Raw genomic sequence first — 53,885 nt, 5'->3', positions numbered from 1 at the left:
CGCCATGATCGCGGGTTCGCCGCTGGTGTTCACGCAGTTCGCCATCGTGGAGCCGCGAAGCACGGCCATCATCGCCAAGGACGGCTCGGGCATCGACAAGGTGCAGGACCTGGTGGGCAAGTCGGTGGCGGTCAACCGTTCGGGCCTGGGCGAATTCCTGCTCGTGGCCGCCCTGGAAAAGCACGGCATCGACCGCAGCCAGGTCAAGTTCGTGTACCTGAACCCGCCCGACGCCGGCCCCGCCTTCGCGCAGGGCAAGATCGACGCCTGGTCGATGTGGAGCCCGGGCGTGGACATCGCCCGCACCGAGTACAAGGCGCACGACGTGTTCTTCGAGGGGCGCGACCTCGACTTCCTGATCGACTTCAACTCCTACGTCACCCACCGGAAATTCGCCGAAGAGAACAGCGCCATCGTGCATGCCGTTAACGCGGCCTACGCCGCCGAAGCCCAGTGGGCCACGCAGAACGCGGCCGAGGCCGAGGCGCTCTACCAGCAGGACGCCAACTACAGCGACGCCGTGCGCGCCTCGCTGCTGCAGCTCAAGCGCCGCTGGGAGGTGCACGGCGTGAACGACGCGGCCTTCATCCAGAAATTCCAGAACGCCGCCGACTGGCTGTCGCAGCGCAAGATCCTGCCGCAGAAGGTGCAGGTCAAGGACTATCTGGCTCGGCTGTGACCGCTGCCGCACCCGCTCCCCTGGCCCACGCCGCCCCCGGCACGGCCTTCACCGCCACGCATTGGGGCGTGTACCGGCCCATCGTCGAAGGCGGCCGGCTCACCGGCATGGCGCCTGCGCCATGGGACGCCGCGCCCTCGCCCATCGGCCAGTCCCTGCCCGGCGCCATCGACTCGCCCACCCGCGTGCGCCGGCCCGCCGTGCGCCGCAGCTTCCTGGACCCGGCCACGCGCCACACGAGCGGCCACCTGCGCGGGCGCGAGCCCTTCATTGAGCTGCCGTGGGACGTGGCGCTGGACCTGGTGGCCGGCGAACTGCGCCGTGTGCGCGCGGCCCACGGCAACAAGGCCCTCTTCGGCGGCAGCTACGGCTGGTCGAGCGCGGGGCGCTTTCACCACGCGCAGAGCCAGCTGCACCGCTTCCTGAACGGCTTCGGCGGCTACATCGCCAGCAAGGACAGCTACAGCCTGGGCGCCGGCCGCGTGCTGCTGCCGCACATCGTCGATGGCATGGACGCGCTGCTGCAGCACCACACCGCGTGGGACGTGCTGGCCGAGCACTGCGAGCTGTTCGTGGCCTTCGGCGGCCTGCCCGTGCGCAACACGCAGGTGAGCCCCGGCGGCGCAAGCGACCACGGCGCGGCGCCGGCCCTGGCCCGCATGGCCACGAGCGGGCGCACGGCCTTCGTCAACATCAGCCCGGCGCGCGACGACCTGGCGGCCGTGCCCGGGGCCGAGTGGCTGCCGATCCGCCCCGGCACCGATACCGCGCTGATGATGGGCCTGGCCCACGTGCTGGTCACCGAAGGCCTGCACGACGGCGCCTTCTGCGCGCGCTACACCGTGGGCTTCGACCGCGTGCGCGACGCCCTGCTGGGCCACGGTGCCGACGGCACCGCCAAGACACCCGAGTGGGCCGCCGCGCAGACCGGCATTCCCGCCGAGCGCATCGTGGCGCTGGCGCGGCGCATGGCCCGCCAGCGCACCCTCGTCAACTGCACCTACTCGCTGCAGCGCGCGCGGCACGGCGAGCAGCCGTTCTGGATGGCCGTCACGCTGGCCGCGCTGCTGGGCCAGATCGGGGCCGGGCGGCGGCTTCGGCCTGGGGTATGGCTGCATGAACTACATCGGCAGTGGGCACGGCAGCTTCTCGGGCGCGCGCCTGCCGCAGGGGCACAACCCCGTGGGCGCCTTCATTCCCGTGGCGCGCATCGCCGACATGCTGCTGCAGCCCGGCGAGCCCTTCGACTACAACGGCGCGCGCCACCGCTATCCCCACGCCCGCCTGCTGTACTGGGCCGGCGGCAACGTGTTCCACCACCACCAGGACCTGAACCGCACCATCGAGGCCTGGCAACGGCCCGAGACCATCGTGACGCACGAGCAGGTGTGGACGGCGCAGGCCAAATACTCCGACATCGTGCTGCCCGCCACCACCTCGCTGGAGCGCGACGACATCGGCAGCGCCGGCAGCGAGCCGCGCATGATCGCCATGCGCGCGGCCATCGCGCCCGTGGGCGAGGCCCGCGACGACTACGCCATCTTCCGCGCGCTGGCCGCGCGGCTGGGCTTCGAGGCCGCCTACACCGAAGGGCGCGACACCGCGCAATGGCTGCGCCACCTGTACGAAGCCGCCCGGCCACGCGCCGAAGCGGCGGGCATCGCACTGCCCCCATTCGACGCGTTCTGGAGCGCCGGCCACCTCGAACTGCCCCGGCCCGCCGCGCCCGTGGTGCTGCTGGAACGCTTTCGACAAGACCCGGCCGCGCACCCGCTGCCCACGCCCTCGGGACGCATCGAGCTGTTCTCGCAGACCATCGACCGCTTCGGCTACGACGACTGCCCGGGCCAGGCCACGTGGTTCGCGCCCGAGGCATCCGCCTGGCCCATCCACCTGCTGTCGCACCAGCCCGCGGCGCGGCTGCACAGCCAATACGACCACGGCCGCGTGAGCCGCGCCACCAAGGTGCAGGGCCGCGAGCCGATCACGTTGAACCGCGCCGACGCGCTGCGCCGTGGCATCGCCGAGGGCGACGTAGTGCGCGTGTTCAACGCCCACGGCGCCTTCCTGGCCGGGGCAGTGCTGAGCGACGACCTGCGTCCCGGCGTGGCGCAGATCGCCACGGGCGCCTGGTACGACCCGCTGGACCCGCAGGTGGCCGGCAGCCTGGACAAGCATGGCAACCCCAACCTGGTCACGCCGGATGTCGGCAGTTCCCGCCTGTCGCAGGGCTGCGCGGCGCAGAGCGCCCGGGTGGAGGTGGCGCTGTGGCGGGGGCCGTTGCCGGAGGTGACGGCGTTCGAGCCGCCGCAGCGGTTGGAAGTGGACGCGGCGCTCGCCCATCCGGCTGCAAGCCAATTCCAGCCCCACCGGGATTTGCACCCAAATTGGCCTCCAGCACAATAGTTACTAGGGCATATCGCTATTAATTAAATAGCACCCATACTGGCGGAGCGTGTCGAGGACGAGTCGGGCTATGCTCGCCGCTGGCACGCGCCCGTGGCGCCGCAGTCCGGCGACTGGTGCTATACACGGATTCACGCAACACACCATTCAAGAGGAACGCATGTCGATCAAAACCCTTCTGAAATCCACCGTGGCGGCCCTGGCGATCGCCACCGGCGGGTCGCTTTTCGCACAGGGCACGCCCATCAACACAGCGGCGTTCGACGCGCTGGTCGCGCAGGGCCCGGTCGCTGACGCGGCCACCATCGCATCGAGCACCTGGGCCAGCAAGATCAAGCAGGCCGGCACCCTGCGCCTGGGCGGCACGCAAACCTCGAACCTGTTCTCGCTGCTCAACGAGAAGGACGGCAGGATGCGCGGCTTCGACGCTGGCCTGGCCCAGCTCATCACCCGCTACATCCTGGGCGATGGGGCCAAGGTCCAGTTCACGCAGGTGACCTCGGCCACGCGCGAGCAGGTGCTCATCAACGGTCAGGTGGACATGGTGTTCGCCACCTATTCCATCACGCCCGCCCGCGCCGAGAAGATCTCGTTCGCCGGGCCCTACTACACCTCGCAGGCCGGCGTGCTGGTCAAGGCGAACAACAAGACCATCCAGTCGCACGACGACCTGGCCGGCAAGAAGGTCGCCACGCAGGCGGGCTCCACGGGCCCCGCGATCCTGGCGCAGTACGCGCCCAAGGCGGCCGTGCAAGAGTTCCAGACCCACCAGGAGGCCCTGGACGCCCTGCGCCAGGGACGCGTGGATGCCTACGTGACCGACCACACGCTGCTGCTCAACGCCCTGAGCCTGGGAACCGGCGACGCCAAACTGGCCGGCGCCCCCTTCGGTGCGCAAGACCCCTACGGCATCGGACTGCCCAAGGGCTCGGACGGCGTGGCCTTCGTCAATGCCTTCCTCAAGAAGATCGAAGCCGACGGCACCTGGGCCAAGCTCTGGACCATTTCCATCGGACAGCGCACCGGCAGCACCGCAGTGCCGACGCCCCCCGCCCTGCCCTGACCCCCGATGGGCGAGGTCTCCCGGCTCCTGGCCGACCATGGGCCTGCCTTCGGGCAGGCCCTTTTGTTGACGTGGAAGCTCACGGTCCTGTCGTTCGTGCCCGGCTTCGTGCTGGGCATGGCCGTGACGGTGCTTCGCCTCTTGCCGCTGCCGCCGCTGCGCTTCGTCCTGACCGTCTACGTCGAGATCTTCCGCAACATTCCCAGCGTCGCGCTGCTGATCTTCATCGTGTTCGCGCTGCCCGACCTGAACGTGCTGTTCGACTATGAGCCCGCCGTCATCCTGACGTTGATACTGGTCTGCTCCGCGTTCACGGCGGACTACCTGCGCTCGGGCATCAACACCGTGGCCGGCGGCCAGATCGAGGCCGCCCTCAGCCTGGGCATGCGCCCGATGCGCATCGTCTCGGCGGTGCTGCTGCCGCAGGCGCTGCGCGCGGTGGTGCAACCGATGACCTCGCTGCTCATTGCGTTGATGCTGTCCACTTCGCTGGCATCGCAGGTGCCGTTTCCGGGCCGGGAACTCACCACGCTCGTGTCCAAGATCGCCAACGACTCCGCGGCCGGCATGGCCGCGTTCGCAGTGGCCGCCGCGATGTACGTGGCGTCCGGGCTGCTGATCGCCTGGGCCGGCGCCGCCCTGGAAAAGAAGGTGCGGATCCTGCGATGAGCCGCCCCCTCGAAGACATCCTGTTCGGTGCGCCCAGCCCCCGGGCCCAAACCGTCGCGCGGGTCGCGAGCGGGGCCGCGGCGGCCCTGCTGCTCCTGCTGGCGGCGGCGGTCGCGTTCCGGTTCCACTCCGCGGGGCAGCTCGACGCCCGGTTCTGGAAATTCTTCGCCTGGCCCACGACCTGGGCCTTCCTGGCCAAGGGCCTGCTCGGCACGCTGGCCTCGGCGGCCATGGCCGCCGTCATCGCGCTGACCCTCGGCCTCGTGCTGATGGTGGGCCGCCGGGCGCGTTCGCGGCTCGTGCGCTGGCCCAGCACCGCGGCCATCGAGTTCCTGCGTGGCACGCCGACGCTGCTGCTCATCTACGTGTGCTTTCTGGTACTGCCGTCGGCCGGGATCAAACTGAGCACCTACTGGATGCTGACCCTGCCCGTCGGCCTGAGCACCGCCGCCGTCGTGGCCGAGGTGTACCGCGCGGGCGTGCTCGCTGTTCCCCGAGGCCAGACCGATGCCGCGCGAAGCCTGGGGCTGACCGAGGTCCAGGTCTTTTCCGTCGTCGTCTTCCCCCAGGCGCTGCGCTACATCGTCCCGGCCCTGGTCGCGCAACTGGTCATCGTGGTCAAGGACACCACCTTCGGCTACGTCGTCACCTATGGCGAACTCATGCAGAACGCCAAGGTGCTCATCGCCAACTACCACTCGCTGGTACCGGTGTACCTGGTGGTCGCGGCGCTGTACTGCCTGGTGAACTACGCGATCTCCAGGGCGAGCCAATGGCTGGGGCGGCCGGTGCATTGACGGTCGTCAGTAGCCCGGTGACGAGACGCTCTGCGAGGAAAAGGACAGCGGTCTTATGGGATTTTCACTCTGACCTCGGCAACCGATGGAATGCTCTCCATCATTGAGTCGACGACCGGTTCATATTCGTTCCGTGCCGACGATCGGCGCTGTTGCACAAATCGAATTGCAGACGGCATGACCCCAACCCCAGACGGACCTATGCCACAGCAGTCACCGACACGGTGTGAGGACGGCCGATCTGACTGAACCGATTGAGCAAGGCCACGCGGACATGCAGCTCCACAACCTGGCGGTCGAACGTGCGCGCGATCACCCGTTCGCCCAGTCGCTTGAAGCAGTGCATCTTCGTCTCCACAAGGCTGCGCCGGTGGTAGCCGCTCCACTTCTTCCAAATGCCGCGACCCAGGCGCTGGCACGCCCGAATGGCCTCATTACGATGCGCCGAGCCCGGACTCGACTTCTTCCAATGGCTGGCGTTCTTGCGGGGCGGGATCACCGCCATCGCGTGCCGCTCGGCAATGGCGTCCAGGCAGGCGCGCGTGTCGTAGGCGCCATCGGCACTGACGCTTTCGATGGATTCGTCAGTGGGAATCTGAGCCAGCAACCCGGGCAACATCGGCGCATCCCCAATGGCGTTGCTGGTCACCTCGATGGCGCGTATTTCCAGCGTCTGCGCGTCGATGCTCAGATGGACCTTGCGCCATTCGCGCCGGTATTCAGCACCATGCTTCTTGCGTTTCCACTCTCCTTCGCCCAGGAACTTGATGCCGGTGCTGTCCACCAGCAACTGCAGCGGCGAGTTGGTTCGCTGGTAGCTCAGTTCGACCTGCAAGGTCTTTTGGCGCCGGCAAACAGTGCTGAAGTCAGGTACCGGCCAGTCCAGCTTTGCCAGCCGCAGCAGGCTCTGCACCATGCCCAGCGCCTGTCGCAAGGGCTGGCCGAACAGGCACTTGATGCTCAGGCAGAACTGGATTGCTGCGTCCGAGAAGGTTCGGCTGCGTCCACGCCTGCCGGTCGGCGTGCCAAACCACTGCATGCCCTCATCTAGTGTCCTGTCCCGTTAATTCGCCCGCATAGTCTGGCGAGTTTTTCGAGGATGGAGTCTGCTGTAGCTGTCCAAGTAAACGGCTGGCAGGACTGGTTGTAATTCGCGATGAATGTGTCGATCTTGTTGATCAGATCCTTCACGCTGGTGAACGAGCCACGGCGGATTGCCCGCGTGGTGATGATCGAGAAGAAGCGCTCGACCTGATTGAGCCAGCTTGAATAGGTCGGAACGAAGTGCATGTGCCAGCGAGGCCGCTCGGCCAACCAAGCGCGCACCTTTGGATGCTTGTGGCTGGCGTAGTTATCAGCTATGCAGTGCACATCCAGTTCGTCGGGCACTGCCTTGTCGATGGCGCGCAGGAAGGCAAGGAACTCTTGATGACGATGCCGGGGCCGGCACTGCGCGATCACTTGGCCATTCATCACGTTCAGGGCCGCGAACAAGGTGGTGGTGCCGTGGCGCACGTAGTCGTGCGTGACACCTTCGACATAGCCAAACCCCATTGGCAGCATCGGCTGCGTACGCTCCAAAGCTTGGCATTGGCTCTTCTCGTCCACGCACAGCACCAGCGCGTTGTCAGGTGGGTTCAGGTACAGCCCCACAACGTCGCGCAGCTTCTCGATGAACAGCGGATCGGTCGACAGCTTGAAGCTGTCGGCCCGGTGCGGCTTGAGGTTGAAGGTCTGCAGATAGCGCGCCACCGTGCTCTTGCTGATGCCCGTATCGGCGGCCAGCGTGCGGGTGCTCCAGTGGGTACCCCCATCAGCAGGCTTGGTGTGCAACGTCTTGGTAATCAACTCAGCAACACGCTCGTCATCTACCGTGCGGGGGCGACCCGGGCGCAACTCGTCGTAAAGCCCTGCAATGCGATGGCGCGCATAGCGCCCGCGCCACTTGGTGACAGTGCTACGACTGATCCCCAGAGCCTGCGCAACCGCGGTGCTGGCTTTATCTGTGCCTTCGCAAGTCAGCACGATGCGCGCCCTGAGCGACAACGCCGCTGGCAGCGAACGTGATCGCGCCATGGACGTCAGTTCCGCGCGCTCCACTTCACTAAGCGCAATTTCTGTTCGGGTCGTTGCATTGGGCATGGCGGCACCTCAAGGATGGCCCGAAACCATGCAGCTATCGTGCCTGCGAATTAACGGGACAGGACACTAGCCACATCGTCAACGAGCCTCGCGCTTTCAGCGCCGCGTTGTACGCCTTCCAGTTCGTCGTGCGGTACTTGCTCCGCTGCCTGTTCTTCGTCTCTGTCACGCAGTCAGTCTACGGGCATCAGCATCGCGATTTGTGCAACAAAGCCCCTTGATGGATAGGGCCTTCTCTAGAGCGCCCCGAACCCTCTCGTCCTCAACAGCAGCGCCGTCATCCTCAAATCCCGTGACGCTGATGATTAGAGGAGATATTTCCTTCCCTGGATGTTCAATCACATGAAGAAAAGCCCTCGCCCAGGCGTGAGAGAGATTGCGCTCATCCACGAGCAGCGGCTTAATAGCGGAGGCGTATTTACTCATCGACAGGCTCCTCAAGGTGACGAAATCGAGCCAGGCCAACGTACTGGCGCCGGGCAATACGGACATAGGTCGCCCACGGTGTGCCGGGTATTGCCACTCGCGTGATGCCAGACTTTGCAGCGCGAAAGAGGCGCCCGGCCGCCAGTTCACGCTCGGGCGCGAGCATTGAGACGTCCACGACGACACCCGCTGGAAGTAGCAGCAGCGCGTCCTGCTCAAGGTCGAGCGTCGGTGAATTCCAGTGCTGATCCGCTACCGTGAGCGGCATGGAAACGACCGCGCCCAGCAGTTCCGTGCGGATCATCTTTGGCGTGATCCGCCCCAGGCGATCACGCTGCGCCTGGTTGATCATGTTGATGCCGTAGGCAAGGTGGTTCACCAAAGTCGCTTGCCCTACACCGAAGTTGCAGGCGATGGTGTACATGTCGAGGGCTGTTGCGCGGTTAGGGTCCAGGCCACGCTTCGCAAAAGCTTCCCGCAGGCCAAGCGTTGGCATCAAAACAAAGGCCGCGAAAGCGTCAGCTAGTATTTCGTTCGGAGGGCGATCGACGCTATTGGCCTGATCTTCCCGTAACTCGTCGATGGTCGAGCCGTGCCCGAAGACGTGATGCCCCAGCTCATGCGCGCACGTGAAAGTTCGTCTCGCCAAAGGCCTGAGCACAGAGACATGGATGCGCGGTTTCGGCGTCCGGTCGTACATGCCCTCCATATTGATATCGTTGAAGCGCACTGCGACGTTATGTGCCTCGCACAAGCCATAAATGCAGGTGGGACTCTTGAGATCCACGCCCGCCTTCACGCGCGCCGCGATTGACGCCTGCATGCCTTGCATCACCAAGGCTTTTCGCCCCGCGGCCGACATGTTTGAGAGCTGAGCACTCATTTGGTCCCCCCTCCCTCTTCGGCGTCCGAGCTGCGCATCGACGCCAGTAGGCGCAGCAATCGATCCAGGTCGTCGGGCTTCAGTTTGCTCAGTTCGCGTGCAGCAAGCTGAAGTCGCGGATCATTCATCTCGAGCTGTTCGGCCGTTTCGCCAAGCAGCCATGAAACGGTGACATCGTAGGTCTCCGCGAATTTCGTCAGTTCTTCTGCAGAAACACGGCGATTGCCGGCCTCGATCTCAGAAACCGTCGGCCGATGCATCTGCAGCAGTTTGGCCACCTGGCCTTGCGACAGGCCGGCGGCCTTTCTGGCCTCTCGCAAGCGTTCGGCGAGCGCCGAACGGTGGGTTTCCGGGCCGTCCGTCATTGCGCGTTCGCCTGCTTGGGTTCAACCACGGCCTGGGCATCTACGAGGGCAACCACCTTGGCCACGATCTCGTTGATCGTCAGCGCAATGCAGGAATCGTCCTGCCGAAAGATGTTCACATCATTGGCGATGTTGATGCCGAGCTTCGCACCCAGCATGCCAATGGCGACGGGCCATATCTTGCTGTCGAATTTCGGCAGGTCTTCGATGGGTTTCGTCGCGCCGCCGAGTGGTGGGCACTCAAGCTCGCTCGTGGCTTGTATGTTTTGCAGCACTTCCACCAGGGTCGTCTGAATCAAAGCAGCATCCATTTGGACCTCTATGCTGGCCATTACGGCCGGTAAGGATATCTTACCACCCCTGCTGAATCGCTGCAAGCGGCACGTGGACGCACGGCGACGGCCGTAGACATCCGACTCTGCGCCGGTGCAGCCCTTCGCGCCGCGCTCGGCTTCAGGGGTGGGCGCGGCAGTCCATCCTTGCTAGGGACTGCCGATCGCCAGCACCCAAGCTGGAACGGTCGCTCGCAGCGAGATGTCGGTCGCCGACTTGCACGACCACAGCACCGGACCTGAATGCAGGTGGACCGCATGCATCACCCCGTACCATCGGCGCATGAGCAAGGGATCACAATCCGAACGAGCGCAACTGGTCGACATCGGCGTCAACTTCCACTCGGCGCAGTTGGTGTCGCTGACTGACCAATTGTTGATGCGTGCACGGGCGGCAAACGTAACCCAGATCCTCGCCACAGGCACATCGGCGGCATCCAGTCGTCTGGCCCTTGAGCTTGCCAGAGCCAATCCGGGCACCGTCTTCGCGACTGCGGGGGTGCACCCCCATGACGCAAAGTCATTCGACCCAAGCACCTTCCGCAAGCTCACCGAACTCTGGGCATGCCCGGAAGTCGTGGCGATCGGAGAGTGCGGCCTTGACTACAACCGCAACTTTTCGACTCCCCAAGCGCAGCGCATTGCCTTTGAGCAGCAGCTGTCAATGGCTGTAGAGACTCGCAAGCCGCTCTTCCTTCACTGCCGCGACGCCTTCACCGATTTCCACGACATGCTTACCCCTGTGGTGGCCGACGGAGCGCGCGGCGTCGTGCACTGTTTCACGGGCAGCCGCGCGGAGGCGGAAGCCTTTCTCGCGATGGGGCTCGACATCGGCATCACGGGCTGGGTCACAGATCTCCAACGCGGCCAGGCACTTCGCGAAGCCCTGCCAGCCATTCCGATGGATCGAATGCACCTTGAAACGGATGCTCCTTACCTATTTCCCAAGAACGCCGAAACGCGTCGTGGGCACAACGAGCCGGCGAATCTACCCTGGGTCGCGGCAAGCGTGGCAGAGCTCTTGGGCCGCGACGTCGACGAGATCATTCAGGCCTGCAGTTCCAATAGCCGACGGATGTTCGGCCTTCCAGGCAATTGACAGGGCTTCGGCCCCTCTGGTCGATGCGCATGACATGCACGGCGCGCCGCAGGCACACTTTCAGCGCGAGCAGGCTCGGTCATAAGCGAATTTCCTGGCAAGTTGTCCAGCATCAAACCGAGCACCGTGCCTCCCCGGCGATGCCGGGCCGCGCTGTACGTGCTGCGCATCGAGCCACCTGCGGCGTCTCGCCCCTTCGGCTCCCATCGCTGATGCCTTCGCGGCGGTGCCGCTGCGCGCTGCGGGTGGGGGCTGGCTTGCTGTTCCCTTCATCCTTGCACACCGTTCTCGCGGTCAAGGTCTGCGCGTGCTGCGCACGCTGGCGTCCTGCCGGCCGTCTTTGAACCTGTGACAGCTGCGCTGCGGCGTGCCGGTTCCGGTCTCGGGCAATCCCGCCCGATCACTGGAGTTCGCCATGTCGCACGATCTGTTCTCTTCCCTCGATTCCTTCGTTGCCGTTTCGTCTGCTGCCTCTTCGCTGCTCGTTCGCGATGTCGCGGGCGAGTACCGTCCGGCCGAGGCCAACGAGGTGCTGCAGGCCGCGCAACGCGTGTTGGCGGGCCGGGTGCGTAGGACTGACGTGCTGACGTCGCCGGCGGTGGTCAAGGACTTCCTGCGGGCACGCCTGGGGAACCTGCCGCATGAGATCTTCGCGGTGGTCCATCTGGATGCGCAGCACCGGGTACTTGACTACGTAGAGATGTTTCGGGGCACGGTGAGCCAGACATCGGTGTATCCGCGGGAGGTGGTCAAGGACGCGCTGAGCCGGAACTCCAGTGCGCTTTTGCTCGTACACAACCATCCGAGTGGTTCGCCGGAGCCGTCGCGGGCTGACGAACTCCTGACGCAAACGTTGAAGTCGGCTGCCGCGCTGGTCGACGTGCGGGTGCTGGATCACCTGATCGTCGCGGGCAGCGACGTGATGAGCTTCGCAGAGCGCGGGCTGCTGTGACGCAAAGGGCCGACGGCCCTTTGCTTTTCTTTCTGTTTGTGCGCGCTGTGCGCGGACAGGCTCGCTTCAGCGATCGCTTGACCGGGTGTCGCTGCAAGGTCGCTCTGCGCGACCCTTGCATCAGGATGCGCCGAGCAGGATCACACCGACCGTCAGCAGAAGACATCCAGCCAGGCGCCACCGCCCCAACGGCTCACGCAGCACCAGCATCCCCAGTAAGGCGCCGATCATCATCGACATCTCGCGCGCCGGCGCGACCAGGCTCAGCGGCGCGCCGCTGCTCAGCGCCCCGAGCACGAGGATGTACGACAGTGGTGCCAGCGCGCCCACGGCCAGGGCGAGATGCCAGCGGCCTTGCATCGCGCGCATTGCCTGTGCGCGGCCGGGAACCATCCAGGGCAGCAGCATGCTAAGCCGCACCGTGTTCGCGCACCAGTCCAGGACGACGGGCGCGATCGCCAGCGTCTTCACGCCGTACGCGTCCACCACCGTGTACGACGCGATCAGCAGGCCGGTGGCAATGCCCCAGCGGATGCCTTTCTGCGCGGACGATTGCCGGAACATGGCCCAGCGTCCTTGGGTAGCGATGAGGCCGATGCCGGCGAGCACGGCGCCCACGCCCAGCAAACCATGGGGCGTGGGTGTCTCGGCAAGCAACACGAAGGCGCCGAGCGTCGAGAACAGAGGCCCCGTGCCACGCGCGACGGGATAGACAACCGACAGGTCGGCCACCCGGTAGCCTTTCTGCAAGCACAGGCTGTAGCCCAGGTGCAGCACGCCGCTCAGCGCGATGATGCCAACAACGGCCATGCTCCACGGCATGCCGTCGCGCAAGAGAATCCAGCAGACCCAGGGCAGGTAGAGGACGGCGCCGACGGCGGTGTAGGCAAAGACGAACGGCGGCCCCACGTCCGCAGCGCGCTTGGCGAGCAGATTCCAAAGGGCGTGGACTAACGCGGCCAGGACGACCAGCAGGAGGGATGACATCGACATGAGGCACTCCGAGTAAAGGGAACAAGCACGGGAGGGACTCGACGTCTCCTCCTCTGGGCTTTTGTCCCTCGGGTGCAGCCACGGCGCAGGCCGTGGTTTTCGCTACGCTCGGTCCAGACCACGCGCCTCTCGGTCGTGCGGAACCCTAGTTGCCACTCAGTCGATGAAGCGATTTTGACCGATGACCCATATGAATGCGCAAGTGCGTGGCGGGCTCATGCGGCATTGCTGTCGAGACGACGACGCTGCGGTCTCACCTCGTAGGCCGGAGCGGCGATCTGACGCTTGAGTGGCTGGGTGGCTGCGTCGATACTTCTCGCCATGCTCGCATCCACCCAAGAAGAAGCCGACACGATCTCCGCGTATATGAAGTGGCAGGCACCCGACTTGACCGTCGAGTTCCTTCAGAAGGTGTACTCGGAGAATGTCCTCAGTTCGAAGCACGATGTGTGGGATGTGCACACCAACGTGGACCGGTGGTGGGTCATCACCGGGATGACCAACCTCTACTCGCAAGAGCAGTTCCCGAGCATGGACCTTGCGCTGACGTTCCACATCGGGCTGTGCCTGCGCATCCCGATGAATCATCGGTCCAAGCTGGACGAGCTGCCGATCGAGCCCTTCGGGGAGTGCTATCGCTACCTAGAAGAAGCATCCGAGGCGGTTCGGCATGCGCACGAGGTCGGCGACTACCAGGCAGTCGGTGTGCGATGTCGCGAAGCGCTGCTCTCGCTGGTCGGGGCCGCGCAAACTGTTATCCCCTGGACATCCATCGAAGAGAAGCCGAAGCGTGCGGACCTGAAGGCTTGGGCTGATCACATTTGCGCGACGGCACTGCCTGGCGCAACGCACGAGCACAGACGGCATCTCTTCAAGACGCTGCTGGAGAGCGCGTGGAAGTTCGTCAACTGGCTGACCCACAGCAAGAATTCGAAGTGGCATGACGCAGAGGCCGCCTTCTCGATCACGGAGCATGCCATCGGGCATTGTTCGGCCGTGGTGGTTCGACTGCTGCGGAAGGTGCCCGAGGAGTGCCCCGCCTGCGGATCGCATCGTCTGTCCCCGCAACGTGGATTCCACGAGGATTTTCCGGACGACGAACTGGAATGGCCGGCCTGCGACAAGTGCGACTGGATGGGTGAGCCGGTGTTGATCGAAAAGGTGCCGCATGAACCCGAGGAGGACAACAGTCCCCCGCCATCAGGTGAGCACGTCCTGCCGACCGTGCCGCTGAGAACGCTGATACGCCCAAAGGGCGGCGGCGCGGTAACCGAAGAGTAGACCTGGACGATGAGCGACGACGGCGCAGGCCACTGATTTTTGGAAGGCCCACGATAGTGCCGAGGCCAATGTTGTGTTCTCTTGCGGAGAGCTGTCGCGGGAGTCCAGAAGCATCAGCCTCTTGACGGCGCGCTCTACGCGCCAGGCGGGTCGCCATCGGCTTCTCCCGTGGCTTCGGCCTTGGGCACCAGGCTCACCGACCAATGCCCACCTTCCTCTTGTCGGGCGGCCAGAAGGTCGTAAGTCTTGACCATGTTCAGCAGCCCGGAGTGGCCGTAGGTCTGCGGTGAAAAGGCGGGGTCGGTGCGCTTGAGGTACTGGCCGAGGGCGCCCAGTCCGACCTTGCCTTCGGAGGTATCGCTGGCCAACAGTGACACAGCGTCGATCAGAAAGCGCGGCCGGCGTTTGACGGCTGGCTTGGATGACTCCAGCTTCGGCGGTTCGGCCTTGACTGGTTCCGTCTTCGCCGTGGCTTTGGGTATGGTCTCGCCAAGGGCCTCCACTGTCGGCTCCGGGCGCACCCATTCGAAAAACTGGTCGCTGGCGTTGCGCAGTGCATCGGGTGTCTTGGGCTCACCGACGATGCAGACGGTGGCGCCGCGCTCGCGCAGCTTGCGACAAAGATAGGCGAAATCGGAATCGCTGGTGACCAGGCAGAACGTGTCGGCCCGCTTGTCGAACAGGGCTTCGAGCGCATCCAGCGCAAGTGCGATGTCGGCGGTGTTCTTGCCGGCGGCGTACTGGTATTGCAGGCAAGGTGTGAAGGCCAGTCGCACCAGGGCGTCCTGCCATTTGTGGGCCAGCGTGCCCTGGTTGCCGTAGCCACGGCGCAGAACGACGCGGCCGAACTGCGCAACCATACGCAGCGCGTGCTCGAGGATGTCGGGCGGAACGTTGTCGCAATCGACCAAGACGGCCACGCGTGTCTCTGCTGGTGTGGAAATGGTGCTCATCCGGAATTGTGTATTTCTGGGTCTGCGCTTCCTCAAAGGTAGCGGATTCCGGGCGCCTCCGGTCAAGTGAATATGACCGGCCGCGCTGTCGTGCTCGCGCATCGAGCCGCTACGCGTCTCGCCCCCTGCGGGCTTCCATCGTTCCCTCCCCGCGGTCGGCTGACGCCTGCGCGCTCCGCTTGCCTCCAGGGGACCGGCTCGTCAGCCCATCCCCGCCGCACTGCGTTTGGCGCCCCTGCCATGCCGCCGAACAGGCTGCGCCTGATCGGCTGAATTCATCTGATCAGGCGTGCCGTCGGCACGCGGGGGCGCTCGCCGCGCGGCGTGGGTTTCAGCGCATGCCCTGGCCCTTCGGCCGCTGATCGTCTTTCCCCAAGTCCATCGCTTTCTCCCGCGACCGTGGCCCGCGGTGCCTGGCCGTCAAGGCGCGCAGGGCCGAGTCCTCGCTGCGCTGCGGGCCGCACCAACCCTGCGCTTCTCCCTTGACGGCCAGTCCCTCGCTGGCCCGGTTCCTCGCGGGCGATGAACTCAGGAAAGACGGCGGCAAACAGGGACCGGCCCAGGTCCATGCGCCGAACCCACCGAAGCCACAACGGGCTCCGAATCTTGGAATCCGGTCAGCTTTGAAACCGCAACAGCAACTTCGTTTATTGGAGAAAGATCATGCAACTCGCATCACGTTTCGCTTCCCATTCCCCGGCGCTGCGCAGCGATTCCCCGCTGTCCGACGACCAGATTCGCAGGGTGGCCCCGTCCATCTTCGCGGACGCCCCGCATGAGAGCCGTTCCGAGCGGTACAGCTACATCCCCACCGGGGCGGTGCTGACTGAACTGCGGAAAGAAGGGTTCCAGCCCTTCATGGCGTGCCAGACCCGCGTGCGCAACGAGGGCCGGCGCGAGCACACCAAACACATGCTGCGCCTGCGCCATGCCAACCAGATCAACGCCGCCGAAGCCAACGAAATCATTCTGCTGAACTCCCACGACGGAACGAGCAGCTACCAATTATTGGGTGGCATGTTCAGGTTCGTCTGCAAAAACGGACTGGTCTGCGGCGACACCGTGGCCGACGTGCGCGTGCCTCACAAGGGCGACGTGGCCGGGCAGGTCATCGAGGGCGCCTATGAGGTGCTCGGTGGTTTCGAGCGTGCGCAGGCATCACGCGAATCCATGCAGGCCGTGACGCTGGACGCTGGCGAATCTGAGGTGTTCGCCCGTACAGCACTCGCCCTCAAGTATGACGATCCGGACAAGCCTGCGCCGATCACGGAAACCCAGGTGCTGATGCCGCGCCGCTTCGACGACCGCCGCCCCGACCTGTGGAGCGTTTTCAACCGCACGCAGGAGAACCTGACCAAGGGCGGATTGTCTGGACGCACCGCCAATGGCCGCAGGCAGCAGACCCGACCCGTGCAAGGCATCGATTCGGACATTCGCCTGAACCGCGCCCTGTGGCTGCTGGCCGATGGCATGCGCCAACTCAAGGCCTGAACCGCTCCCCCGCCGGAGGGGCGGTTCCCCTCCATTCCTTCTTCTCACTCGATTGGAGATTCACCATGAACGCCGTTAACTACACCGAAGCCCAAGCCGTCACCACCACTGCAAACGTGCTGCAAGCCGCCGACCCGAGCAAGCACATGATCCTGGTGCCGCTGTCGCGGCTGGTGCTGCGCTCCTCAGGCCGCAACGTGCGCAAGACCGTCCCGCGCATGTCCGTCCCTCAGTTGGCCGCTTCGATCCAGCGCGTGGGGCTGCTGCAAAACCTGATCGTGATCGCCGCTCCCGATGGCGAACGGTATGAGGTGATCGCCGGTGGGCGACGCTTCGCTGCGCTCAAGCTGCTGGCGAAGAAACACCGCATCGCCAAGGACTGGGACGTGCCTTGCCTGCGGGTGGCCAATGGCACGGCACGTACCGCGAGCCTCACCGAGAACGTGCAGCGCGAAGCCATGCACCCCGCAGACCAGTTCGAGGCATTCGCTGCACTGGTGGCCGAAGGCCGGCCCATCGAGGACATCGCAGCGGATTTCAGCGTCACGCCGCTGGTGGTGCAGCGACGCTTGAAGCTGGCGAACGTCTCGCCGCGCCTGATGGCCGACTACCGGGCCGATGCCGTCACGCTCGACCAACTCATGGCGCTGGCCGTCACCGACGACCATGCTTCGCAAGACGCCGCGTTCTACGATGCGCCACAGTGGCAGCGCAGCCCGTCCGCGCTGCGCGAACGCCTCACCGAGCGCGAGATCGATGCTTACCGGCATCCGCTGGTGCGGTTCGTCGGGCTGGACACCTACGAAGCCGCAGGCGGCGGCATTCGCCGCGATCTGTTCGCCGAAGGCGATGCGGGCGTGTACCTTAACGATGCGGTCCTGCTGGAACGGCTGGCGCACGACAAGCTGGCGGGCGTCGCTGCCGAGGTGAAGGCCGAAGGCTGGGCATGGGTGGATGCCACGCTCGCCGCCAGCCACGCCGATCTGCAAGCTTTCCAGCGTGCACCGAGGGAACGCCGCACGCCGGGCAAGCGCGAGGTGCAGCGCATCGAGAAGCTGCAAGCGAAGATGCAGGCCATTGGCGAAGCTGTGGATGCAGCGATGGATGCTGACGACGAGGACAAGGTCGAAGCCTTGCAGGAAGAAGGCGAGCGCCTGGGCGCGCAGTTGCAGGCGCTGGAAAATGGCTTGTTGGACTATGCCCCGAACGTGCGGGCCGCAGCCGGTGCGATCGTCGCCATCGACCGCAACGGCGAAGCCGTCATTCATCGCGGCCTGCTGCGCGAGGCCGAGGCGAAGGCGCTGCGCACGCTGGACAAGCTGCGGCGCGGTGTCGGCAACGTGGAAGGCGAAGCGGCCAACGATGAAGGCGAGGACGCCGGCGACGCACCCAGGACCGCGAGCCTGTCCGACCGGCTGACGCAGCGGCTGAGTGCCCATCGCACCGCCGCGCTGCAAATCGAAGTCGCCCGGCATCCGCATGTCGCGCTGGCCGCGCTGGTGCACGGCATGGTGCAAGCCGTCTTGCAGCCCGACGCCTACGGCGACGGCCTGCCGCTGGGCGTGTGCCTCACAGTGCAAGACCGGCTGGAAGCCATGGCCCCGGACTGGCCTGGATCGTCCGCCGCCGTGGCACTGCGCGAACTGCAACAGGTGGCAGGTGTTGCCTTGCCGCAGGACAGCGCCGAACTGTTCGCCGTGCTGCTGAGGAAGTCGCAAGACGAACTGGTGCGACTGCTGGCGGTATGCGTGGCGGCCACGGTGGACGTGGTGACCCCTCGCGCAACGCCACGCCAGCCCGGCGAGGAACTCGCGCAGGCCGTGGGCCTCGATATGGCCGCATGGTGGCAGCCGAGCGCCGAAGGCTACTTCAAGCACGTTCCGAAGGCCGCGATCCTGCAAGCCGTGGGCGAGTACGCGCCGGAGCACGTCAACCGGCTGGCGAAATTGAAGAAGGCCGACACTGCCAGCGAGGCCGAGCGGCTTGCCGATGGCACGGGCTGGATGCCGGTCATCTTCAAGACTGAAAGGCAGGAAACGGCGACGGAAGAAACGCAGGGGCAGGATACCCAGGCGGATGCCAAGACCATGGCGGACGAACCCGAAGCACTGGTCGCTTGACCTGCACTTGGAGAGCAGCGCCCCGGCTTTGGCCGGGGCGCTTTGCTTGGGGTGTTCCGACCCCAAAGCCAGTGAGTCAAAAAATCCGGGCGCGCCGGCGGCCGCGCCCGGTGTTCAAACCCACGGCTGGACGCCGTGACTGAATGCACGGCCCTGCCGTATGATTGGCAGTACAGCCGCGTCATGCTGAACCTGCTGCCGGGTTAAACGACGTTTCCACAAATCCCCTTCGCTGACCGTGCCCATTCCCCGGTCGATGCGTAATCGGCAGACATCGACCAGTTCAGAGGAATTTGGCATGACTGTCTCGACGTTTTTTGTTTCCGAAGCCGCCCTGCGTACCCTCAAGCAGAGGGCGCAACGCGGCGTCAAAGGTGTTTCTTCGTCCCACCTGAGCGAAGCGGTCGCCGCCGCTTTGGGGTTCCAGACCCATGCTGCGCTGCGCGCAGCCCTCGCGGATAACGCGACGGCCGAAGCGCAGAAGCCCAGCAATGCCCGGCTGGTGCAGCGCTTGCGGCAGTTCGGCTACGCCGCCCCCGATGACCTGCGGCTGCTGCCCGAGTTCGAGCACTCCTATTCGCCGTTCAAGACCTTCCCGCTGCGAACACAGCGGAGCGCGCGCTGGCGGGTCTGGCGGAATTTGATGGTGGCGGCGATCAATGCCGGCCTCGAGCAGCGGCTATTCGGGTTGTCCGAGGGCGAGAACTGGTGGCCGGGTGGAGCAGAGGACAGCCACCACTGTGTGCAGACCACCTATCGTTTCATGGTCGACGAGGATCTTCCGGCGATCGCCCGTGTGGATGCCATCAGCGGCGGCGAGCTTTCCATCAACGTGGTTCTGAGACCCCGGAAGGCCGACATAGAGCCGGAGTGGTATAGCGACTTGACCACCGGGGAGGCGGTGGCTTGTGGCTGGGTGGAGCGGCGACTTGGTGCCTGGCTTCAAGACGGCGGGGAAAACGTTCATTGCAAGCGTGCCTTGCAGTCCCACCTTGCGGATGTGGCGATCGAGCCTGCGGGTTACGCCGTCCAGGGCAGCTTCTTCATGTAGGCGAGTCATCGTGTCGTGTCGGTTTCGGGGCTTCGCGTGTCGGCGCGATGCACCGCCGGGCTTTGCGGGCTGCGCCCCATGCCGTCTTTGACGTCATGGCCATTCGGCTCCAATCCCTCACGCCTTCGCGCCTGCGTCGCTGCGCGCTTCGCTTGCCTTCCGGGGATCGGCACAAGGCCCATCCCCGCCGCGCGCAGCTCGGCGCCCCTGAAATACCGCCGAACCGGTAGGTAACCGGATCGGCCCCACCGTCACCCCAGCCGCAATGGCCGGGGCGTGGCGAGCACGCCGTGGCTTGCTGCGACAGGTTGTGCGGATGCGTGCCCTCCTCGACGCTGGCAGATCCTGCCCATCGCGTCACGAAGGACGGTTCACGACGATCCAGGATCGGCACCCAGCATTGCCATGGAGTTTCCACGCCACACCTCTGGCCCGACGCCGACAATTGCGGCGGAGGCGTTATCGCCTGTCGTTGGGTTGGTGACCTGGCAGGCGTCAGTCAGCGAGCCAGAACAGCCCTTATGCGGCGATGCCGAGTCGGGCCAGCTTCCTTTCGGAGCGGTTCGGCCCAAGGCGTCCTTGTGTTGTTGTGAATCCTGGCGGTGGCGCAGCTGCGCCTCGGGCTTCATGGCTGCAACCGTCCGGCGAAAACAATTTCCCCTGCTTCTTCACTGCATTCGGCGCATTCCTCGCGGGACAAATTCTTTTCGCCATCCGGCTCTCCACTGCGTTGCGACCGCAGGCGGTGCAGCCGGCCCGCCCCCCGCCGGCCGGATCACAACAAGGACGCGATGGGCGCGAACCTTGTTCAACCGAAAGGAAACTTCATCATGGCCAACATCGGCACTTTCACCGCAGACAAAGACGGCTTCTCCGGCACGCTTCGCACCCTGACGCTCAACGTCAAGGTCAAGCTGGTTCCCAACGACAAAGGCGATAAGGAAAACGCCCCTGACTTCCGCCTCCAGGCGGCTAGTCACGACATCGGCGCAGCGTGGAAGAAGATCAGCGAAGCCGGGCGCGAGTACCTGTCCGTGAGCCTCGACGATCCTTCGTTCCCGGCGACGATCTATGCCCGCCTAATTGCAGGCGAGGACGGCACGCACGACCTGATCTGGTCGCGCAACAAGCCACAGGCGGCCTGACGGCCGCTCTTCCGTGCCCCGTCTATGGCAGCGGGGCACGGGTGATCGAATCGGCGCGCGCTACTTCTTCCAGTAGCCGTCCAGGTACTGGTGCAGCTCGTCACGCTTGATGGGCGCTCGGCCGCTGTAGCTTTCCATCGCCTTCGCAACCTTGTCGCGGTTCTCGTTGGAGATCGCGTAGTTGCGCGTCTTGAGGTATTGGTCGATGAAGAATTCGACCTCATAAGTCTCAGACATCGCCACATAGATGCGGTCGATTTTGCCGATGTACCGCTTGTTATCGTGATCCGACCAGTCGCCCAGTTCCGCCATGTGTCACTCCTGAAGCTGAAGATTCACAGGTTGTTGCGGAATCCGTGGATTTCAACGGCCCAAAGACTAGGGAAAACCTGTAGTCACTCCTGCAGAGAGGAGCCGGGTATTGGAATGCCGGAATGCCGGAACCTATGCCCGTGCTGCCGCGAGTTGGCCTTCGGCCTCGCTCATCAACACGGCCGTACTGCATTCGAGGGCGCCGGCGATCTTGAAGATGATCGCCAGCGTAGGCATGTGCTCGCCGCGCTCGATCTTGCCCATGTGTGAACGCTCGATGCCAGCCAGGTGCGCCAAGGTCTCTTGCGCGATGCCACGCTCCGTCCGTAGCGCGCGCACCGCCGCGCCGAAGGCTTGGGCCAGCTCGGCGTCGAAGGTGGTCGCGCCGGCCGGACGGCCGCGCTGGATGGTGCGCTTCTCCATGGACAGAAGCGTCACGTCGCAGCACAATTAAAACCACGTTATCTTTAACCTATGTGCCGCGAGCTGCTGTTGGTGCCTTTACGGAAATCCGCATCGACGCATTTCCTCCAACGCACAGAACCTGATCCGACTCTTTGCTGACTTCCGCCATTACGCCTGTGAGTCTTTGCGCTTCTACGGATCTGTGGGTTTGTGCATGTGTGCTTTCGTGCGAAGGCACGGATGCGGTTCAGCGGCTTCGTGTTTTTGTGGAGATGTAGATGAACCCACTTCTCACCGACGACGACCGCTGGCACCTGCTGGCCAACGGCGAGGCCCGCGCCGCCGGGCAAGACACCGATCCGATCCCCGTGGTGCGCCTGTTCACCCCGGATGCCCACGCCACCTGGCTGCTGGCCTGGCTCGATCCGGCCGATGGCGATACGGCGCATGGTGTCATCGACCTGGGGATCGGCATGCCGGCGCTCGGCTCCATCCGCATTTCCGACTTGGCGTCCATCGTCGGGCCACGCCAGCAGCCCGTGATGCGTGACCGCTATTTCCAGCCCGTGAGGCGGCTGTCGGAATACCTGCGCTTGGCCGAAGAGAACGGCTCGATCCTCGACTGAGGAGGCAAGGCTGAGACGGCGCATCGAGTCCGTTTCGGTCTGGCCTGTGACGTGCTGGGTCTCAGTCGGCACTGTTGCACCGCAGCGGTGCGTGCCTGACCGAAACAGTCTCGATGTCTGGCGCGGCCCGCGGCACCCTGGTCCGTGCGACGCGCCATTTCGGCGCAGTGTCGTCGTCGCATTCGGACGATCCTCGCAACGCAACGGAGCCCATCGGTCTTGACATGGCCAGCGTAACGCCTTTTCAATGACACCTTGACGATGGCTTCATAGCCCGCCGGTTCGCCGTGGCGACGCACCCCAGCACAGGGAGGTGACGTCATGGCCGATCGCAGAGCCGAACCCTGGTACGCCACAGCGGCGTACCTCTACGTCCTGCACCTGGACGAGCTGGCCTTGGCCTGGGAGTACCTGCGCAGGCACCCGGACTACCGGCTCGACTGGCTGCGCCGCCGCGACCATTCGAAGGCGGCGCAGCGTTGGGGCTTGCGGCTGCTGGAAAGTCCGGATCTGGACGCGCGGGATGCGCACCCGGCCTGGCTGCCCGGCCATGCGGCTGTGGTGCAACTCCACCCCGACGCAGACCCGTCCTGGAGTGCCAACGTCTTCGCGTTCTGGTCCATCCCTGGGCACAAGCAGTTGATGCACGACGGCAAGAGTCTGGCGTTGATCGCGCGCAGCAGCGGCCGTTGCCTGCGCTTTGCGCTGGCGCCTGGCTTGGACGATGGCATGGCCGTGGTGTGCGCGCATCGCGGTGGGGCTGCGCCATCCATTCCTCGCCGTGAACTGGGGCCGGTGCTTGGCATCGTCAAGCCCAGACCGGCGCCGGCTGCGCTGCTGGAACTGCACACCCTGCAGGCGCTGGACGCGATCCTGGCGGGTGCGTCCTTTCGCGAAGCCGCCGAAGGCGTGTACGGCGCAGATGCGGTGGCCATGGGCTGGCACGCAGACGGCGAGCTGCGCGCCCGCGTGCGCCGCTTGGTGCGGCGGGGCCAAAACCTGATGCGCGGCGGCTATCGCCGCCTGGCACAGCTCCCGCCGCTCAAACAGGGACGTTCTGCGGGCGGTGCAAAACGTCCCTGAGCAGGACGCCTTGCTTTCTTGAGACTGCCTCCATCCGGTCGCGCTGTTGTGACCGGCGACCCAGACCGATGGAGGTTCACACCATGAGACCCGCTCCGTTGCGGCCCGCTGCCGCACCCGCCACCCCGACCAAGCCCGCGACCGTGCAGCCCGCCCGCTACCTAACCAACGACGAGGCTGCCGAGTTCCTGCGGCTGTCGCCGCGTACGCTGGAGAAGCAGCGTGTCATTGGCGGCGGCCCGCGCTTCCGCAAGTTCGGCCGGCGCGTCATGTACTCCGTCGCCGATCTCGAGGCCTGGGCCGACGCCCGCAGCTTCGAGGCCACATCCGATCCCGAATACGCCGAACGCCATGCGGGTGATCACCGTGATGGCCGCTGATCCCCGGCGCGACAGTGGTCCTTGCTTCGTCCATCCCTCGGCCGCAACGCGAACAGCTCGACCTGTTCCGCGCACTGCCGGGCGACATGGCGCCGCGCGACGCCCAGGACCTGATGGCCTATCCCTTCTTCTCGCTGGCCAAGTCACGGCGTGTGGCGCCGATCGACTTCCGCTCGGGCGGCGTAACGGTGCGTGTGGAGGGAACGCAGGAGCACGGCATCGCGACGATCTGGGATGCCGACATCCTGATCTGGGCCGCCAGCCAGATCGTCGAGGCGCGCGACGCGGGCATCCGCCCGTCGCGCTGGATGCAGGCCACGCCGTACGAGATCCTGCGTTTCATCGGCCGCGGCACGTCGCTACGCGACTACCAGCGCCTGAAGGCCGCACTGGATCGCCTGCAGTCGACCACGATTGCCACCTCGATCCGCGAGACCACCGGTCGGCGGCTGCACCGCTTCTCCTGGATCAACGAGTGGAAGGAACGGGCCGACACCAAGGGCGTGCCGCTGGGCCTCGAACTCATCCTGCCGGACTGGTTCTATGCCGGCGTGCTGGACGAAGCGCTGGTGCTGACCATCGACCCAGCGTACTTCAAGCTCACGGGCGGCATCGAGCGCTGGCTGTACCGTCTGGTGCGCAAGCACGGTGGCAAGCAGGAATCCGGCTGGCAGTTCGACTTCCGGCACCTGCACCGCAAGTCAGGCAGCGCGGCGCGGTTCTCGGACTTCGCCTACGACCTGCGCGCCCTGGTGGCACGCCAGGCCTTGCCGGGCTACACCCTGACTATCGAACGCTTGCCGGAGGAGCCGGAGCTTCTGGTGTTCCGGCCAAAGTTATCCACCGCGAACCCATTCCAGGTCGGCAGACGGTGATTTTGTGGACAACCGGTGAGCGACCAGTGGACGGGCTCGTGCTATCAGGCGCAAGAGGTGTCGTGCTATCGGGAGTACGACCCTCGTGCTATCAGGAGAACGGATCGGCCGGAGAGCCAATGCTGGCGCGGGTTTCGGGCCTCCTTAACTTACCTAACTACAGAGATCTAACTTTTAGTAGGAGCGCGCCGGCTCGGTGGACAACTGCTGAAAGTCAAAAACCGCCGCCAAACCGAAGCCAGGAATCGGCTCATTCACCAGGTCGATCGGCAGGCCGATCAGCAGACAGCTTTCCAGCACGGAGAGCCACGCCATGATCGTCGCCCTGCTCAACCAGAAAGGCGGCGTCGGCAAGACCACACTCGCCACCCACATCGCCGGTGAACTGGCGATGCGCGGGCAATCGATCATCCTGCTGGATGCCGACCCGCAGGGGTCATCCCTGGACTGGACGCAACGGCGCAGCCAGCAAGGACTGCCGCGCCTCTTCAGCGCCGTCGGCTTGGCAAGGGAAACCCTCCACCAGGAAGCGCCAGAACTCGCCAGGCGGGCCGATCACATCGTGATCGATGGGCCACCCCGAATTGCCGCACTCGCGCGCTCAGCGCTGCTCGCTGCGGATTGCGTGCTGATCCCGGTGCAGCCCAGCCCTTACGACCTCTGGGCCAGCGCGGAGATGGTGGCACTGATCCGCGAGGCTCAGGTGTTCCGGCCTGCGCTGCGCGCGGCCTTCGTCATCAACCGGCGCATCGGCACGACGGTAATCGGGCGTGAGGCGCGCAACTCGCTCGCCGATCAACCGCTGCCCGCGCTGCGTGCCGAGGTACGCCAGCGCATCATCTTCGCCGACAGCGTGGCTGCTGGCCGGCTGGCGCGAGAACTGGCTTCGGACGGTGCGGCTGCACGCGAGATCACCGCGCTGGTCGATGAACTGCTGCGGTGGTCGCCATGAGCGGCGCGCCAAGCAAGCGCGCCACGCGCATCCCCATCGGCGCGCGGCCGCCGGCGAATCCGCAAGTAGAGGCTTGGATTCGCCAGGGCGATGGCGCTGACCTCACCAAGGGCGACCTCTATACCGCTCGCCTGACCCTCGACGTGACGCCTGCGCTGCGCGCCCGCATCAAGGTGTCTGCGTTCACGCAGAACACCACGGTGGCCGAACTGCTACGCGCTTTGCTCGAACGCGAATTCCCGGAGAAGACACCATGACTGCGAACAGCCAGGCGCAGGCAAGCGCCGACACGAACGCACCTTGGCCAACACCGCACGCACTCGCCGGACAGTCCGGCGGCGTGCCGCTGACCCGCGTTGCACTCGCCTTCGTGGACAAGCGCATCAATCTCTATCTGCGCTTCGGTGAGCCGGTGCGCACCATCCAACTCGACCGCTGGCGGCGCAGTGTGGCGTTCCTGCCAGCGTCCATCTTCTGCCGCATCCGCTGGGAGTCGAACGACTACGGCACGACGCGCTGGCAGCTCATGGTGATGCAGGCGTGTACGCCGCTCGACGCGGTGCAGCGCATCCCCGGCGTGCAGCCTGGCGCGCGCATCCTGCTGCACGTCGAGGGCGAGCGGAAAGTGCAGGCCGTATTGCCGCTGATCGACGCCATCGAGGCGCTGGGCATCGCTCCCGTCGACGTGTCTCCCGCGTATTGGCGTACGCTGGGCAACCGTGTGGCGGCGCACCAGCCGCTGCCGGAATACATGGCCGAGCGGCATGCCGCTTGGCTGGCCGGGAGGGCGCTGCAATGACGGCCACCCATCCGTCGAATACCGCGCCAGAAATCACGCAGCGCCCTCGCTCGCGTCGGTGTGTTCGCATCCTGCTCGCGATGCTGTCCGCCTGTGGCCTTGCGGCGATGGCCTGGGCGTCTTTCGTGCGGCCTAAGGCGCACGTCGTCTACAACCCGACCGACAGCATGCCGGTCGGCTGGTATCGCATCGAGCCAATTCGTTCGCTCACCGACGAGCTGCAACCGCCGTTGTCCGTCGGCAGCATCGTGCTGGCGCATTTGCCTGCAGACGTAGCCGCACTGGCTGCGCAGCGCGGCTACCTGCCGTCGCACATCCCGTTGCTCAAACGTGTGGGTGCGATGGCGCCTCAACGTGTTTGCATCGTGGATGGCGAAGTGAGCATCGACGGCGTGCCGGTGGCCGCCGTGCTGCGCGCTGATCGGCTGGGCCGTCTGCTGCCATCTTGGCCGCAGTGCCGGGTGCTGGTCGAGGACGAACTGTTCCTCTTGAGCACGACCAATCCGGCGTCGTTCGACAGCCGGTACTTCGGGCCGATTGATGTGTCCGACGTGATCGGCATTGCGCAGCCGATTCATCTGGAGAAGCGGCCATGACCCGATTCCATCGTGCGCAGACTGATCGGTCGCAGCAACGAGCGCATTGGGCTCGCGTGTGCGCTGAACCTCGTTCTTTTCGTAGGTCGCTGCACGTCGATGACGTGCTATCCAGCATGTCGCTCTCGACGCGGCTGATGCGTCGTTGCGCGTGCAGACTTCGTGCAGTCGCACCGCATCTGGCACTGCACTCCGCGCTGCATCCGCTGACCGATTTGCTACGTGTTCCCGCGCACGCTCGCGTGCGCCCCCACGTGCAGATGGCTTGCCCCGAGCGCACCATGCCGGTGGCATGGACCGCGCTCGCCGGCCGGTTGGCTGCGCCCTGCGCAGCGCCGCCGGGGCATCGCATCCCCGTGCCGTCAGGCCGGGGAAAGATGCAGGGCAAGATTAAAGGGGCCGGCACGCTGCCGGCCTGGAAGCGAGTCTGCACGTGGGGTTGGCGCGGCACGCGCCATTGGGCGGCACCGTGCCGCGAGGTTCGGCAACACCTTGTCAGTGTTGGCAAAACCGCGTGCCTGGCACGCCTTGACGCGTTGACCTTAGCCGGAGCAACTCCATGAGAAAACGCGGAAACTCGGGCGGCGAGGACAATTTCCGCGTCCAGCCCGGCGCTCCGAAGCAGCGCGGCCAGACCTTCGTCTCGCAGGTGCTGCGCCAGACCACAAAGGCTGCCAACGCCACTGGCGGCAAGCGTGGCAAAGGCGGTAAAGCACCTGGCTCGCGGCTGGGACGCGGCCATGTTGCAGCACGTTTCACTGGGCAGTCCCTGTCCGCCAGTTCGCGGCGTGCCACGGTCAAGGTGCGGCTGGTTTACCTGAAGACGGCCGGCGCGCGCTCGACGATCACTCACCTGCGCTACATCGAGCGCGAAGGCGTGGGCCGAGAGCAGGACGCCGGCAAGGCCTATGGGCCGCTGACCGACGAGGCGGATGTGGCGGCGTTCGAGGAGCGCGGTCGGGAAGACCGGCACCAGTTCCGCCTGATCGTCTCGCCCGAGGATGCCGAACAGCTAGATGACCTGAGCACCTACACCCGACATCTGATGGGCCGCATGGAAGCGGACCTGGGCACACGGTTGGACTGGGTCGCAGTGAACCACTAGAACACCGACAACCCGCACACGCACATCGTTCTGCGAGGCAAGGACGACACGGGCAAGGACCTCGTCATCTCGCAGGCCTACATCACCCGGGGCATGCGCGAGCGTGCCGCGGAGCTGGCCACCGAATGGCTGGGGCCGCGCACAGAGCTGGAGATCCAGCGCACGTTGTCCCGCGAAGTCGATCAGGAGCGTTGGACCAGCCTGGATCGCACCTTGCAGCGCGAAGCGCGGGACGGTTTGAATCTTGTCGATCAACCAACTGACGACCCGAAGATGCAGCAGCAGCGCGTGCTGATGGTGGGTCGCCTGCAGCGTCTGCAGCGCATGGGCTTGGCCATCGAAGAGCGCCCAGGCGTCTGGGCCATCCATACCGATGCCGAGCAGACGTTGCGCGCGATGGGCGAACGCGGTGACATCATCCGCACGATGCAGCGTGCGATGGGTGGCCAGCAACGCGAGCTGGCAGTGTTCCAGGCTAGCGAGGACGGCCGTTCCATCGTCGGGCGCGTTGCCGCTAAGGGCCTGGCCGATGAGCTGTACGACAAAGGCTACCTGGTGCTCGATGGCACCGACGGCAAGGCGCACTACGTGGCGCTGCCGGCCAGGACCGAACTGGAACAGTACCCGGTTGGCGCGGTGGTCGAAGCGCGCGGTTCAACAGAGGTTCGTTCCGCCGACAAGAACATCGCCGCGCTGGCGGCCGATGGCCTCTACCGCACCGATCACCATCTCGCGGTTTCGAAGGCACAGGCCCAGTCCCAAACCACCGCTGGACGCGATCCGCGTGAGGTGGTCGACGCCCACGTCCGCCGGCTGGAAGCACTGCGCCGTGCCGGCATTGTGGAACGCGTGGCCGAGGGTGTTTGGCGGGTGCCGGGCGACTTGCCCGAGCGAGGCCGTCAGTACGATGCGCAGCGACTCGGCGGCGTGGCGGTGGAGTTGCGCTCGCACCTGCCCATCGAACGGCAGGCCCGTGTGCTCGGCGCGACCTGGCTGGATCAGCAGTTGATCGGTGGAAGCAAAGGTTTGAGCGAACTGGGTTTTGGTAGTGAGGTACGCGCCGCGCTTCAACAGCGCTCGGATTTCCTGACCGATCAGGGGCTCGCCGAGCGGCGTGGGCAGCGCGTGATCCTTGCGAGCAACCTGTGGGCGACGCTGCGAGGTCGGGAGCTCGTGGCAGCAGGCCAGACCATTGCGGCCGAGACTGGGTTGCAGCATCGGCCGATAGCCGATGGAGAGCTCGTCAGCGGGGTCTACCGGCGTAGCGTGATGCTCGCCAGCGGGCGCTTTGCCGTGCTGGTTGACGGGCTTGGATTCAGGCTGGTGCCTTGGAAGCCGGCGATCGAGCAGCGTTTGGGGCAAACCATTGATGCGACGGTGCGAGGGAGTAGCGTGTCATGGGAGTTTGGTCGACAGCGGAACCTGTCTCGATGACATCACGAAAGCTCTGGCGGTAGAAGTAAGGCAACGCACTTGCAGCATTCATTTGACAAGCGGAAGCAGTCGCGTCCGCGTCATGTCATCGCAACAATTTACGCCAAGCATTGCCATGTTTCGATCGACTTCGTAACGCAACAATTGAATTGCGTGGGCAACACCTTCTCCTCCTGCCACAGCGGCCGCGTAGTTGAATGGACGTCCTATGAATGCGAATCGTGCGCCCAACGCTAGAGCCTTGAGGACGTCAGAGCCTCGCCGAAAGCCCCCGTCAACCATCACAGCAAGCGATCCCGCCGCGTCGATGATGCGCTCAAGGACCAGCATAGGCGCTACAGCGCAGTCCAATTGCCTGCCTCCGTGGTTGGAGACGATCACGCCATCCACACCAGCTTTGACCGCATGCGCCATGTCGTCCGCACTTAAGATGCCTTTGAGCACCAATGATCCGCGCCACGCGGAGCGTATGCGTGCGATATGCGACCAATCCAAATGATCTCGTGCGGAGAAGTCGCGAAGTACATTGCGCGAGAGAATCGGTGCGCCGCGTTCAGCAAACGAATTCTCAAAATGAGGCATGCCATCCCTAAGAAAAGTGCGAGCGAAGGTGCCCAGCAACCACTGTGGTCTAGTGAGTCCGTCTATCGCGAGCCGCACGCTTGGTTTAAGCGGCGTCGAGAAACCTGTGCGGATGTTGTTCTCCCGGTTAGCGCCAACGGGAATATCAACCGTTATCACGAGCGTTTCGTACCCCGCGCGACGTACGCGCTCTAGCAGCGAGAGGATACGGCCGATGTCACCTGGCAAGTAGGCTTGGAACCATGTGCCAGGTGCAGCCTCGGCCACCGCTTCTAGCGGCGTCAGTGACGAACCACTGAGCACGGCGGGAATGTTCGCTTCTCGCGCCGCGCGCGCGAGCGCGATATCACCCCGATAGCAGGAAAGCGCCGCCAGTCCCATGGGCGCGATTCCAAATGGACTCGCGTAGGTAACGCCGAAAATCTGTTGCTGCTGTGTGCGCGCCGACACATTGACCAACACACGCGGCACCAGACTCCATGCGTCCATAGCCGTGCGGTTAGCACTCAGTGAACGGTTGTCCTCCGCAGCGCCCTCGACGTAGCCATAAATGGGACGCGGCAGAATTCGCCGTGCAAGTGGCTCGAAATCTTTGAGCGCAAGAACGCTCGCCAGACGGGAATGCATGGGATGGAGGCGAGTCAGGCGAGCGTCTGCCCACCGTCGACGGTGATGGTGCTGCCGGTGACGTAGGCCGATGCGTCCGAGGCGAGCCAGACGGCAATCTCCTTGAGTTCCTCCGGTCGTCCGATGCGACCGAGAGGGACCTGACGCACGAATGCTTCGTATTTTTCGGGGATGGACATCTCGGTCTCGGTGAGCGGTGTGAGGAAGCGGCCGGGAGCCAACACATTGACACGCACGCCGAGGGGCGCCCACTCCATCGCCAGGGCACGCGAGAGGTTGATCACGGCGGCCTTGGCCGCGGAGTACGGTGCGTTGCCAGCCCGTCCGCGCAGCCCGGCGGTGGAGGCGATGGTGATGATCGATCCTGCTTGGCGCTGCACCATGTGGCGACCCACGGCACGACAGACCTTGAAGGCGGACGATAGGTTCGCCGCGATCACCGCATCCCATTCGGCGTCGGTGACGTCCAGCGTCGGCTTGCGCAGGCTGCCGCCGGCCGCGTGCACGAGCACGTCGATACGCCCGAATGCGACCAATGCCGCCTGCGTGGCCGCCTCGATCTGGGCGGTGTCGGTGGTGTCCGCGACAGCCACCAGCGGGCGTCGGCCGCAGGCTTCGATCTCACGCGCGACGGCTTCCAGGTCGGCGCGTGTGCGCGAGACCAGCACCACGTCGGCGCCAGCCTGGGCCAGGCCCTGCGCAATCGCGCGTCCCAGTCCTTTGCTTGCGCCAGTGACCAGCGCCACGCGTCCTTGCAGTGGCGTGCTGGACGCGCGCGGTGCGAGGGTCGTAGTTGGATCGTTCATGCGTCGCGCTCTCTGATCATTCCGGCTTGATGCCGGCGGCGCGGATGATGCCGCCCCATTTCGCTGCATCCGCCTGCACGAAGGCACGGGTGGCGGCAGCATCGGACGCCAGCGTGGTCAGCCCCAGGCCCGCCAATTGCGACGCCACCTCGGATAGCGCCAGCGCGGAGGTGAAGGCTTCCTGCAGCCGCGCCATGATGGATGCCGGCACCCCGGCGGGCGCGAACACCGCATACCAGACCGAGGCAGTGAACTCCGGCAGGCCGGACTCGGCAACGGTGGGTACCTGCGGCAACTGGCTGACGCGTGTTGCGGAAGTCACCGCCAAGGCGGTGAGCGCGCCGCTCCTGATCTGCGGCAGGAGCGGTGGCATGTTCTCGAACGCCAGTGTGATGCGGCCGGCCAGCAGATCCTGCAGCGCGGGTGCAGTGCCCTTGTACGGCACGTGGATCATCTCGGTGCCGGTCATGCGCTCGAAGAGCTTGGCACACAGGTGCTGCGTCGAACCTTGGCCCACCGAGCTGTAGCTGAGTTGCCCAGGTCGCGCTTTGACATAGGCGATGAGCTCGCGCACTGAGTGCACCGGCAGCGACGGCGGTACCACCAGCACGTTGGGCACGGTGGCCACTCCGATCACCGGCGCGAAGTCGCGCAACGGGTCGTAGGGCAGCTGTGGATAGAGCGCCTGCGCCGTCGCATAGCCCGGCGTGCTGCCCAGCGTGAGGGTGTAGCCATCGGCCTTCGCGCGGGCGACCGCCGTGGTGCCGATCACGCCGCTGGCGCCCGGCTTGTTCTCCACCACCATGGGTTGGCCAAGCAGCCGGCCGGCCTCACGCGCCAGCAGGCGGCACAGTAGGTCATTGGTGCCGCCCGCCGCCCACGGACTCACCAGCGTGATTGGGCGCGAGGGATACGCATCGGCGAACGCCGGCAGTGCATGGGCAAGGCTACCAAGGCCAAGGGCTTGGAGAAGGTGACGCCGCTGCATGAGGGGTTCCTTTCTTTCTTCACGCCAACGGCTGGATCTCAAACGTGCAGACGGTTTCCACCGGCGCCGTGTAGATCAGGTCCGGCACGCTGAGACTGGCGCGCGCCATGGCCGCTCGCTCTGCGCCGAAGACCTCCGCGAACAGGTCGGAGGCGCCGTTGGAGACATAGGGTGCATGTTCGAAGCCGGGTGCACCGTTCACGTAGACCAGCAACTGCACCACGCGCAGGATGCGGTCGAGGTCGCCCAGCACGGCTTTGGCCTGCGCGAGGTGGTTGATGGCGCACAGCCGTGCCGACTGGTAAGCCTCTTCGACGGAGACCTTGTCGCCCACCTTGCCCAGGTAGGGAAATTCGCCGTTGATGTGGCCCAGCGTTCCCTGGCAAAAGAACAGATTGCCGGCCGCCACGCCTGGTACCAGTGCCGTATTGGCCTTGATCACCGGCGCGTCGGGCAACACGATGCCGAGCTCGCGCAGGCGCGCGTCGATGGCACCCATGCTCACGCCACCTCGGCCACGCACTCGATCTCCAGCAAGAAGTCTTTGCGCGGCAGGCGGGCCTCGACGGTCGTGCGCGCGGGCCATGTGGCCGGGTCGTTGCCGAAGAACTCGCGGTAGATCTCGTTCATCTCGTCGAAGTCGGCGCGGCGATCAAGGAACACGTTGACTTTGACGACGTGGGACAACAACGAGCCGGCTTCCTCCAGGATGTTTTTCACATTGGTCATGCACTGGCGCATCTGCGCGGGAAAGTCGCCCTTCGCCAATTGCATCTCACCGTGATAAGCGGGACAGCCCGACACGAACACGAGGTTGCCCGTCCTTACAGCGTGCGCGTGAGGGGCCTTCGTGCGCGTCACCTTGGGGCTGTAGATCACTTGCTTGGTCATGCGAACTCCTTCGTGGAATGAATGCATGCAATGTGCCCGCGCACTGGCGTAACGACAAACGATTCTTTTTGCACAAGGTGTTGCGCATCACGCAACACCGCCCTTACAGTGGCGAGCGTGATTCTGCAAACCTCTCTCCTGCGCTTTCAGGAGATCGCACATAGCGGTTCCATCCGCGCCGCCTCCGAGCGCCTGTTCATCACGCCTTCGGCGCTCAGCCGCGAGCTGCAGAAGCTGGAAGAGGACTTGGGCGTTACGCTGTTCGAGCGCCGCGCGCGTGGCATGGTGCTCACCGCCGCCGGCAAGGTCTATCTCAACCACGTGCGCGATGCGCTCAACGACATCGAGCGCATGCGATCGGAACTCGATGCGCTGCAGAACTTGCACCGTGGGCACGTGTCGATACTGTCGGTCGAGGGCTACGCCTCCGACTTCCTAGCGCCGGCCATCGCACAGTTCCAGGACAACTACCCCAATATCACCTTCTCGCTGCGCATCACGGGCGCCAGCGCGGTGGTCAGCGGCATCGGTAGCGGCGAAGCCGACATCGGGCTGGTGTTCAATCTGCAACCCACGGAAGAGTTGCACTCCGTGCTGCATCTGCACGTGCCTTTGCTGGCCGTCATGGCGCCTGGTCATCCGCTGGCGGCGCGCAACAGCCTCACGTTGTCGCAGCTCGTCTCGCAACGGTTAGCGCTGCCGGACACCTCTTTCGGCGTGCGCCGGTTGATCGATCTGCAAAGCCAGTTGTCGAAAGTCCGCATCGCGCCAGCGCTGGAAGCCAATTCGCTCGCCGTGCTGCGCGGCTTCGCGCGCAGCGGCGGCGGCATCACGCTGCTCTCGCGCATGTCGATCCGCAGCGAACTGGCCGCGGGGCAGTTGGTGGGCATCCCACTGGCCGATACCCTGCTCAGTCAAGGCGGCATCGATGTCTGTACGCTCGGCCACCGCAAGCTACCCGTGGCGGCGGCGGCGTTTCTCGATCACCTCATCCGCACCGCACACACCGCTGAGTGATGCGGTCCGCTGCGTGCGTGCGAGTGTTGCGCATCGTTCAACGCTGTGTGCGAAAGAAGTCGTTTGTGAGGATCGCTGCCGCTCCATAAGCTCCCCGGCAGACCCAATGCATTGCATGGCGTCATGCAAACGAACTTCGGAGCGCCCATGCCTCATTCACTCGACGTCCACGTAGGCGGGATCGAAACCTTTCCACCAGCAGACTTCCGCTGGCCCGGAGGCGCGCGCCTGGGCATCTTCTTTCGTGTGGCGCTCGAAGGATGGTCTGATGGCACGTGGCCTTCATTCGGTCCCATGGGCAATCCGCTCCAGCCCGGGACGCCCGATCTGAATGCATTGGGGTGGGTGGAGTACGGCGCGCGGCGCGGCATCCACCGCATCCTCGACGTGTTGGAGCGCCAAGGTCTCAGCACCAGCATGCTGGTGTGCGGCGTGCTGGCCGAGCGCTATCCGGACATGCTGCGCCGAATCGCCGAGACGGGCCACGAGATCGTGGCGCATTCATGGGGCATGGACGTGATCCCCGCCTACCTGGACGAAGACGCTGAGCGCGCCAACATCGGCCGGACTACCGACGCGCTGGAACGGGCCTGCGGTGTGCGACCCATGGGATGGATCAGCCCGCGCGCCTCGCCCAGTGCGCGCACCGCGCGCCTGCTGGCCGAAGCTGGCTACGCATGGCATGGCGACACCATGAATGATGACCTGCCCTATGTGGTGCGTTTTGGCGAACGCAGCATCACGGCGTTTCCAGGCGGCATGGAGATGAACGATACGCCGCACGCCATCCGCTACGGTAACGCGCCGCGACAGATGTTGGAGCTGTTCGAGGACTGGCTCGACTACGTCGTGCATCACGAGCGTGGTGCGGTACGACTCAACCCCTCCATCCACGGGCATGTGTTCGGTCGCCTCTCCGGCATTGGTGTGTTCGAGGAATTGATACGGCGCGCCCGTGCCCTGGACGACTGTTGGATCGGCCGCCAGGGCGATGCGGTTCGCCACCTGCGCCAGGCGCTGGGCCACGCCGTGCGCTGATTTTTCAAGGAGTTTGCAGATGACCGATTTCCACTTCCCCGGCATCACGCGCCGCGGCTTCGTCGCCGGCGGCGCGGGCTTGGCCGCGCTGTCGGGTAGCCGCGCGTCCTTTGCCGCCGCCTTCCCGGATCGTCCCATCCGCCTGGTGGTGCCTTACCCCGCTGGCGGCTCGACCGACATCGTGGCGCGCCTCGTTGCAAAGCAATTGGGCGAAGCGATCAAGGGCAACGTCGTGGTCGACAACAAGGGCGGAGCTGCCGGTGCCATTGGCTCCTCCGATGTCGCGCGCTCGGCGGCCGACGGCTATACCTTGCTGGCCAACATCGTGACCTCGGCGGTGATCATGCCGATCACGCAGGGGAAGAACCTCGCGTACGACCCGGTGGCCGCCTTCCAACCCGTGGCCATGGTCTGCAAACTGCCCAACGTGCTCGTCGTCAACAACGACATTCCGGCGCGCACCCTCAAAGAGTTCGCCGCATGGGCCCGTGCCCATCCCTCGCGCGCGAGCTACGGAACGGGCGGCACTGGCAGCGTGATGCACCTGACCGGCGAACTGCTTAAGCGCGACGGGAAATTCAGCATGGTTCACGTGCCCTACCGCGGCGCGGCACCGGCCCTCCAGGACCTCATGGCCGGCAACGTGGCTGCGGTGCTGGACAACATCACCGGTGTCATGGGGGCCATTCGCGCCGGCAGCGTGCGCGCCATCGGCGTGTCGACCGAGCACCGTTCCGTCGCGCTGCCGGACGTGCCCACCTTCGCGGAGTCCGGCGTGCCCGGCTTCGCCAATGCGAGTTGGTTCGGCGTTTTCACGCGCGCCGGTACGCCTGCCGATGTGCTGTTACGCCTGGAGAAAGGTGTGCTCGACGGCTGCGCGCAGCCTGAGGCGCTCGCGAAGCTGAGAGACCTGGGCGCGGAGCCAACCCCCATGGGGGCACGCGCGATGGACCTCTTCTGGAAGTCCGAGTTCGCTTACTGGAAGCAGGCCATCACGGCGGCCGGGATCGAGCTGAATTGAAGTACAGCCAATCGTCGAAGGAGATCAACCCGTGAAATTCGCCAGTTTCGAGCACCGTGGCATCGCCACGTATGGTGTGTTCAACGAGGACCGCCTGGTCGATCTGGGCGTGCGACTACGGGAACGCGCCCCCGACCTGCGCGCGTTGATCGCGTTGGGTCTGCTGCACGAGGCCAGCAGCCTGGCGGCCTCCGTGCGTGAAACGATCGATGCGCGAGAAGTGCGGTTCCTGCCCGTGATCCCGACCCCCGAACTGATCGTCTGCGTCGGACTCAACTACGCCGACCACGTGCGCGAGACCGGGCGTGAGGTTGGTCAACCAGCACAAGCGCCGACGGTGTTCCTGCGTGCTGCTTCCTCGCAGGTGGGGCATGGGCAGGACATCCTGTTGCCACCCGAGTCAATCGCGCTCGACTTCGAAGGCGAGATCGCGCTGATAATCGGCAAAGGCGGCCGACGGATTTCGCCAGCCAACGCCTGGGATCACGTCTGCGGCTACGCCTGCTACAACGACGCCAGCGTCCGCGACTGGCAGTCCGCCACATCCCAATGGACGCCGGGGAAGAACTTCTGGCGCACCGGCGCGTTTGGCCCCTGGATGGTGACGGCCGACAACATCCGACCCGGCCAGGCGATGACGTTGATCACACGGCTCAACGGAGTGGAGATGCAGCGCTCGACCACCGACCTGCTGATCCACGACATTCCCTCGCTCATCGCCTACGTCTCGACCTTCGCGCCCCTCGCACCCGGTGACGTGATCGTCACCGGCACGCCGGGCGGTGTCGGTTTCAAGCGCGATCCGCCCATTTACTTGCGGCACGGCGACGTGGTCGAAGTCGAGGTCGATGCCATCGGCATCTTGCGCAATCGTGTGGCGGCCGAGCCTGCCGGATGAACCTTTCACTCCAGTGCCGCCCAGCACGTCTTCCCTCAAGCAACGCATCGACCCACCACGCATCGCACCATGAATTTCTTCAACACCGTCATCGCAACACTAGCGCTTGCTACCGCTGTGGGCGCATTCGCCGCCGATTCCCGCGTCCAGGATGCGTCCACGGTCAAGGACCCAGCATTCACGGCGCTCGTTTCACCCAACGCGCCGATCATCAAGGTGGCCGGGGGCTTCGGCTTCACAGAAGGCGTGACCTGGGTTCAAAAAGGAAAACAGGGCTATCTGTTATTCAGTGACATCCCGGCCAATGTGATCCATCGCTACACGCCGGATGGCAAGGTCACCGTATTTCGAGAAAAGACCGGGTACCAGAAGGCGGACGTCTGGCGTGCGGGCATGCCGTTCAACAACGGCAAGCCGCAGGACGATCCCGCCTTCGAGAAGTTCAACATGATCGGCTCCAACGGCATGGCGCTGGACCCGCAGGGGCGACTGGTGATCGCCACCTGGGCAGGTAGGACGATCGATCGCGTCGAACACAACGGCCAGCGCACCGTGCTCGCAGACCGCTATCAGGGCAAGCGATTCGGCGGACCGAACGATGTCGTAGTCCGCAAGGACGGGACGATCTACTTCACCGACACGTACGGGGGATTGCTGCAGGGGGACAAGGACCCGGCCAAGGAGATCGAGCTCAATGCCGTCTACATGCTCCGCAACGGCAGGGTGCAACGCGTCGTCGATGACATCCCGAACACCAATGGTCTGGCCTTCTCCCCCGACGGGACGTTCCTGTATGCCAACGGGTCGCGCGACCGCTTCATCCGTCGCTACGCCGTCGCCCAGGACGGTTCACTCTCCGCGTCCACGATGTTCATTGACCTGCGTGGCGAGAAGTCAAAGGGAATCACGGATGGAATGAAGGTGGACTCCAAAGGCAACCTCTGGACGACCGGTCCAGGGGGCATCTGGGCGATCTCGCCGGAAGGCAAGGCGCTTGGGGTGATCTACCTCCCTGAAGACACGACCAACCTTGTCTTCGGAGATGAGGACAGGAAGACCTTGTACGTCTCCGCAAAAACGAGCATCTACAAGGTGCGCGTGAACGTTGCAGGGTTGCCTTGATTCGGCCCGCCCATTTCCTTGCTCTTTATCTCTCTCTTTTTCGCGCACCAGCACTCCAGGATTCCATTCAATGAAACGAGACTTCTTGAAGGCAGTCGGCGCCACGGCCGCTTTGACGCTGCTCCCCTCCATGACCCGTGCGCATACATGGGCACCCACCCAGCCGATCCGGGTGATCATCCCTTACGGCGCGGGCGGCACCGCAGACATCATGGTGCGCGTGCTGGTTGAAGGCGCCCGTCAGCGCCTGGGCCAGCCTTTCGTGCTGGATAACCGCGCCGGTGCGGCCACGCAGATCGGTACCGGCGCAGTGGTCAACGCGAAACCAGATGGCCATACCTTGCTGCTGGTGTCCAACACCGTGACCATCAACCCAAGCCTGTTCGCCAAGCTACCGTACGACACACTGAAGGATCTGGAACCGATCACCTACGCCGGCGTGACGCCGCATACCCTGGTGGTCAACAACGATCTGCCCGTGCACAGCCTGAAGGAACTGATTGCGTATGCCAAAGCCCGACCAGGGCAGTTGTCTTATGGCTCGGTCGGCAACGGCACATCATTTCATCTAGGCATGGAAGAACTTAAGAAGCGCAGTGGCCTCTACATGGTGCATGTACCTTATCGTGGAATGAGCGCGGTGTTGACAGACGTCATGGGCAACAGCGTTCAGTTGGCGTTTGCCAACACGCCGAGTGCTGCGCCGCTGGTAAAGAGTGGAAAGCTGCGCGCGATCGCGGTGGCGCATCCCAAACGCGTAGCTCAACTGCCCGACGTGATGACGATCGCTGAGCAAGGCTATCCGGACTTCGCGTCCAATTCGACGTTTATTTTCTTTGCGCCGCGTGCCACGACGCCTGAGATCTTGGATCGCTTGAACGACCAGATCGTCTCCATGCTGCATGAGCCGGCGATCCGCGACACGCTGACCGAGCGAGGCATTGAGGTATTCGGCACCAATCGGGTGGAAGCGGCAAACTTCATTCGCAGCGAGATCAAGAAGTACGCTGAGCTAGTCAAGTTCTCCGGCGCAAAAGTCGACTGAGCTTCGGGCGCGGCTCGCTGAGATTCAAGTCAGCACGCCAGCATGAAGATACCAGCAACATCGCAGTCGTCGCCCGTAGTACTTAGCAGCAGGAGAACCGCGATGAAAGGTGCTTACAGTGTAAGCGTCTTCTCAGTACCCTCTGTTTTTGCTGAGGGCTGATGTGCAGGATCGGTGGTCCATGTACGCTGCGATGGTGTGCATGAAGAACCGCTAATGCACATCAATGAACGATCAAGACACCCCGAGCAAGCGCCGTCGGCGCGAGCACAGCCCGATGTTCAAGCGCGAGCTGGTCGCACGAAGCCTGGTGCCCGGCGCGTCAGTGGCCGCCGTCGCGCTGCAGGCCGGCATCAACTCGAACCTGCTGTTCGCATGGCGCCGGATGCACCTGAGCACGCAAGAGCAGCCCCAGACGCCAGCGCCGCCGCAGCCCTCGCCGATGTTGCTGCCCGTCACCATCGAAGCTGCTCCGGTTGCGCCATGCCCTTCACCCACGGCGGCGGCGCCTCGTCAGCCTGGCGGGACCATCGAGATCGATGTCGGCGGGGCGAGGGTGCGATTGCGCGGTGCAGTCGACGAAGCCAGCGTGCGCCATGTCCTGCAGACGCTCAAGGCGCTGGCGTGATCGGCCTTCCCACGAGCACCCGCGTCTGGATCGTTGCCGGCCACACCGACATGAGGAAGGGCTTCAACGGCCTGTCTGCGATGGTGCAGACGGCGCTGGCGGCCAACCCCTTCTGCGGTCACGTCTTCGTCTTCCGCGGCCGGCGCGGCGACATGCTCAAGGTGCTGTGGTTCGATGGCCAGGGATTGCTTCTGCTGGCCAAGCGCCTGGAGCGCGGCCGATTCGTCTGGCCGCAGGCGCAAGGCGGCAAGGTCTCGCTCACGCCGGCACAGCTCTCGATGCTGCTCGAAGGCATCGACTGGCGCATGCCGATGCGCACAGATCAGCCTGCGCTCGCAGCTTGAACTGGGCTCAAGAATTCGTCTTCTGAACGCGCTGGTCGCGGTCGATTCCGGGTAGGTCCGATGGCATAGTAGATGGCGTGCCGAACACCGCCAACGCACCCCACACCGTCGACTCGCTGCTGCGTGTCGTGCAGGCCCGTGACGCGGAAGTCGCCCTGCTCAAACTGCTCATGAACTCGCACCGGTCGGCAAGACACCGAAGGCGCAAGCGGCCAACAGCGAAGGCTTCGACCGCAGCCTGCCCACACACCTGCCGCGGGAGAACCATGTGTACCGGCCCGAGACATCGGATGCGCGGCGCGATGCCGCCGGCCAGGCCTGCGGCTGCAGCGCATGTGGTGGTCGGCTGCGGCAGATCGGCCAGGACGTCTCGGAACAACTGGAGTACGTGCCCTCGCGCTTCAAGGTGATCCGCCACGTGCGCCCCAAGCTCGCCTGCATGGCGTGCGAATCGATCTTCCAGGCGCCAGCGCCCAGCCGGCCCATCGCACGCGGCGTGGCCGGCCCCGGGCTGCTGGCCCACGTGCTGGTCGCCAAGTATTGCGACCACCAACCGCTGTACCGCCAGAGCCGGATCTACGCACGCGAGGGCGTCCTGATCGAGCGCTCCACGATGGCTGGCTGGGTCGGCCAGAGCGAGAAGCTCTTGCACCCACTGGTCGCAGCGCTCGGGCGCTACGTGCTGGCGGGCTCCAAGCTCCACGCCGACGACACGCCAGTGGCGGTGCTCTCGCCCGGGCGGGGCAAGACCAAGACCGGGCGGCTCTGGGTCTACGTGCGTGACGATCGGTCATCTGCGAGTGCAGACGCGCCCGCGGCGTGGTTGCGTTACTCGCCCGACCGCAAGGGTGAACATCCTCAGGCGCACCTGAAGAACTTCAAGGGCGTGTTGCAGGCCGATGCGTATGCCGGCTTCGCCAAGCTCTATGCAAACGGCAACGTCATCGAGGCTTCGTGCTGGGCGCATGCGCGCAGACCATTCTGGGATCTGCACGAGAGCCAGGGGCGGGCGCAGGGCTCGGTTGCAGAACAGGCCCTTCGGCGCATCGGTGCGCTGTATGCGATCGAATCCGACATCCGCGGCCGCCCACCGGATGAGCGCTGCCGGGAGCGGCAGGCGCGAGCCGGGCCGTTGCTCGAGGAACTGTTCGCCTGGTTGCGAGGGATGCTCGGGCAGGTGTGTGCCAAGTCGGAACTCGCACGCGCCATCGGCTACACGCTCACACGGCTCCGGTCGTTGACGCGCTACCGTGACGACGGTCGCATCGAGATCGACAACAACGCCGCCGAGCGCGCGCTGCGCGGCGTGAGCCTGGGCCGCAAGAACTTCATGTTCATGGGCTCGGACGCTGGGGGCGAGCGCGCCGCGGCCATCTACAGCCTGGTGGAGACGGCCAAGCTGAACGGGCTCGACCCCGAGGCTTACCTGCGCGATGTGCTCGGGCGCATTGCGGACCATCCGATCAATCGCATCGACGAGTTGCTGCCGTGGAACATCGGCCGACACGCCGAAGACCAACGACAAGCAGCTTGAGCATGGCGAGCAAGGTCCAACGGATCAAGGCACCAGCGGCGATCCTGCAACTGCACATTGAATTGCGCGGCACCAAGCCCAAGGTCTGGCGCCGCGTCCTGGTGCCAGAGACGATCACCCTGGCCAAGCTGCATCTTGTGGTCCAGGCTGCCTTCGGCTGGGGCCACTCGCATCTGCACGAGTTCATCGCTGGCGACGGCGAGCGCTATGGCACGCCAGACCCGATGCACGACGAGCCTGGCTCGATCACCAGCGAAAGCACGCGACTGACCACTGCCCTGAACCGGTCGACGCTGAGCTACGTCTACGACTTCGGGGACTACTGGGACCACCGCATCAAGGTCGAGAAGAAGATCGCACCGATGCCGCAGTTCGTGCTCCCGTTCTGTGCCGGCGGTGCCTGTGCAACGCCGCCGGAGGATTGCGGAGGCGCACCGGGCTATGCGGAGTTCGTGCGGGCCATGGCGAACCCTGACGATCCCGAGCACGACAACCTGGTCGAATGGATCGGTGCCGATACCTGGGACCCGTTGGCCTTCGACAGCATCGAGATCAACGACCGGCTCGCCGCGATCAAGGTCTGAGCGACGATGTCTCGGACGAACTACATCAAGGCCCTGATCGAGGACGGCGGCGACATCACGATCGGTGCGCTGCCACCGCACGAGTGCGTCGCCACGGCCGCCGATGGCAGCAACTGCCTGGCCATGCTCGTGCGTCGCGACGGTGAGAGCCTCAACGTCCTGCTCAAACGCTTGAACAAGGCCATCGGCCTGGCTTGGTCAAACGACACGTTCGTTGACGAGGTCAACGACGGCGAGAGCGACCTGCTGTAGTTCTTCCGTCGATCCCGCGTCAAGAGGGGGGCTGAGACGGCGCCTACCACCATCGCAGCGTACATGGACCACCGATCCTGCACATCAGCCCTCAGCAAAAACAGAGGGTACTGAGAAGACGCTTACCTTACAGTCTGCCTTGAGTTAGGCTAAACATTCAAGAGTAGAAATTCGGTCATGGCATCCTCAAGCGTTAGCAATTCTGTCTGATGTCCTACCACCGTCGATTGAGCGGGATAAAAATGGTCATTCTCAAGTATTTTTAGATGAATCACCTTAGGCAGTCTCTGTGCGAAGTGAGAGACCAGCACTGGCATTTGCTCCGAGATGTGGGGCAGGTCACGTTCGGCGCTCGCAAGGAACAGCGGACCTGCATCTCGGAAAGACGGGATGTGGTGCATTAGGTCCAAAGTGTGAACGTAGGGTGAAAGCGCAATGACTGCAGCCGCGTCAAATCCCTCGGCGAACACTGCATTCAGGACATTTCGGGCTCCGGCGGACCAGCCCCACAATGCGATTCGCCGTGGATCCACGCGCCATTGCGCGGCGTGGTCCCGAACAAAAGTCGCAGCCGCATGCGTGTCATCTGCGCCTGCCTCAACGCCGTTCGCCAGCATCTCGGGGGTGGCGGGATCAAGCCCCATCGATATGCGAGCCGCATTCATCCGTTGAGCTCCAACGTTTCCCTGATGGGTCAGAACGATTGTCGGACCGGGATCAGGATCTTCCGGTATTAGGCGATAGTCAATGCAAAACGTCACAAACCCGAGTTCAGCCCACCGCTCTGCATAGTGCGTGACCGAGCTGTTGTGGCTAGCGCCTTGACTGAACGAGTCTCCCTCCTTTGAGCCTCGATGAAACGCACCACCGAATACGAGCACCACAGCTGCGCGACTGGACGTCTCTTCATCGCCCACCGGCTCATACACGTCAAGCTTCATGTCACGCAACGAGGGGTGAGCCGATCGGTGACCAATACCGTGCTTGGCATAAACAACGTCGCGCGTGATCCGCAGCGGATACCGGCGCCTGCCTACTCGTTTGTCAGATCGCATCATTCGACTTTCATTCTCGCTTCGCGGGCAATCAACGTCCAAGACTGGACATAGCTGTCGAAGCGCTGGCGCCATTGGTCCGAACTCAAGGCTGGCTCTACCGCGACGGAGCCGCTTCCAGCCAGCCATTCCCTCATCGCCAGAGAAGCCATGGTGGTATTGACCGATGAATTAACTTTCGAGGCGATGTCCTTAGGAAGACCCGCAGGACCAAACAACCCCACCCAGCCCACTGCGCTGAATGGAACACCTGCCTCCGCGGTAGTTTGAACTTCCGGGAGAACAGAGAGACGCGTGGGACTGGCTACACCCAAAGCCTTGAGGCGACCTGCCTTGATCAGCGACAGTGCGGCAACCGGATCAATGATGGCCACGTCCAATTGACCGGAGACTACGTCAGGCACCGCGGCGACCCCGCTCTTGTACGGCACGTGTGTCAACTGGACCCCAGCAACCCGCTTGAAGCTTTCGCCCACGAGGTGAGACGTAGAACCGCTGCCGAAGCTTCCGTACATCAGCCTATCGGGCTCTTTTTTTGCCGCGCTCACGAGATCCTGGAGGCCATGAAGAGGAGATTCGGGACGGGTCACGAATATCATGGGTGTCAACGCAAGTTGCGCAATCGGAGTGAAGTCGTGCGTCGGGTCGAATCGCAGCCCGTTGTAGATGGTGGGTGCAATCGCCAGTCCTCCTACTGCGATGGTAAGCGTGTATCCGTCGGGCTTCTGGCGAGCCACGTGGTCGTAGGCGATGGTCCCTCCGGCGCCCACCTTGTTGTCAATGACGACCGGCTGACCGAAATCGCTGCTCAGCTGACTTCCTACTTTTCGCCCTAACATGTCTGCAGCAGTTCCTGGTGCCGCTGGAATGATGAGTGTTATAGGCCGGTTCGGCCATGCCTGCGCCCCGGCCGCGGTGCAGGCGGTAAACACGACGACCGAGGTTATGAGAGTTTTGATGTTCATGATGCATGCGGATGGTGACTGACTGATGGATGTTGCTTTTTGTCGATGAGCTATCGCTTTGATCACAGGACAACTTCCGACGAACCGCTCGTGCTGGTATGTCGAAGATGGGCAACAGCACCAATTTCCACAAGAAACTCTGGCCTCACCAGATCTGCCCTAATGCAATAGCGCGCTGGTGGGGCGGCGTCGAAATACTCGGCATAGGTTTCGTTCATCGCTTGGTAGTCGGCCAAGTCCTTCAGAAAGATCATGCTGTAGGTGATGTCGCTCATGCTGCCGCCGGCAGCGTCGACAACAGCACGTATCGCCTCGAGAACGTGACGTGTTTGTACTCGGATGTCCCCGACGCCGACACTTTGTCCCGCTGTGTCAATTGCCAACATCCCCGATACGTACAGAACACCGTTGGCGACTACGCCAGGCGTGTACGGAGCCAAAGGAGGAGGTGAGTTCTTTGGCACAACAATGGTTTTCGACATGGCAATCCTTTCGTGTTTGACGAACTTTATCGACGCAACGTGTGCTTCGAGAATCAAAATTCATGCTCATGGGTGTTGCTAAAATTCGCACACCGTGTCCATCGCCTGCAAACTTCAAGGGTGCTTTGATGCTGCCTGACACCAGTCTTCTATATTTCCATGAAGTCGCCAAAACGGGATCAGTCCGGCAGGCGGCTGAACAGTTGCACATCTCGGCGTCGGCCATCAGTCGCATGATCAAGAAGGTCGAGCATCGATTCCGTGCGACTCTTTTCGAGCGCCGAGCAGACGGCATGGCATTGACTCCAGCAGGACACCTGCTTGCACGTCAACTCAGCGGCGTGGTGGCGCAGATCAAGGATGCTGAGATGAAGATCTCGGAACTGCAAGGCCTACGTCGCGGCGAAGTCACGCTGCATTGCATTGACGCCGCTGTACAGGAGATTGCCCCCCGATTTCTTGCGGAATTCCATCGTCGCCATCCCGACATCACTTTTGCCGTTCGGTCCGGCAGCACTGAGGAAATCGTCGAGTCTCTTCGAGGCTACGCATCCGATATCGGTATCACTTACAACATGGGGCGCGAGGAAAGCATCGACATCTTGCAGGCCTACAGATACAAGCTGTACGCCTTGGTTGCACCCGCCCATCCTCTTGCAAGAAAGCGCAAGACATCTCTGCGAGAAATCGCATCACATCGCGTGGCAATGCCTGAACCGTCGTTCGGCATTCGGAAAGTACTGGACCGTGCTCTGCAGGCGCGTAACATCAATTTGCGCATGCTTTTGACGACCAACTCGCTAGGGCTCGCCCGAGGAATGGCCTGCGAAGGCGCTGCAGTCACTTTGTCATCACGCTTCGCCTCCCGCGCCGAACTGGCAAGCAAGAGATTGGTGGCAATTCCGCTGGTCGACAGTGACTCACTGATCGGCACCATGTCCGTGTGTAAGAGAGCGGACCGAGAGCTTTCAGCAAGTGCGACGGAAATGCTTCAGCACATCGCCAGATCCTGTCCCAAGTCGGATGCGTAGGTTGATGGCATGAGGCAGTGTGTCAAGGCGCTTCAAAAACGAGATCGACGCTGGCACGGTTCCCACCACGCTTGCCTGACAAGCTTTCCATGAGAAGCTGAACAGCCGGAGCCGAGCGGCCGGTGCCCGAACAGACCAGTCCAAACTTCCGATAAACAGGGGGTGCGAGTTGCATCACACGCATGCCTCGTTGTTCAGTCGGTAGCGCCGAATCGGGTATCAACGTAACGCCGAGCCCCTCCTTGACCAGCATGCAGGCGCTGTTCCAGTCCCGAACAGTGACACGAATGTCGGACAGTGCAAGGCCGGCTTGCTCCACCAAGCTTTGCCCATTCACTCTGCAGCCGCCGGTGGCAAGGATGAAGGGCTCCCCCGCCAATTCGCCAAGGGTGATGCCTTGCGTGCTGGAACGTCGTGCCAGCGGATGGTTGTTTGGCAACGCCGCCACCCAGGCATCTTGCCCGAGGATGGTTGCGGAACGCTCCGCCTCGGGGTTCAGTACGACACCCAAATCAACAGTACCGTCTGCGAGCCAACCCTCGACCTCTTCGTCGGTCCCTTCAAGGGCAACCAGTTCGATGCGTGGATGACGTCGCTGGAATTCCCTGAGCAAGGGAGGCAGAACCGTCGAGATGACCGACGGAAAGCTCGCCAGACGTATGCGTTTCAAGTCCAAGCCCTTGCTCTCGTCCGACAGCGCCCGGATCGCTTCAAAACGAAAAAGCATGGCGCGGGCGTGATCGATGACCTGCTCGCCCAACGCGGTAAGGCCGATGCGGCGTCGTTCGCGTGTGAACACTTGAATGCCCAGTGCTGCTTCAACATGGGCAATGGCTTGGCTTGCCCCGGACTGGGTGATGCCCACACGCTCCGCAGCGCGGGAAATATTGGCGGCGTCAGCCACGGCCACGAGCAGACGCCAGTGCAGGAGGTTCATCATCTTTTTCAGTAGAAAACGTAATACATCGAAGATTAGATATTAATTATACAGAATCCTTTTCGACGATCACACTCCCGTTTCAATACGTCACGCAGTGACTCCCTTCCAACCACACCCCTCCCGAAGGTGCCCATGAAGCTCTACTACGCCCCCTACACATGCTCGCTGTCACCGCATATCGTCCTGCGGGAGCTCGACCTGCCGTTCGAGCTGGTCAAGGTCGACAACAAGACCAAGCAGACGGCTGACGGCAGGGACTTTTACGCGATCAATCCCAAGGGCTACGTCGCCGCGTTGGAACTGGACAGCGGCGAGGTCCTGACCGAAGGACCGGCCATAGTCCAGTACCTTGCGGACCAGAAGCCCGACAAGGACTTGGCACCGCCCGCCGGCACCTGGGCCCGCGTACGGCTTCAAGAATGGCTGAACTTCATTACCAGCGAGATCCACGCTGGCTCCGCACCGCTTTTCAATGCGGCATTGCCAGAAGAAGCCAAGGTCTTCTTCCGCGAGAAGCTTTTCAAGCGCTTCGAGGTGCTCGAAACAGCGCTCCAGCAGCAGCCCTACTTGCTCGGCTCCTCGTTCAGCGTGGCCGATGCCTACCTGTTCACGGTCCTGAGCTGGTGCAAATTCTTTGCGATCGATCTCGGTCGCTGGCCTGCCATCGCAACCTATTCGAGAGCGATTGGACGGCGCCCAAGTGTTCAAACAGCGTTGCGTATCGAGGCCACGCAATAGCCCCCGATGCGCGTTAGGAAATGACGACTTTTCCACGAAAGTGAAACATGGAGCTTCGACACCTGCGCTGCTTCATGGCGGTATCTGAGGAGCTGCATTTCGCCCGCGCGGCTCAGAAGCTTCATATCGAGCAGTCACCGTTATCGCGCGCAATCAAGGAGTTGGAAGAAGACCTGGGTGTTCCACTGTTTGCGCGCACAACGCGCAGCACACGACTAACCCGCGCTGGCAAGCTGTTCTTGGTGCATGTCCCTCGTGTCTTCGCGGCTCTGCAGCAGGCTCGCGACAGCGTCAAGGCTGCTGCGGCCGGGTACCACGGTCAACTGCGTATTGCCGTGTCCGACGGCGTCATGCCAACACGCCTGCCTGCGTTGTTGGCCCTGTGCAGACAAGAAGAACCAGAAGTCGATATCCGTCTGTTCGAAGTGCCTTTGTCGCAGCAGATTCAAGGGCTGCACGATGATCTCTACGACGTCGGGTTCGCGCAATCTGATGACGTGGGCGATGGAGTAATGGCTGAGTTCGCCTGGAGTGAACCGTTGATGGTGGCAGTTCCTGCGCGTCATCCTCTGCTGGCCCATCAACGCATTCTGCTCGATGAATTGCTGCGCTATCCCTTGGCCGTATGCGATCCGCACCTCTACGAGGGCTACAGCCGGCAAGTCGCACGCTTGCTACGCGCTGTGGACAGGGACCCGCTGGTTGCCGAGCATGTCACGTCGTTTGACCTGATGATGACTTTGGTTTCGGCGGGATTCGCCCTGGGTCTTGCGGGCGCCTCACAGATCGCAGCCAGCCATGAGCCCGGCATCGTCGCGCGCCCCTTGGCAGGCCGTTCACCGATTCTTACGACCTACCTGCTGCGGTTGGCTACCGATCCTTCGGAAACACTCAGCCATTTCATCGAACGCGTGGGCGCCATTGAGCCTCCGCCTTTCGATGGGCGCACATCCTCACCAGACGCCGATGTCCCCGGGGAAAACGAACCATGAAAACGTCCATCTTCTTCCTCGCTGCTGTGCTCGCCGCTGGTTGCGAGCCGTCCGCGCAGACCGACACGGTCGAATCGCTGGCCGCGAACCCCGAACGATTGAAGGAACTGCGCGAGCAGTGCAAGGCCGACCGCGCCAAGCTCGGCGACGCGCTGTGCAACGCCGTGGCAGAGGCCACGCGCCGCCGATTCATGGGCGGCGGCAAGGTGCCGTACACACCGCCCAAAGAGTCGTCGAAGTTTTGATCGTTGGCGAGTCGACACACTCACTTCAACGCCCGATCAACACGCCGCAATGCGACATCGCTTGCGGCGTTTTCTTCGTCTGCGCCCCAGCAATAAGTCTTGCTTTCTTCTCGACCTTTGTCCCGATAACGGTCTTTGACCGGCACTGACCCGACACCGATCCTGACGCCTGCGGCACGCCTTCGTGCCGCACGGCTTGCAGAACGAATCGGAGGTCAGGATGCAGGGAACCAGTGTGCTGTTTGGCCAAGTATTGACGGTGTTCGGCATCGTCATCGTCGGCGTGTGGGCTGCCACGCAATGGACGGCCGCCGCGCTGAGCTATCAGCTCTGCCTGGGCACGCCCTGGTTCGAATGCTTCGGCACGCCGGTCTACTACCCGTGGCGCCTGTTCGAGTGGTGGTTCTTCTTCGATGCCTACGCGCCGAACGTGTTCGACACCGGCGGCGCCATCGCGGGCGGCAGCGGTCTGGTGGCCGTCGTGGTCGCGATCGGCATGTCGATCTGGCGGTCGCGGCAGTCGAAGCTGGTCACAACCTACGGCTCTGCGCGTTGGGCCGATGCAGCTGAGATCCGCAAGGCCGGGCTGACGGGTCCCGCCGGTGTCTTCCTCGGCCTGCATGACGACCAGTACCTGCGGCACGAAGGCCCCGAACACATCCTGACCTTCGCGCCCACGCGTTCAGGCAAAGGCGTTGGCCTTGTCGTGCCGACCTTGCTTTCGTGGCCGGCATCCGCCGTCATCCACGACATCAAGGGCGAGAACTGGAACATCACCGCGGGCTGGCGCTCACGCTTCTCGCACTGTCTGCTGTTCAACCCCACCGATCCGAAGTCGGCCGTGTACAACCCGTTGCTCGAAGTCCGCCGTGGCGCACACGAAGTGCGCGACGTGCAGAACATCGCCGACATCCTGGTGGACCCCGAAGGCGCGCTGGAGAAGCGCAACCACTGGGAGAAGACTTCGCACGCGCTGCTGGTCGGCGCCATCCTGCACGTGCTCTACGCGGGTGAGGACAAGACGCTGCGAGGCGTGGCCAACTTCCTGTCTGATCCGGCGTGCCCCTTCGAGGTGACGCTGCACCGGATGATGAGCACGAAGCATCTTGGTGACGCCCCACACCAGGTGGTCGCATCGGCTGCCCGCGAGGTGCTCAACAAGAGCGACAACGAACGCTCCGGCGTGCTGTCCACGGCCATGAGTTTCCTCGGCCTGTACCGCGACCCCACGGTGGCCGAAGTCACCTCGCGCTGTGACTGGCGCATCGCCGACCTGATCTCTGCCAAGCACCCGGTGTCGCTGTACCTGGTCGTACCGCCTTCGGATATCAGCCGCACCAAGCCGCTGATCCGCCTGATCCTCAACCAGATCGGGCGTCGCCTCACCGAGTCGCTGGATGGTTCCGATGGCGTGGAGCGCCGCCACAAGTTGCTGCTGATGCTCGACGAGTTCCCGGCACTGGGGCGCCTGGACTTCTTCGAGTCGGCCTTGGCCTTCATGGCCGGCTACGGCCTGCGCGCCTTCCTCATCTCGCAGTCCCTCAACCAGATCGACAAGGCTTACGGCCAGAACCATTCGATCCTGGACAACTGCCACGTGCGCGTGACCTTCGCCACCAACGACGAACGCACCGCCAAGCGCATATCCGAGACCCTGGGCACGGCCACCGAGTTGCGCGCGCAGCGCAACTACGCTGGCCATCGGCTGGCACCGTGGCTGGGTCATCTGATGGTGTCGCGCCAAGAGACGGCGCGGCCGCTGCTGACGCCTGGTGAAGTCATGCAGCTGCCGCCGGATGAATCGGTGGTCATGGTTTCCGGCCAGGCGCCGATCAAGGCGAAGAAGCTCCGCTACTACGCCGACACCAACTTCAAGCGGCGCGTGCTGCCACCGCCCGTGCTGGCGCCGGGCCGCTATGCCGACGCGCCAGCCGCACGCGCCGATGACTGGAGTGCCTTGGCGGTCCCGGCGATGCCTGTGTCGCTCGCATCGGCCAGCGGTACCGGCACCGCCGATGACGGCGGCCCACGCCAGCAACCCGAACTCACCGAGGTCGCCATCTACAGCCCCGAATCCGAGCAGCACAGCAGTGACCTCTCGCTGCTCGATGACGACGACTTCGTGCTTCCCCTCCCGAGCCAGCTCGATCCGACGCTGCAGCGCACGGCCCGGCTGGCATCCCTCGACCCCAACGACGGAATCGATCTATGACCCACGCCCGTTTGAATCTCTTCATCCAGCCCGAGCACGCTCGGCGGCTCGATGAACTGGCCGCCAAGAAAGGCGTGTCGAAGTCGTCCATCGTTGCCGCTGCCCTGGCGTCCTGGCTGTCTCCCGATGCTGGCGACCAGCGTGAAGCCGCTATCGCGAAACGCCTGGATCGTCTCTCCCGCCAGTTCGAGCGCCTGGAACGCGACCAGAACATCCAGATCGAGACGCTGGCCTTGTTCGTCCGCTACTTCCTGACGGTGAGCACACCGGTGCCCGAAGCGCATCAGGAGGCGGCCAAGGCCCAGGGCAAGGCCCGCTTCGAGCAGTTCATCGAACAGCTTGGCCGCCACCTGCTGCGCGGGCGCAGCCTGGTCAAGGACGTGGTCGAAGAGATCCAACCCCAACCAAGCAACGACGGCGCACGGCTGGCGGAAGCCGCCCTGCAGGAGAACGGATCATGAGCGCCGTTCCGAAGCCGAAGCCTGAGCCGGCACGTTCATCTCCACCTTCGTCCGCAGCCACCTCTATGGACCGCCGCATCCGCATGCTGCGCACGGCCATGGGGCCGCTGATCGCCACCGCGCTGGAAGACTCGGACGTGGTGGAGATCATGCTGAACCCGGACGGCACGTTGTGGATCGACCGCCTGTCGTCAGGTCGCTCGCCGATGGGTGCGTCGCTGTCGCCTGCCGATGGCGAGCGCATCATCCGGCGGCAGAGATCGCCGCCACCGGCGACCGGGTGCTGGTGCTCGAAGACACGGTGGAGCTGCAATGCACCGCCCGCGACCACGTGCCGCTGCGCACGCTGCCCGGCATCGTCTCGATGGCCGAGCTGGTGCGCGCCACGATGCGCCTGCGCCCGGACCGCGTGATCGTCGGCGAAGTGCGCGGCGGTGAAGCGCTGGACCTGATCAAGGTCTGGGGCACCGGGCACCCCGGCGGCATCGCGACCGTCCATGCCAGTTCGGCCCAGGGCGCACTGATGCGGCTGGAGCAGTTGATCCTCGAAGTCGCCCTGACACCGCCGCGCGCGCTGATCGCCGAGGCGGTGAACGTCGTGATCTTCATCGCGGGGCGTGGCCGGTTCCGGCACGTGCAGACCATCGCGCGGGTCGTCGGCTTCGACGCGAACGGCTACCGGCTGGTCGATGCGCTCGCCGAAACCGCTTTGCCGCCTTTCCCACCGCTACCACCGCTTGATTTCCCTCCCTCAACCACCCCTGGAGAACTGCCATGAGCACCACCGTTTCGCGCACCCACGTTTCGACCTCCCGCTTTTCCGCAGATCCGCTTCTGCGGCTAGCGCTGAACTCGGCCGCACTCGCGGCGCTGATGCTGCTCTTTGCGTCCTCCGCACACGCGGCCGGCTCCAGCATGCCGTGGGAAGGACCGCTGACCTCCATCCTCGAATCGATCCAGGGGCCGGTGGCTCGGATCGTCGCGGTGATCATCATCATCTCCACCGGGTTGGCGCTGGCCTTCGGCGACACTAGCGGTGGCTTCCGCAAGCTGATCCAGATCGTGTTCGGCCTGTCGATCGCGTTCGCCGCCTCGTCGTTCTTCCTGTCGTTCTTCAGCTTCTCTGGCGGCGCGGTGATCGCATGAGTGCGGCCAACGAATTCGCTTCGGGCCTCGCGCCCGGCTTCGAGGTGCCCCTGCACCGGTCCCTGACCGAGCCAATCCTGCTGGGCGGCGCGCCGCGCACCGTGGCGATCGCCAACGGGACTTTGGCCGCGGCGGTCGGCCTGGGCCTGCAGCTGTGGATTCCGGGCGCAGTGCTCTGGATCGTCGGCCACTCGCTGGCGGTCTGGGGTGCGCGGCTCGATCCGCAGTTCATGGCCGTGTTCGCACGGCACCTCAAGCACCGCGCGCTGCTGGACGTGTGAGGAGGCCACCATGCTGAACCTTGCCGAATACCGCAAGCGCCCGGCGCTGCTGGCCGACTGGCTGCCCTGGGCCGGGCTGATCGCCTCCGGTGTCGTGCTCAACAAGGACGGTTCGTTCCAGCGCACGGCGCGCTTCCGGGGACCGGACCTGGACAGCGCGACGCAGGGCGAGCTGATCGCCACATCGGCGCGTCTGAACAACGCGCTGCGCAGGCTCGGGTCGGGCTGGGCCTTGTTCGTGGAGGCCGAACGCCGTACCGCTGCGGACTACCCACAGTCCGACTTCCCCGAACCGCTGTCCTGGCTGGTCGACGAAGAGCGGCGGGCTGCCTTCGAGTCGGAAGCCAGCCACTTTGAAAGCAGCTACCACCTGACGCTCGTGTACCTTCCGGCCGAGGAGTCGAGTGCCCGCGCGGCCAAACTTCTCTACGAGAACTCGCCGCAGAAAGGCGTGGACTGGCGGGAACGTCTGACCGCCTTCATGGCGGAGACGGATCGCTTCTTCGACCTGCTCGACGGCGTGATGCCGGAGATCGCCTGGCTGGA

The 53,885-nt window shown here is 64.2% G+C and carries 58 protein-coding genes and 6 pseudogenes (2 of these 64 only partly in view); 43 read left to right on the top strand and 21 right to left on the bottom strand.

The window, feature by feature from the left end; all coding sequences use genetic code 11:
- From M5C96_RS09800 to M5C96_RS09780, 6 genes and pseudogenes are all read left to right on the top strand, one after another.
- A protein-coding gene (locus tag M5C96_RS09800) for an NrtA/SsuA/CpmA family ABC transporter substrate-binding protein (protein WP_336297891.1) crosses the window boundary here: on the top strand, window positions 1-679 show its 3' portion. Its footprint begins 47 nt before the window's first position; the window shows 679 of its 726 coding nt (coding positions 48-726); the start codon falls outside the window, past its left edge; its stop codon occupies window positions 677-679.
- 107 nt (window positions 680-786) lie between these two features.
- A pseudogene (locus M5C96_RS26830) lies at window positions 787-1,704 on the top strand (molybdopterin-dependent oxidoreductase); the annotation flags it as partial.
- A gap of 91 nt (window positions 1,705-1,795) precedes the next feature.
- Window positions 1,796-3,085 carry a molybdopterin dinucleotide binding domain-containing protein gene (locus tag M5C96_RS26825; RefSeq protein ID WP_336297890.1) on the top strand — a complete coding sequence of 430 codons (1,290 nt, stop codon included), beginning with the start codon at window positions 1,796-1,798 and terminating at the stop codon, window positions 3,083-3,085.
- A gap of 160 nt (window positions 3,086-3,245) precedes the next feature.
- Window positions 3,246-4,148 carry a glutamate ABC transporter substrate-binding protein gene (locus M5C96_RS09790; protein ID WP_272568815.1) on the top strand — a complete coding sequence of 301 codons (903 nt, stop codon included), beginning with the start codon at window positions 3,246-3,248 and terminating at the stop codon, window positions 4,146-4,148.
- 6 nt (window positions 4,149-4,154) lie between these two features.
- Window positions 4,155-4,817 (top strand): ABC transporter permease subunit, encoded by a 663-nt coding sequence (locus tag M5C96_RS09785; RefSeq protein ID WP_272568813.1) that lies wholly within the window; start codon window positions 4,155-4,157, stop codon window positions 4,815-4,817.
- Window positions 4,814-5,614 (top strand): amino acid ABC transporter permease, encoded by an 801-nt coding sequence (locus tag M5C96_RS09780; protein WP_272568812.1) that lies wholly within the window; start codon window positions 4,814-4,816, stop codon window positions 5,612-5,614. Before M5C96_RS09785 ends, M5C96_RS09780 begins: the two co-directional genes overlap by 4 nt.
- A 199-nt stretch (window positions 5,615-5,813) precedes the next feature.
- On the opposite strand, the pseudogene M5C96_RS09775 reads toward M5C96_RS09780, so the two are convergent.
- The 7 genes and pseudogenes from M5C96_RS09775 to M5C96_RS09745 all read right to left on the bottom strand — a co-directional run.
- Window positions 5,814-6,665, bottom strand: a pseudogene (locus tag M5C96_RS09775) (IS5 family transposase); the annotation flags it as partial.
- Window positions 6,662-7,756, bottom strand: a complete 1,095-nt coding sequence (locus tag M5C96_RS09770) for an IS630 family transposase (RefSeq protein WP_272563777.1) — start codon at window positions 7,754-7,756, stop codon at window positions 6,662-6,664. The gene M5C96_RS09770 and the pseudogene M5C96_RS09775, both read right to left, overlap by 4 nt.
- Window positions 7,757-7,823: 67 nt before the next feature.
- Window positions 7,824-7,925: pseudogene (locus M5C96_RS09765) on the bottom strand (IS5/IS1182 family transposase); the annotation flags it as partial.
- Window positions 7,922-8,182, bottom strand: coding sequence for a hypothetical protein (locus M5C96_RS09760; protein WP_272568810.1), 261 nt, complete (start codon window positions 8,180-8,182; stop codon window positions 7,922-7,924). The gene M5C96_RS09760 and the pseudogene M5C96_RS09765, both read right to left, overlap by 4 nt.
- Window positions 8,175-9,065 (bottom strand): ImmA/IrrE family metallo-endopeptidase, encoded by an 891-nt coding sequence (locus tag M5C96_RS09755; RefSeq protein ID WP_272568809.1) that lies wholly within the window; start codon window positions 9,063-9,065, stop codon window positions 8,175-8,177. Before M5C96_RS09755 ends, M5C96_RS09760 begins: the two co-directional genes overlap by 8 nt.
- Window positions 9,062-9,430 (bottom strand): helix-turn-helix domain-containing protein, encoded by a 369-nt coding sequence (locus tag M5C96_RS09750; RefSeq protein ID WP_272568808.1) that lies wholly within the window; start codon window positions 9,428-9,430, stop codon window positions 9,062-9,064. The genes M5C96_RS09755 and M5C96_RS09750 overlap by 4 nt, the downstream gene beginning before the upstream one ends.
- Window positions 9,427-9,741: a hypothetical protein gene (locus tag M5C96_RS09745; RefSeq protein ID WP_272568806.1), complete on the bottom strand. Its 315-nt coding sequence runs from the start codon at window positions 9,739-9,741 to the stop codon at window positions 9,427-9,429. The genes M5C96_RS09750 and M5C96_RS09745 overlap by 4 nt, the downstream gene beginning before the upstream one ends.
- Before the next feature lie 304 nt (window positions 9,742-10,045).
- Between M5C96_RS09745 and M5C96_RS09740 the strand changes: the two genes are divergently transcribed.
- Together M5C96_RS09740 and radC are read left to right on the top strand one after the other, a co-directional pair.
- The gene (locus M5C96_RS09740) at window positions 10,046-10,861 is read left to right on the top strand and encodes a TatD family hydrolase (RefSeq protein WP_272568805.1); all 816 of its coding nucleotides are present in this window, start codon (window positions 10,046-10,048) and stop codon (window positions 10,859-10,861) included.
- Between the two features lie 415 nt (window positions 10,862-11,276).
- Window positions 11,277-11,813, top strand: coding sequence for a RadC family protein (radC, locus tag M5C96_RS09735; RefSeq protein ID WP_272568803.1), 537 nt, complete (start codon window positions 11,277-11,279; stop codon window positions 11,811-11,813).
- A 120-nt stretch (window positions 11,814-11,933) separates the two neighbouring features.
- On the opposite strand, the gene M5C96_RS09730 is transcribed toward radC, so the two are convergent.
- Window positions 11,934-12,806 (bottom strand): DMT family transporter, encoded by an 873-nt coding sequence (locus M5C96_RS09730; protein ID WP_272568800.1) that lies wholly within the window; start codon window positions 12,804-12,806, stop codon window positions 11,934-11,936.
- Window positions 12,807-13,127: 321 nt separating this feature from the next.
- Between M5C96_RS09730 and M5C96_RS09725 the strand changes: the two genes are divergently transcribed.
- A complete protein-coding gene (locus M5C96_RS09725) occupies window positions 13,128-14,087 on the top strand; it encodes a hypothetical protein (RefSeq protein WP_272568799.1) in 960 nt (319 codons plus the stop codon).
- A 134-nt stretch (window positions 14,088-14,221) separates the two neighbouring features.
- Here M5C96_RS09725 and M5C96_RS09720 read toward each other — a convergent pair whose 3' ends face one another.
- Window positions 14,222-15,040, bottom strand: a complete 819-nt coding sequence (locus M5C96_RS09720; RefSeq protein WP_272568797.1) for an NYN domain-containing protein — start codon at window positions 15,038-15,040, stop codon at window positions 14,222-14,224.
- A gap of 663 nt (window positions 15,041-15,703) precedes the next feature.
- Between M5C96_RS09720 and M5C96_RS09715 the strand changes: the two genes are divergently transcribed.
- The 4 genes from M5C96_RS09715 to M5C96_RS09700 all read left to right on the top strand — a co-directional run bounded on the left by M5C96_RS09715 (window position 15,704) and on the right by M5C96_RS09700 (window position 20,847).
- On the top strand, window positions 15,704-16,531 hold the full coding sequence (locus M5C96_RS09715) for a DUF932 domain-containing protein (protein WP_272568796.1): 828 nt from the start codon (window positions 15,704-15,706) through the stop codon (window positions 16,529-16,531).
- Window positions 16,532-16,596: 65 nt separating this feature from the next.
- Window positions 16,597-18,651, top strand: coding sequence for a ParB/RepB/Spo0J family partition protein (locus M5C96_RS09710; protein WP_272568795.1), 2,055 nt, complete (start codon window positions 16,597-16,599; stop codon window positions 18,649-18,651).
- 298 nt (window positions 18,652-18,949) lie between these two features.
- On the top strand, window positions 18,950-19,702 hold the full coding sequence (locus M5C96_RS09705) for a hypothetical protein (protein ID WP_272568793.1): 753 nt from the start codon (window positions 18,950-18,952) through the stop codon (window positions 19,700-19,702).
- Between the two features lie 830 nt (window positions 19,703-20,532).
- Window positions 20,533-20,847, top strand: a complete 315-nt coding sequence (locus M5C96_RS09700; RefSeq protein ID WP_272568792.1) for a DUF736 domain-containing protein — start codon at window positions 20,533-20,535, stop codon at window positions 20,845-20,847.
- A 60-nt stretch (window positions 20,848-20,907) separates the two neighbouring features.
- On the opposite strand, the gene M5C96_RS09695 is transcribed toward M5C96_RS09700, so the two are convergent.
- Both M5C96_RS09695 and M5C96_RS09690 read right to left on the bottom strand, forming a co-directional pair.
- Complete coding sequence (locus M5C96_RS09695) at window positions 20,908-21,084, bottom strand: hypothetical protein (RefSeq protein ID WP_272568791.1); 177 nt, start codon at window positions 21,082-21,084, stop codon at window positions 20,908-20,910.
- Window positions 21,085-21,291: 207 nt separating this feature from the next.
- Window positions 21,292-21,582, bottom strand: coding sequence for a helix-turn-helix domain-containing protein (locus M5C96_RS09690; protein ID WP_272569673.1), 291 nt, complete (start codon window positions 21,580-21,582; stop codon window positions 21,292-21,294).
- Between the two features lie 260 nt (window positions 21,583-21,842).
- Here M5C96_RS09690 and M5C96_RS09685 point away from each other — a divergent pair, with 260 nt between their 5' ends.
- The 4 genes from M5C96_RS09685 to M5C96_RS09670 all read left to right on the top strand — a co-directional run bounded on the left by M5C96_RS09685 (window position 21,843) and on the right by M5C96_RS09670 (window position 24,528).
- Complete coding sequence (locus M5C96_RS09685; protein ID WP_272568790.1) at window positions 21,843-22,190, top strand: DUF2958 domain-containing protein; 348 nt, start codon at window positions 21,843-21,845, stop codon at window positions 22,188-22,190.
- 321 nt (window positions 22,191-22,511) lie between these two features.
- Window positions 22,512-23,273, top strand: coding sequence for a DUF2285 domain-containing protein (locus M5C96_RS09680; RefSeq protein WP_272568789.1), 762 nt, complete (start codon window positions 22,512-22,514; stop codon window positions 23,271-23,273).
- An 83-nt stretch (window positions 23,274-23,356) separates the two neighbouring features.
- The gene (locus M5C96_RS09675; protein ID WP_272568787.1) at window positions 23,357-23,653 is read left to right on the top strand and encodes a helix-turn-helix transcriptional regulator; all 297 of its coding nucleotides are present in this window, start codon (window positions 23,357-23,359) and stop codon (window positions 23,651-23,653) included.
- An 86-nt stretch (window positions 23,654-23,739) separates the two neighbouring features.
- A complete protein-coding gene (locus M5C96_RS09670) occupies window positions 23,740-24,528 on the top strand; it encodes a replication initiator protein A (RefSeq protein ID WP_442867372.1) in 789 nt (262 codons plus the stop codon).
- Window positions 24,529-24,702: 174 nt separating this feature from the next.
- Here the strand turns inward: M5C96_RS09670 and M5C96_RS09665 are convergent, their stop codons facing one another.
- Entirely contained in the window at window positions 24,703-24,843 is a 141-nt protein-coding gene (locus M5C96_RS09665; RefSeq protein WP_272568783.1) for a hypothetical protein, read from the bottom strand.
- Between M5C96_RS09665 and parA the strand changes: the two genes are divergently transcribed.
- The 5 genes and pseudogenes from parA to M5C96_RS09640 all read left to right on the top strand — a co-directional run bounded on the left by parA (window position 24,842) and on the right by M5C96_RS09640 (window position 29,414).
- Entirely contained in the window at window positions 24,842-25,480 is a 639-nt protein-coding gene (gene parA, locus M5C96_RS09660) for a ParA family partition ATPase (protein WP_272568781.1), read from the top strand. The genes M5C96_RS09665 and parA overlap by 2 nt on opposite strands.
- The gene (locus tag M5C96_RS09655; RefSeq protein ID WP_272568780.1) at window positions 25,477-25,737 is read left to right on the top strand and encodes a chromosome partitioning protein ParB; all 261 of its coding nucleotides are present in this window, start codon (window positions 25,477-25,479) and stop codon (window positions 25,735-25,737) included. The genes parA and M5C96_RS09655 overlap by 4 nt, the downstream gene beginning before the upstream one ends.
- Window positions 25,734-26,279, top strand: coding sequence for a DUF2840 domain-containing protein (locus tag M5C96_RS09650; RefSeq protein ID WP_272568779.1), 546 nt, complete (start codon window positions 25,734-25,736; stop codon window positions 26,277-26,279). The genes M5C96_RS09655 and M5C96_RS09650 overlap by 4 nt, the downstream gene beginning before the upstream one ends.
- Window positions 26,276-26,875 carry a S26 family signal peptidase gene (locus M5C96_RS09645; RefSeq protein WP_272568778.1) on the top strand — a complete coding sequence of 200 codons (600 nt, stop codon included), beginning with the start codon at window positions 26,276-26,278 and terminating at the stop codon, window positions 26,873-26,875. The genes M5C96_RS09650 and M5C96_RS09645 overlap by 4 nt, the downstream gene beginning before the upstream one ends.
- 559 nt (window positions 26,876-27,434) lie before the next feature.
- Window positions 27,435-29,414 (top strand): annotated as a pseudogene (locus tag M5C96_RS09640) (DUF3363 domain-containing protein).
- A 48-nt stretch (window positions 29,415-29,462) separates the two neighbouring features.
- Here the strand turns inward: M5C96_RS09640 and M5C96_RS09635 are convergent.
- The 5 genes from M5C96_RS09635 to M5C96_RS09615 are packed head-to-tail and all read right to left on the bottom strand — an operon-like array spanning window position 29,463 to window position 33,308.
- A complete protein-coding gene (locus tag M5C96_RS09635) occupies window positions 29,463-30,623 on the bottom strand; it encodes an alpha-hydroxy acid oxidase (RefSeq protein WP_272568777.1) in 1,161 nt (386 codons plus the stop codon).
- Between the two features lie 14 nt (window positions 30,624-30,637).
- Window positions 30,638-31,429 carry an SDR family NAD(P)-dependent oxidoreductase gene (locus M5C96_RS09630; RefSeq protein WP_272568775.1) on the bottom strand — a complete coding sequence of 264 codons (792 nt, stop codon included), beginning with the start codon at window positions 31,427-31,429 and terminating at the stop codon, window positions 30,638-30,640.
- A 16-nt stretch (window positions 31,430-31,445) separates the two neighbouring features.
- A complete protein-coding gene (locus tag M5C96_RS09625) occupies window positions 31,446-32,417 on the bottom strand; it encodes a Bug family tripartite tricarboxylate transporter substrate binding protein (protein ID WP_272568773.1) in 972 nt (323 codons plus the stop codon).
- A gap of 19 nt (window positions 32,418-32,436) precedes the next feature.
- Window positions 32,437-32,916 (bottom strand): RidA family protein, encoded by a 480-nt coding sequence (locus tag M5C96_RS09620; RefSeq protein ID WP_272568772.1) that lies wholly within the window; start codon window positions 32,914-32,916, stop codon window positions 32,437-32,439.
- 2 nt (window positions 32,917-32,918) lie between these two features.
- On the bottom strand, window positions 32,919-33,308 hold the full coding sequence (locus M5C96_RS09615; protein ID WP_272568771.1) for a RidA family protein: 390 nt from the start codon (window positions 33,306-33,308) through the stop codon (window positions 32,919-32,921).
- Window positions 33,309-33,425: 117 nt separating this feature from the next.
- Between M5C96_RS09615 and M5C96_RS09610 the strand changes: the two genes are divergently transcribed.
- The 11 genes and pseudogenes from M5C96_RS09610 (at window position 33,426) to M5C96_RS09560 (ending at window position 42,791) form a co-directional block, all read left to right on the top strand.
- Window positions 33,426-34,325: a LysR family transcriptional regulator gene (locus M5C96_RS09610; protein ID WP_272568769.1), complete on the top strand. Its 900-nt coding sequence runs from the start codon at window positions 33,426-33,428 to the stop codon at window positions 34,323-34,325.
- A 123-nt stretch (window positions 34,326-34,448) separates the two neighbouring features.
- The gene (locus tag M5C96_RS09605; RefSeq protein ID WP_272568768.1) at window positions 34,449-35,363 is read left to right on the top strand and encodes a polysaccharide deacetylase family protein; all 915 of its coding nucleotides are present in this window, start codon (window positions 34,449-34,451) and stop codon (window positions 35,361-35,363) included.
- A 19-nt stretch (window positions 35,364-35,382) separates the two neighbouring features.
- Window positions 35,383-36,384 carry a Bug family tripartite tricarboxylate transporter substrate binding protein gene (locus M5C96_RS09600; protein WP_272568766.1) on the top strand — a complete coding sequence of 334 codons (1,002 nt, stop codon included), beginning with the start codon at window positions 35,383-35,385 and terminating at the stop codon, window positions 36,382-36,384.
- Window positions 36,385-36,415: 31 nt separating this feature from the next.
- The gene (locus M5C96_RS09595) at window positions 36,416-37,282 is read left to right on the top strand and encodes a fumarylacetoacetate hydrolase family protein (RefSeq protein WP_272568765.1); all 867 of its coding nucleotides are present in this window, start codon (window positions 36,416-36,418) and stop codon (window positions 37,280-37,282) included.
- 69 nt (window positions 37,283-37,351) lie between these two features.
- Window positions 37,352-38,404: an SMP-30/gluconolactonase/LRE family protein gene (locus M5C96_RS09590; RefSeq protein ID WP_272568763.1), complete on the top strand. Its 1,053-nt coding sequence runs from the start codon at window positions 37,352-37,354 to the stop codon at window positions 38,402-38,404.
- Between the two features lie 70 nt (window positions 38,405-38,474).
- The gene (locus M5C96_RS09585) at window positions 38,475-39,449 is read left to right on the top strand and encodes a Bug family tripartite tricarboxylate transporter substrate binding protein (RefSeq protein ID WP_272568762.1); all 975 of its coding nucleotides are present in this window, start codon (window positions 38,475-38,477) and stop codon (window positions 39,447-39,449) included.
- A gap of 226 nt (window positions 39,450-39,675) precedes the next feature.
- Window positions 39,676-40,077: an IS66-like element accessory protein TnpA gene (tnpA, locus tag M5C96_RS09580; protein WP_272563682.1), complete on the top strand. Its 402-nt coding sequence runs from the start codon at window positions 39,676-39,678 to the stop codon at window positions 40,075-40,077.
- Window positions 40,074-40,421, top strand: coding sequence for an IS66 family insertion sequence element accessory protein TnpB (tnpB, locus tag M5C96_RS09575; RefSeq protein ID WP_272563683.1), 348 nt, complete (start codon window positions 40,074-40,076; stop codon window positions 40,419-40,421). Before tnpA ends, tnpB begins: the two co-directional genes overlap by 4 nt.
- A gap of 148 nt (window positions 40,422-40,569) precedes the next feature.
- A pseudogene (gene tnpC, locus M5C96_RS09570) lies at window positions 40,570-41,955 on the top strand (IS66 family transposase); the annotation flags it as partial.
- 2 nt (window positions 41,956-41,957) lie between these two features.
- Window positions 41,958-42,539 (top strand): plasmid pRiA4b ORF-3 family protein, encoded by a 582-nt coding sequence (locus tag M5C96_RS09565; protein WP_272563684.1) that lies wholly within the window; start codon window positions 41,958-41,960, stop codon window positions 42,537-42,539.
- Window positions 42,540-42,545: 6 nt separating this feature from the next.
- Window positions 42,546-42,791, top strand: a complete 246-nt coding sequence (locus tag M5C96_RS09560) for a hypothetical protein (protein ID WP_272563685.1) — start codon at window positions 42,546-42,548, stop codon at window positions 42,789-42,791.
- Window positions 42,792-42,940: 149 nt separating this feature from the next.
- Here the strand turns inward: M5C96_RS09560 and M5C96_RS09555 are convergent, their stop codons facing one another.
- The 3 genes from M5C96_RS09555 to rutC all read right to left on the bottom strand — a co-directional run bounded on the left by M5C96_RS09555 (window position 42,941) and on the right by rutC (window position 45,293).
- On the bottom strand, window positions 42,941-43,732 hold the full coding sequence (locus M5C96_RS09555) for an alpha/beta hydrolase (protein ID WP_272568760.1): 792 nt from the start codon (window positions 43,730-43,732) through the stop codon (window positions 42,941-42,943).
- Window positions 43,733-43,845: 113 nt separating this feature from the next.
- On the bottom strand, window positions 43,846-44,811 hold the full coding sequence (locus M5C96_RS09550) for a Bug family tripartite tricarboxylate transporter substrate binding protein (protein ID WP_272568759.1): 966 nt from the start codon (window positions 44,809-44,811) through the stop codon (window positions 43,846-43,848).
- Window positions 44,812-44,873: 62 nt separating this feature from the next.
- Window positions 44,874-45,293: a pyrimidine utilization protein C gene (gene rutC, locus M5C96_RS09545; protein WP_272568758.1), complete on the bottom strand. Its 420-nt coding sequence runs from the start codon at window positions 45,291-45,293 to the stop codon at window positions 44,874-44,876.
- Between the two features lie 128 nt (window positions 45,294-45,421).
- Here rutC and M5C96_RS09540 point away from each other — a divergent pair, with 128 nt between their 5' ends.
- Complete coding sequence (locus M5C96_RS09540) at window positions 45,422-46,324, top strand: LysR family transcriptional regulator (RefSeq protein ID WP_272568757.1); 903 nt, start codon at window positions 45,422-45,424, stop codon at window positions 46,322-46,324.
- 22 nt (window positions 46,325-46,346) lie between these two features.
- Here the strand turns inward: M5C96_RS09540 and M5C96_RS09535 are convergent, their stop codons facing one another.
- Window positions 46,347-47,261: a LysR family transcriptional regulator gene (locus M5C96_RS09535; RefSeq protein WP_336297889.1), complete on the bottom strand. Its 915-nt coding sequence runs from the start codon at window positions 47,259-47,261 to the stop codon at window positions 46,347-46,349.
- A gap of 135 nt (window positions 47,262-47,396) precedes the next feature.
- Between M5C96_RS09535 and gstA the strand changes: the two genes are divergently transcribed.
- The 9 genes and pseudogenes from gstA to trbE all read left to right on the top strand — a co-directional run.
- Entirely contained in the window at window positions 47,397-48,002 is a 606-nt protein-coding gene (gene gstA, locus M5C96_RS09530; protein WP_272568754.1) for a glutathione transferase GstA, read from the top strand.
- A gap of 47 nt (window positions 48,003-48,049) precedes the next feature.
- Entirely contained in the window at window positions 48,050-48,994 is a 945-nt protein-coding gene (locus tag M5C96_RS09525; protein WP_272568753.1) for a LysR family transcriptional regulator, read from the top strand.
- Window positions 48,991-49,239, top strand: a complete 249-nt coding sequence (locus M5C96_RS09520) for an EexN family lipoprotein (RefSeq protein ID WP_272568750.1) — start codon at window positions 48,991-48,993, stop codon at window positions 49,237-49,239. The genes M5C96_RS09525 and M5C96_RS09520 overlap by 4 nt, the downstream gene beginning before the upstream one ends.
- 220 nt (window positions 49,240-49,459) lie before the next feature.
- Entirely contained in the window at window positions 49,460-51,451 is a 1,992-nt protein-coding gene (locus tag M5C96_RS09515) for a conjugal transfer protein TraG (RefSeq protein WP_272569672.1), read from the top strand.
- Entirely contained in the window at window positions 51,448-51,912 is a 465-nt protein-coding gene (locus M5C96_RS09510; RefSeq protein ID WP_272568749.1) for a CopG family transcriptional regulator, read from the top strand. The genes M5C96_RS09515 and M5C96_RS09510 overlap by 4 nt, the downstream gene beginning before the upstream one ends.
- Window positions 51,909-52,690: pseudogene (locus M5C96_RS09505) on the top strand (ATPase, T2SS/T4P/T4SS family). Before M5C96_RS09510 ends, M5C96_RS09505 begins: the two are co-directional and overlap by 4 nt.
- The gene (locus M5C96_RS09500) at window positions 52,687-53,058 is read left to right on the top strand and encodes a TrbC/VirB2 family protein (protein ID WP_284428126.1); all 372 of its coding nucleotides are present in this window, start codon (window positions 52,687-52,689) and stop codon (window positions 53,056-53,058) included. The pseudogene M5C96_RS09505 and the gene M5C96_RS09500 overlap by 4 nt, the downstream one beginning before the upstream one ends.
- Window positions 53,055-53,339, top strand: coding sequence for a VirB3 family type IV secretion system protein (locus M5C96_RS09495; protein ID WP_272568748.1), 285 nt, complete (start codon window positions 53,055-53,057; stop codon window positions 53,337-53,339). Before M5C96_RS09500 ends, M5C96_RS09495 begins: the two co-directional genes overlap by 4 nt.
- 10 nt (window positions 53,340-53,349) lie before the next feature.
- Window positions 53,350-53,885 carry the 5' end (the start) of a conjugal transfer protein TrbE gene (trbE, locus tag M5C96_RS09490; RefSeq protein WP_272568747.1) on the top strand. Its footprint extends 1,921 nt past the window's final position, so only the first 536 of its 2,457 coding nucleotides appear in the window; the start codon lies at window positions 53,350-53,352; its stop codon lies off the right edge, out of view.

The sequence above is a fragment of the Acidovorax sp. GBBC 1281 genome, from assembly GCF_028473645.1.
Taxonomy (GTDB): domain Bacteria; phylum Pseudomonadota; class Gammaproteobacteria; order Burkholderiales; family Burkholderiaceae_C; genus Paracidovorax.
This window is presented reverse-complemented; position numbering and strand designations above follow the sequence as displayed.

Excerpts from the sequence above, each read along its gene's own strand:
- rutC (WP_272568758.1), bottom strand. The coding sequence starts at position 45,293 with ATGTCGAAAACCATTGTTGTGCCAAAGAACTCACCTCCTCCTTTGGCT.
- M5C96_RS09650 (WP_272568779.1), top strand. The coding sequence starts at position 25,734 with ATGACTGCGAACAGCCAGGCGCAGGCAAGCGCCGACACGAACGCACCT.
- M5C96_RS09585 (WP_272568762.1), top strand. The coding sequence starts at position 38,475 with ATGAAACGAGACTTCTTGAAGGCAGTCGGCGCCACGGCCGCTTTGACG.
- M5C96_RS09550 (WP_272568759.1), bottom strand. The coding sequence starts at position 44,811 with ATGAACATCAAAACTCTCATAACCTCGGTCGTCGTGTTTACCGCCTGC.
- M5C96_RS09685 (WP_272568790.1), top strand. The coding sequence starts at position 21,843 with ATGAACCCACTTCTCACCGACGACGACCGCTGGCACCTGCTGGCCAAC.
- M5C96_RS09785 (WP_272568813.1), top strand. The coding sequence starts at position 4,155 with ATGGGCGAGGTCTCCCGGCTCCTGGCCGACCATGGGCCTGCCTTCGGG.
- M5C96_RS09500 (WP_284428126.1), top strand. The coding sequence starts at position 52,687 with ATGAGCACCACCGTTTCGCGCACCCACGTTTCGACCTCCCGCTTTTCC.
- M5C96_RS09680 (WP_272568789.1), top strand. The coding sequence starts at position 22,512 with ATGGCCGATCGCAGAGCCGAACCCTGGTACGCCACAGCGGCGTACCTC.
- M5C96_RS09755 (WP_272568809.1), bottom strand. The coding sequence starts at position 9,065 with ATGAGTGCTCAGCTCTCAAACATGTCGGCCGCGGGGCGAAAAGCCTTG.
- M5C96_RS09495 (WP_272568748.1), top strand. The coding sequence starts at position 53,055 with ATGAGTGCGGCCAACGAATTCGCTTCGGGCCTCGCGCCCGGCTTCGAG.
- M5C96_RS09695 (WP_272568791.1), bottom strand. The coding sequence starts at position 21,084 with ATGTCTGAGACTTATGAGGTCGAATTCTTCATCGACCAATACCTCAAG.
- M5C96_RS09745 (WP_272568806.1), bottom strand. The coding sequence starts at position 9,741 with ATGGATGCTGCTTTGATTCAGACGACCCTGGTGGAAGTGCTGCAAAAC.
- M5C96_RS09710 (WP_272568795.1), top strand. The coding sequence starts at position 16,597 with ATGAACGCCGTTAACTACACCGAAGCCCAAGCCGTCACCACCACTGCA.
- M5C96_RS09515 (WP_272569672.1), top strand. The coding sequence starts at position 49,460 with ATGCAGGGAACCAGTGTGCTGTTTGGCCAAGTATTGACGGTGTTCGGC.
- M5C96_RS09615 (WP_272568771.1), bottom strand. The coding sequence starts at position 33,308 with ATGACCAAGCAAGTGATCTACAGCCCCAAGGTGACGCGCACGAAGGCC.
- parA (WP_272568781.1), top strand. The coding sequence starts at position 24,842 with ATGATCGTCGCCCTGCTCAACCAGAAAGGCGGCGTCGGCAAGACCACA.
- M5C96_RS09740 (WP_272568805.1), top strand. The coding sequence starts at position 10,046 with ATGAGCAAGGGATCACAATCCGAACGAGCGCAACTGGTCGACATCGGC.
- radC (WP_272568803.1), top strand. The coding sequence starts at position 11,277 with ATGTCGCACGATCTGTTCTCTTCCCTCGATTCCTTCGTTGCCGTTTCG.
- M5C96_RS09770 (WP_272563777.1), bottom strand. The coding sequence starts at position 7,756 with ATGCCCAATGCAACGACCCGAACAGAAATTGCGCTTAGTGAAGTGGAG.
- M5C96_RS09730 (WP_272568800.1), bottom strand. The coding sequence starts at position 12,806 with ATGTCGATGTCATCCCTCCTGCTGGTCGTCCTGGCCGCGTTAGTCCAC.
- M5C96_RS09540 (WP_272568757.1), top strand. The coding sequence starts at position 45,422 with ATGCTGCCTGACACCAGTCTTCTATATTTCCATGAAGTCGCCAAAACG.
- M5C96_RS09665 (WP_272568783.1), bottom strand. The coding sequence starts at position 24,843 with ATGGCGTGGCTCTCCGTGCTGGAAAGCTGTCTGCTGATCGGCCTGCCG.
- M5C96_RS09725 (WP_272568799.1), top strand. The coding sequence starts at position 13,128 with ATGCTCGCATCCACCCAAGAAGAAGCCGACACGATCTCCGCGTATATG.
- M5C96_RS09780 (WP_272568812.1), top strand. The coding sequence starts at position 4,814 with ATGAGCCGCCCCCTCGAAGACATCCTGTTCGGTGCGCCCAGCCCCCGG.
- M5C96_RS09760 (WP_272568810.1), bottom strand. The coding sequence starts at position 8,182 with ATGAGTAAATACGCCTCCGCTATTAAGCCGCTGCTCGTGGATGAGCGC.
- M5C96_RS09700 (WP_272568792.1), top strand. The coding sequence starts at position 20,533 with ATGGCCAACATCGGCACTTTCACCGCAGACAAAGACGGCTTCTCCGGC.
- M5C96_RS09600 (WP_272568766.1), top strand. The coding sequence starts at position 35,383 with ATGACCGATTTCCACTTCCCCGGCATCACGCGCCGCGGCTTCGTCGCC.
- M5C96_RS09655 (WP_272568780.1), top strand. The coding sequence starts at position 25,477 with ATGAGCGGCGCGCCAAGCAAGCGCGCCACGCGCATCCCCATCGGCGCG.
- M5C96_RS09605 (WP_272568768.1), top strand. The coding sequence starts at position 34,449 with ATGCAAACGAACTTCGGAGCGCCCATGCCTCATTCACTCGACGTCCAC.
- M5C96_RS09510 (WP_272568749.1), top strand. The coding sequence starts at position 51,448 with ATGACCCACGCCCGTTTGAATCTCTTCATCCAGCCCGAGCACGCTCGG.
- M5C96_RS09565 (WP_272563684.1), top strand. The coding sequence starts at position 41,958 with ATGGCGAGCAAGGTCCAACGGATCAAGGCACCAGCGGCGATCCTGCAA.
- M5C96_RS09720 (WP_272568797.1), bottom strand. The coding sequence starts at position 15,040 with ATGAGCACCATTTCCACACCAGCAGAGACACGCGTGGCCGTCTTGGTC.
- M5C96_RS09790 (WP_272568815.1), top strand. The coding sequence starts at position 3,246 with ATGTCGATCAAAACCCTTCTGAAATCCACCGTGGCGGCCCTGGCGATC.
- M5C96_RS26825 (WP_336297890.1), top strand. The coding sequence starts at position 1,796 with ATGAACTACATCGGCAGTGGGCACGGCAGCTTCTCGGGCGCGCGCCTG.
- M5C96_RS09690 (WP_272569673.1), bottom strand. The coding sequence starts at position 21,582 with ATGGAGAAGCGCACCATCCAGCGCGGCCGTCCGGCCGGCGCGACCACC.
- M5C96_RS09645 (WP_272568778.1), top strand. The coding sequence starts at position 26,276 with ATGACGGCCACCCATCCGTCGAATACCGCGCCAGAAATCACGCAGCGC.
- M5C96_RS09560 (WP_272563685.1), top strand. The coding sequence starts at position 42,546 with ATGTCTCGGACGAACTACATCAAGGCCCTGATCGAGGACGGCGGCGAC.
- gstA (WP_272568754.1), top strand. The coding sequence starts at position 47,397 with ATGAAGCTCTACTACGCCCCCTACACATGCTCGCTGTCACCGCATATC.
- M5C96_RS09625 (WP_272568773.1), bottom strand. The coding sequence starts at position 32,417 with ATGCAGCGGCGTCACCTTCTCCAAGCCCTTGGCCTTGGTAGCCTTGCC.
- M5C96_RS09590 (WP_272568763.1), top strand. The coding sequence starts at position 37,352 with ATGAATTTCTTCAACACCGTCATCGCAACACTAGCGCTTGCTACCGCT.
- tnpA (WP_272563682.1), top strand. The coding sequence starts at position 39,676 with ATGAACGATCAAGACACCCCGAGCAAGCGCCGTCGGCGCGAGCACAGC.
- M5C96_RS09715 (WP_272568796.1), top strand. The coding sequence starts at position 15,704 with ATGCAACTCGCATCACGTTTCGCTTCCCATTCCCCGGCGCTGCGCAGC.
- M5C96_RS09750 (WP_272568808.1), bottom strand. The coding sequence starts at position 9,430 with ATGACGGACGGCCCGGAAACCCACCGTTCGGCGCTCGCCGAACGCTTG.
- M5C96_RS09630 (WP_272568775.1), bottom strand. The coding sequence starts at position 31,429 with ATGAACGATCCAACTACGACCCTCGCACCGCGCGCGTCCAGCACGCCA.
- M5C96_RS09525 (WP_272568753.1), top strand. The coding sequence starts at position 48,050 with ATGGAGCTTCGACACCTGCGCTGCTTCATGGCGGTATCTGAGGAGCTG.
- M5C96_RS09520 (WP_272568750.1), top strand. The coding sequence starts at position 48,991 with ATGAAAACGTCCATCTTCTTCCTCGCTGCTGTGCTCGCCGCTGGTTGC.
- M5C96_RS09705 (WP_272568793.1), top strand. The coding sequence starts at position 18,950 with ATGACTGTCTCGACGTTTTTTGTTTCCGAAGCCGCCCTGCGTACCCTC.
- M5C96_RS09620 (WP_272568772.1), bottom strand. The coding sequence starts at position 32,916 with ATGGGTGCCATCGACGCGCGCCTGCGCGAGCTCGGCATCGTGTTGCCC.
- M5C96_RS09670 (WP_442867372.1), top strand. The coding sequence starts at position 23,740 with ATGGCGCCGCGCGACGCCCAGGACCTGATGGCCTATCCCTTCTTCTCG.
- M5C96_RS09635 (WP_272568777.1), bottom strand. The coding sequence starts at position 30,623 with ATGCATTCCCGTCTGGCGAGCGTTCTTGCGCTCAAAGATTTCGAGCCA.
- M5C96_RS09535 (WP_336297889.1), bottom strand. The coding sequence starts at position 47,261 with ATGAACCTCCTGCACTGGCGTCTGCTCGTGGCCGTGGCTGACGCCGCC.
- M5C96_RS09675 (WP_272568787.1), top strand. The coding sequence starts at position 23,357 with ATGAGACCCGCTCCGTTGCGGCCCGCTGCCGCACCCGCCACCCCGACC.
- M5C96_RS09555 (WP_272568760.1), bottom strand. The coding sequence starts at position 43,732 with ATGAAGCTTGACGTGTATGAGCCGGTGGGCGATGAAGAGACGTCCAGT.